At 49.0% G+C, this 57,671-nt stretch carries 53 protein-coding genes and 1 tRNA gene (1 of these 54 only partly in view); 33 read left to right on the top strand and 21 right to left on the bottom strand.

What is annotated here, in order from left to right; translation table 11 throughout:
• The 7 genes from acs to AC3ZFK_RS02695 form a co-directional block, all read left to right on the top strand.
• Positions 1 to 546 carry the 3' portion of an acetate--CoA ligase gene (gene acs / locus AC3ZFK_RS02725; protein WP_487506562.1) on the top strand. Its footprint begins 1,395 nt before the window's first position, so only the last 546 of its 1,941 coding nucleotides appear in the window; the start codon falls outside the window, past its left edge; it ends in the stop codon at positions 544 to 546.
• 248 nt (positions 547 to 794) lie between these two features.
• The gene (locus tag AC3ZFK_RS02720) at positions 795 to 1,457 is read left to right on the top strand and encodes a c-type cytochrome (protein ID WP_487506561.1); all 663 of its coding nucleotides are present in this window, start codon (positions 795 to 797) and stop codon (positions 1,455 to 1,457) included.
• Positions 1,458 to 1,512: 55 nt separating this feature from the next.
• On the top strand, positions 1,513 to 2,214 hold the full coding sequence (locus tag AC3ZFK_RS02715; protein WP_487506560.1) for a NapC/NirT family cytochrome c: 702 nt from the start codon (positions 1,513 to 1,515) through the stop codon (positions 2,212 to 2,214).
• A gap of 10 nt (positions 2,215 to 2,224) precedes the next feature.
• Positions 2,225 to 3,163 (top strand): ankyrin repeat domain-containing protein, encoded by a 939-nt coding sequence (locus tag AC3ZFK_RS02710; protein ID WP_487506559.1) that lies wholly within the window; start codon positions 2,225 to 2,227, stop codon positions 3,161 to 3,163.
• Between the two features lie 198 nt (positions 3,164 to 3,361).
• Entirely contained in the window at positions 3,362 to 3,961 is a 600-nt protein-coding gene (locus AC3ZFK_RS02705) for a c-type cytochrome (protein ID WP_487506558.1), read from the top strand.
• A 15-nt stretch (positions 3,962 to 3,976) separates the two neighbouring features.
• Positions 3,977 to 5,299: an FCSD flavin-binding domain-containing protein gene (locus AC3ZFK_RS02700; protein WP_487506557.1), complete on the top strand. Its 1,323-nt coding sequence runs from the start codon at positions 3,977 to 3,979 to the stop codon at positions 5,297 to 5,299.
• Between the two features lie 201 nt (positions 5,300 to 5,500).
• Positions 5,501 to 6,934 (top strand): formylglycine-generating enzyme family protein, encoded by a 1,434-nt coding sequence (locus AC3ZFK_RS02695; protein WP_487506556.1) that lies wholly within the window; start codon positions 5,501 to 5,503, stop codon positions 6,932 to 6,934.
• A gap of 134 nt (positions 6,935 to 7,068) precedes the next feature.
• Here the strand turns inward: AC3ZFK_RS02695 and AC3ZFK_RS02690 are convergent, their stop codons facing one another.
• A complete protein-coding gene (locus tag AC3ZFK_RS02690; RefSeq protein WP_487506555.1) occupies positions 7,069 to 7,395 on the bottom strand; it encodes a c-type cytochrome in 327 nt (108 codons plus the stop codon).
• Positions 7,396 to 7,628: 233 nt separating this feature from the next.
• Here AC3ZFK_RS02690 and AC3ZFK_RS02685 point away from each other — a divergent pair, with 233 nt between their 5' ends.
• The 3 genes from AC3ZFK_RS02685 to ppc all read left to right on the top strand — a co-directional run bounded on the left by AC3ZFK_RS02685 (position 7,629) and on the right by ppc (position 11,433).
• The gene (locus AC3ZFK_RS02685; RefSeq protein WP_487506554.1) at positions 7,629 to 7,985 is read left to right on the top strand and encodes a DUF3301 domain-containing protein; all 357 of its coding nucleotides are present in this window, start codon (positions 7,629 to 7,631) and stop codon (positions 7,983 to 7,985) included.
• 304 nt (positions 7,986 to 8,289) lie between these two features.
• Positions 8,290 to 8,583: a rhodanese-like domain-containing protein gene (locus AC3ZFK_RS02680; protein ID WP_487506553.1), complete on the top strand. Its 294-nt coding sequence runs from the start codon at positions 8,290 to 8,292 to the stop codon at positions 8,581 to 8,583.
• Positions 8,584 to 8,619: 36 nt separating this feature from the next.
• Positions 8,620 to 11,433, top strand: a complete 2,814-nt coding sequence (gene ppc, locus AC3ZFK_RS02675) for a phosphoenolpyruvate carboxylase (RefSeq protein WP_487506552.1) — start codon at positions 8,620 to 8,622, stop codon at positions 11,431 to 11,433.
• 11 nt (positions 11,434 to 11,444) lie between these two features.
• Here the strand turns inward: ppc and panD are convergent, their stop codons facing one another.
• Genes panD through pcnB form a run of 5 tightly spaced genes read right to left on the bottom strand, consistent with a single transcriptional unit; the run spans position 11,445 to position 15,391 of the window.
• Positions 11,445 to 11,825 (bottom strand): aspartate 1-decarboxylase, encoded by a 381-nt coding sequence (gene panD, locus AC3ZFK_RS02670; RefSeq protein ID WP_487506551.1) that lies wholly within the window; start codon positions 11,823 to 11,825, stop codon positions 11,445 to 11,447.
• Between the two features lie 7 nt (positions 11,826 to 11,832).
• Positions 11,833 to 12,684: a pantoate--beta-alanine ligase gene (gene panC / locus AC3ZFK_RS02665; RefSeq protein WP_487506550.1), complete on the bottom strand. Its 852-nt coding sequence runs from the start codon at positions 12,682 to 12,684 to the stop codon at positions 11,833 to 11,835.
• A 12-nt stretch (positions 12,685 to 12,696) separates the two neighbouring features.
• Complete coding sequence (panB, locus tag AC3ZFK_RS02660; RefSeq protein WP_487506549.1) at positions 12,697 to 13,521, bottom strand: 3-methyl-2-oxobutanoate hydroxymethyltransferase; 825 nt, start codon at positions 13,519 to 13,521, stop codon at positions 12,697 to 12,699.
• Positions 13,521 to 14,015 carry a 2-amino-4-hydroxy-6-hydroxymethyldihydropteridine diphosphokinase gene (gene folK / locus AC3ZFK_RS02655; protein ID WP_487506548.1) on the bottom strand — a complete coding sequence of 165 codons (495 nt, stop codon included), beginning with the start codon at positions 14,013 to 14,015 and terminating at the stop codon, positions 13,521 to 13,523. Before folK ends, panB begins: the two co-directional genes overlap by 1 nt.
• Positions 14,015 to 15,391 carry a polynucleotide adenylyltransferase PcnB gene (gene pcnB / locus AC3ZFK_RS02650; protein ID WP_487506547.1) on the bottom strand — a complete coding sequence of 459 codons (1,377 nt, stop codon included), beginning with the start codon at positions 15,389 to 15,391 and terminating at the stop codon, positions 14,015 to 14,017. Before pcnB ends, folK begins: the two co-directional genes overlap by 1 nt.
• Positions 15,392 to 15,457: 66 nt before the next feature.
• On the opposite strand from pcnB, the gene AC3ZFK_RS02645 reads away from it, so the two are divergent.
• The 18 genes from AC3ZFK_RS02645 (at position 15,458) to mdh (ending at position 36,830) form a co-directional block, all read left to right on the top strand.
• A tRNA-Glu gene (locus AC3ZFK_RS02645) sits at positions 15,458 to 15,532 on the top strand.
• A gap of 97 nt (positions 15,533 to 15,629) precedes the next feature.
• Positions 15,630 to 16,256 carry a 4Fe-4S dicluster domain-containing protein gene (locus tag AC3ZFK_RS02640; protein WP_487506546.1) on the top strand — a complete coding sequence of 209 codons (627 nt, stop codon included), beginning with the start codon at positions 15,630 to 15,632 and terminating at the stop codon, positions 16,254 to 16,256.
• 2 nt (positions 16,257 to 16,258) lie between these two features.
• The gene (locus tag AC3ZFK_RS02635) at positions 16,259 to 17,896 is read left to right on the top strand and encodes an FAD-dependent oxidoreductase (RefSeq protein WP_487506545.1); all 1,638 of its coding nucleotides are present in this window, start codon (positions 16,259 to 16,261) and stop codon (positions 17,894 to 17,896) included.
• Entirely contained in the window at positions 17,893 to 19,152 is a 1,260-nt protein-coding gene (locus tag AC3ZFK_RS02630; protein WP_487506544.1) for a complex I 51 kDa subunit family protein, read from the top strand. Before AC3ZFK_RS02635 ends, AC3ZFK_RS02630 begins: the two co-directional genes overlap by 4 nt.
• Before the next feature lie 195 nt (positions 19,153 to 19,347).
• A complete protein-coding gene (locus tag AC3ZFK_RS02625) occupies positions 19,348 to 21,234 on the top strand; it encodes a 2-oxoacid:acceptor oxidoreductase subunit alpha (RefSeq protein ID WP_487506543.1) in 1,887 nt (628 codons plus the stop codon).
• Positions 21,235 to 21,236: 2 nt separating this feature from the next.
• A complete protein-coding gene (locus tag AC3ZFK_RS02620) occupies positions 21,237 to 22,199 on the top strand; it encodes a thiamine pyrophosphate-dependent enzyme (RefSeq protein WP_487506542.1) in 963 nt (320 codons plus the stop codon).
• An 18-nt stretch (positions 22,200 to 22,217) separates the two neighbouring features.
• Positions 22,218 to 24,737 (top strand): ferredoxin, encoded by a 2,520-nt coding sequence (locus AC3ZFK_RS02615; RefSeq protein WP_487506541.1) that lies wholly within the window; start codon positions 22,218 to 22,220, stop codon positions 24,735 to 24,737.
• Between the two features lie 8 nt (positions 24,738 to 24,745).
• The gene (locus AC3ZFK_RS02610) at positions 24,746 to 25,609 is read left to right on the top strand and encodes an RnfABCDGE type electron transport complex subunit B (protein ID WP_487506540.1); all 864 of its coding nucleotides are present in this window, start codon (positions 24,746 to 24,748) and stop codon (positions 25,607 to 25,609) included.
• A complete protein-coding gene (locus AC3ZFK_RS02605) occupies positions 25,593 to 29,369 on the top strand; it encodes a 4Fe-4S binding protein (RefSeq protein ID WP_487506539.1) in 3,777 nt (1,258 codons plus the stop codon). Before AC3ZFK_RS02610 ends, AC3ZFK_RS02605 begins: the two co-directional genes overlap by 17 nt.
• Positions 29,370 to 29,395: 26 nt before the next feature.
• A complete protein-coding gene (sucC, locus tag AC3ZFK_RS02600; protein ID WP_487506538.1) occupies positions 29,396 to 30,571 on the top strand; it encodes an ADP-forming succinate--CoA ligase subunit beta in 1,176 nt (391 codons plus the stop codon).
• A 2-nt stretch (positions 30,572 to 30,573) separates the two neighbouring features.
• Entirely contained in the window at positions 30,574 to 31,449 is an 876-nt protein-coding gene (gene sucD, locus AC3ZFK_RS02595) for a succinate--CoA ligase subunit alpha (RefSeq protein WP_487506537.1), read from the top strand.
• 13 nt (positions 31,450 to 31,462) lie between these two features.
• On the top strand, positions 31,463 to 32,812 hold the full coding sequence (gene rsxC, locus AC3ZFK_RS02590; protein ID WP_487506536.1) for an electron transport complex subunit RsxC: 1,350 nt from the start codon (positions 31,463 to 31,465) through the stop codon (positions 32,810 to 32,812).
• A complete protein-coding gene (locus AC3ZFK_RS02585; RefSeq protein WP_487506535.1) occupies positions 32,809 to 33,825 on the top strand; it encodes an RnfABCDGE type electron transport complex subunit D in 1,017 nt (338 codons plus the stop codon). Before rsxC ends, AC3ZFK_RS02585 begins: the two co-directional genes overlap by 4 nt.
• Positions 33,822 to 34,457 (top strand): RnfABCDGE type electron transport complex subunit G, encoded by a 636-nt coding sequence (locus tag AC3ZFK_RS02580; RefSeq protein ID WP_487506534.1) that lies wholly within the window; start codon positions 33,822 to 33,824, stop codon positions 34,455 to 34,457. Before AC3ZFK_RS02585 ends, AC3ZFK_RS02580 begins: the two co-directional genes overlap by 4 nt.
• 2 nt (positions 34,458 to 34,459) lie before the next feature.
• Complete coding sequence (gene rsxE, locus AC3ZFK_RS02575) at positions 34,460 to 35,113, top strand: electron transport complex subunit RsxE (protein WP_487506533.1); 654 nt, start codon at positions 34,460 to 34,462, stop codon at positions 35,111 to 35,113.
• Complete coding sequence (locus AC3ZFK_RS02570; RefSeq protein ID WP_487506532.1) at positions 35,110 to 35,703, top strand: electron transport complex protein RnfA; 594 nt, start codon at positions 35,110 to 35,112, stop codon at positions 35,701 to 35,703. The genes rsxE and AC3ZFK_RS02570 overlap by 4 nt, the downstream gene beginning before the upstream one ends.
• Positions 35,700 to 35,891, top strand: a complete 192-nt coding sequence (locus tag AC3ZFK_RS02565; protein ID WP_487506531.1) for a hypothetical protein — start codon at positions 35,700 to 35,702, stop codon at positions 35,889 to 35,891. The genes AC3ZFK_RS02570 and AC3ZFK_RS02565 overlap by 4 nt, the downstream gene beginning before the upstream one ends.
• Before the next feature lie 3 nt (positions 35,892 to 35,894).
• On the top strand, positions 35,895 to 36,830 hold the full coding sequence (gene mdh, locus AC3ZFK_RS02560) for a malate dehydrogenase (RefSeq protein WP_487506530.1): 936 nt from the start codon (positions 35,895 to 35,897) through the stop codon (positions 36,828 to 36,830).
• A 16-nt stretch (positions 36,831 to 36,846) separates the two neighbouring features.
• Here mdh and hemN read toward each other — a convergent pair whose 3' ends face one another.
• The 5 genes from hemN to mog form a co-directional block, all read right to left on the bottom strand.
• Positions 36,847 to 38,235: an oxygen-independent coproporphyrinogen III oxidase gene (gene hemN, locus AC3ZFK_RS02555; RefSeq protein WP_487506529.1), complete on the bottom strand. Its 1,389-nt coding sequence runs from the start codon at positions 38,233 to 38,235 to the stop codon at positions 36,847 to 36,849.
• A gap of 36 nt (positions 38,236 to 38,271) precedes the next feature.
• Positions 38,272 to 39,198 (bottom strand): 50S ribosomal protein L3 N(5)-glutamine methyltransferase, encoded by a 927-nt coding sequence (prmB, locus tag AC3ZFK_RS02550; protein WP_487506528.1) that lies wholly within the window; start codon positions 39,196 to 39,198, stop codon positions 38,272 to 38,274.
• A 29-nt stretch (positions 39,199 to 39,227) separates the two neighbouring features.
• Positions 39,228 to 39,596, bottom strand: a complete 369-nt coding sequence (trxA, locus tag AC3ZFK_RS02545; protein ID WP_487506527.1) for a thioredoxin — start codon at positions 39,594 to 39,596, stop codon at positions 39,228 to 39,230.
• 115 nt (positions 39,597 to 39,711) lie between these two features.
• Positions 39,712 to 40,110 carry an LETM1 domain-containing protein gene (locus AC3ZFK_RS02540; protein ID WP_487506526.1) on the bottom strand — a complete coding sequence of 133 codons (399 nt, stop codon included), beginning with the start codon at positions 40,108 to 40,110 and terminating at the stop codon, positions 39,712 to 39,714.
• 16 nt (positions 40,111 to 40,126) lie between these two features.
• The gene (gene mog / locus AC3ZFK_RS02535; RefSeq protein WP_487506525.1) at positions 40,127 to 40,663 is read right to left on the bottom strand and encodes a molybdopterin adenylyltransferase; all 537 of its coding nucleotides are present in this window, start codon (positions 40,661 to 40,663) and stop codon (positions 40,127 to 40,129) included.
• A gap of 198 nt (positions 40,664 to 40,861) precedes the next feature.
• Between mog and lon the strand changes: the two genes are divergently transcribed.
• Genes lon through ung form a run of 4 tightly spaced genes read left to right on the top strand, consistent with a single transcriptional unit; the run spans position 40,862 to position 46,084 of the window.
• Positions 40,862 to 43,252, top strand: coding sequence for an endopeptidase La (gene lon / locus AC3ZFK_RS02530; protein WP_487506567.1), 2,391 nt, complete (start codon positions 40,862 to 40,864; stop codon positions 43,250 to 43,252).
• 11 nt (positions 43,253 to 43,263) lie between these two features.
• The gene (locus AC3ZFK_RS02525; RefSeq protein ID WP_487506524.1) at positions 43,264 to 45,162 is read left to right on the top strand and encodes an ATP-binding cassette domain-containing protein; all 1,899 of its coding nucleotides are present in this window, start codon (positions 43,264 to 43,266) and stop codon (positions 45,160 to 45,162) included.
• Positions 45,162 to 45,395, top strand: coding sequence for a SlyX family protein (locus tag AC3ZFK_RS02520; RefSeq protein ID WP_487506523.1), 234 nt, complete (start codon positions 45,162 to 45,164; stop codon positions 45,393 to 45,395). Before AC3ZFK_RS02525 ends, AC3ZFK_RS02520 begins: the two co-directional genes overlap by 1 nt.
• Before the next feature lie 2 nt (positions 45,396 to 45,397).
• Positions 45,398 to 46,084 (top strand): uracil-DNA glycosylase, encoded by a 687-nt coding sequence (ung, locus tag AC3ZFK_RS02515; RefSeq protein WP_487506522.1) that lies wholly within the window; start codon positions 45,398 to 45,400, stop codon positions 46,082 to 46,084.
• A 12-nt stretch (positions 46,085 to 46,096) separates the two neighbouring features.
• Here the strand turns inward: ung and AC3ZFK_RS02510 are convergent, their stop codons facing one another.
• The 7 genes from AC3ZFK_RS02510 to AC3ZFK_RS02480 all read right to left on the bottom strand — a co-directional run bounded on the left by AC3ZFK_RS02510 (position 46,097) and on the right by AC3ZFK_RS02480 (position 51,794).
• A complete protein-coding gene (locus tag AC3ZFK_RS02510; protein ID WP_487506521.1) occupies positions 46,097 to 46,831 on the bottom strand; it encodes a hypothetical protein in 735 nt (244 codons plus the stop codon).
• A complete protein-coding gene (locus tag AC3ZFK_RS02505; RefSeq protein ID WP_487506520.1) occupies positions 46,831 to 47,451 on the bottom strand; it encodes a MotA/TolQ/ExbB proton channel family protein in 621 nt (206 codons plus the stop codon). Before AC3ZFK_RS02505 ends, AC3ZFK_RS02510 begins: the two co-directional genes overlap by 1 nt.
• A gap of 52 nt (positions 47,452 to 47,503) precedes the next feature.
• Positions 47,504 to 49,396 (bottom strand): ATP-binding cassette domain-containing protein, encoded by a 1,893-nt coding sequence (locus tag AC3ZFK_RS02500; RefSeq protein WP_487506519.1) that lies wholly within the window; start codon positions 49,394 to 49,396, stop codon positions 47,504 to 47,506.
• A gap of 161 nt (positions 49,397 to 49,557) precedes the next feature.
• Entirely contained in the window at positions 49,558 to 50,022 is a 465-nt protein-coding gene (locus tag AC3ZFK_RS02495; protein ID WP_487506518.1) for a hypothetical protein, read from the bottom strand.
• Positions 50,023 to 50,036: 14 nt separating this feature from the next.
• Positions 50,037 to 50,717 carry an SCO family protein gene (locus AC3ZFK_RS02490; protein WP_487506517.1) on the bottom strand — a complete coding sequence of 227 codons (681 nt, stop codon included), beginning with the start codon at positions 50,715 to 50,717 and terminating at the stop codon, positions 50,037 to 50,039.
• Between the two features lie 59 nt (positions 50,718 to 50,776).
• Positions 50,777 to 51,253, bottom strand: coding sequence for a copper chaperone PCu(A)C (locus AC3ZFK_RS02485; protein ID WP_487506516.1), 477 nt, complete (start codon positions 51,251 to 51,253; stop codon positions 50,777 to 50,779).
• A 139-nt stretch (positions 51,254 to 51,392) separates the two neighbouring features.
• Positions 51,393 to 51,794, bottom strand: coding sequence for a hypothetical protein (locus AC3ZFK_RS02480; protein WP_489433718.1), 402 nt, complete (start codon positions 51,792 to 51,794; stop codon positions 51,393 to 51,395).
• Between the two features lie 122 nt (positions 51,795 to 51,916).
• On the opposite strand from AC3ZFK_RS02480, the gene AC3ZFK_RS02475 reads away from it, so the two are divergent.
• On the top strand, positions 51,917 to 53,752 hold the full coding sequence (locus tag AC3ZFK_RS02475) for a ribonuclease catalytic domain-containing protein (RefSeq protein WP_487506514.1): 1,836 nt from the start codon (positions 51,917 to 51,919) through the stop codon (positions 53,750 to 53,752).
• On the opposite strand, the gene AC3ZFK_RS02470 is transcribed toward AC3ZFK_RS02475, so the two are convergent.
• The 3 genes from AC3ZFK_RS02470 to htpG are packed head-to-tail and all read right to left on the bottom strand — an operon-like array spanning position 53,753 to position 57,470.
• Positions 53,753 to 53,995 carry a BolA family protein gene (locus tag AC3ZFK_RS02470; RefSeq protein WP_487507387.1) on the bottom strand — a complete coding sequence of 81 codons (243 nt, stop codon included), beginning with the start codon at positions 53,993 to 53,995 and terminating at the stop codon, positions 53,753 to 53,755. It lies immediately after the preceding gene.
• Positions 53,996 to 54,017: 22 nt separating this feature from the next.
• Positions 54,018 to 55,487 carry a D-alanyl-D-alanine carboxypeptidase/D-alanyl-D-alanine endopeptidase gene (gene dacB / locus AC3ZFK_RS02465; protein WP_487507386.1) on the bottom strand — a complete coding sequence of 490 codons (1,470 nt, stop codon included), beginning with the start codon at positions 55,485 to 55,487 and terminating at the stop codon, positions 54,018 to 54,020.
• Positions 55,488 to 55,526: 39 nt separating this feature from the next.
• Positions 55,527 to 57,470, bottom strand: a complete 1,944-nt coding sequence (gene htpG / locus AC3ZFK_RS02460) for a molecular chaperone HtpG (RefSeq protein WP_487507385.1) — start codon at positions 57,468 to 57,470, stop codon at positions 55,527 to 55,529.
• Positions 57,471 to 57,671: the final 201 nt, after the last annotated feature.

The raw sequence follows: 57,671 nt of genomic DNA, 5'->3' as shown, positions 1-57,671 counted from the left end.
TTTCCGTGGCCAGGGCAGATGCGCACCCTATATGGCGACCATAACCGTTTTATCGAAACCTATTTCAGCCAGTTCCCCGGATACTATTTCAGTGGTGATGGTGCCCGCCGTGATGAGGATGGATACTGGTGGATTACCGGTCGGGTTGATGATGTACTCAATGTCTCTGGTCACCGTCTGGGAACCGCAGAAATTGAATCAGCCCTCGTACTGCATGAACAGGTGGCCGAAGCTGCTGTGGTTGGATACCCACATGAAATTACCGGACAGGGAATATACGCCTTTGTCACCCTGATGCAGGAAACCGAAAGCAGTGACTCACTAAAAGATGAGTTGGTGGCGCTTGTACGCAAGGAGATTGGACCAATTGCCAAGGTTAACATTATCCAGTGGGCCCCAGGGCTGCCAAAAACACGTTCCGGCAAGATCATGCGCCGAATTCTACGCAAGATTGCAGCTAACGAGCTGGAAGATCTGGGAGACACCTCTACCCTGGCTGACCCCTCTGTGGTTGAGGAGTTAATCAACAATCGGGAGAGTGGATAAACCAACCAGATCTCCCTCACAAGTTATCCTATGGGGGAAAGGTTATGGTTCAGTGCGTTGTAATAACACCTGTAGAGCCCTCTCCCCAAACCCCCATCCCATTAATCTTTTTCAGATGTTCCTTAGTTGTGTAGAAAAATAGTTGCGCCTACTCACCCAACCAGTATGATTGGGCGAGTAATAAAATATAAATTAAACATCTTGCTGATCCCATGATCTATCCAGGATGTTGTTTCGGAGGAGATGTAATGCATAGAAAGCCGATCACTTTCATGTTTATTGCCATGTTGTCACCACTATCCCATGGGTGGGATGGGTTTGATCGTGGAGGTGAGGCCGAGGAGGCAATGACGCTTACACCGGATATAGATAACGGCAAAAAAATATATGATACCTGCTCTCTATGCCACACCTCGCAGGGCTGGGGAATGGCTCCAGGAATTGGTCAATACCGTGTCCCGGGAACATATCCACAACTGGCCGGCCAGCACAAGTCGGTTCTGATCAAACAACTAACCGATATTCGCCAGCTTAATCGCGACAATCCGGTCATGTATCCATTTACTCTGAACAGATATATTGGTAATGCTCAGGATATAGCAGATGTCACTGGATACATCACAACCCTGCCTGTTAACAGGCAAAACTACCTCGGACATGGAGACGACCTGGAGCATGGCAAAAAACTTTATCAGGACAACTGCGCTCAATGCCATGGCGACAACGGTGAGGGCGATCCGGAAAATTTTTATCCCAAACTGAACAATCAACACTACGAATACATGTTAAGACAGTTTATCTGGATCAGGGATGGCAAACGGAGAAACGCCAACAAGAAGATGGTCAAACAGATTCAAAAATTTAGCTACAGAGATATAAAAGCAGTCATTGATTACTCATCAAGATTCTAACAAACGCGCAATAATAACAAGATATTATAAAAACTATTAAAGGAAACTTGTGAAGATGAAAAAACTATTTGTCCCACTCCTGATTTTCGTGGCAGGCATGGTTGCCCTGGGGGGCGTAAACATATTCTTTGGTGCAACCAACGAGATGGCATTCTGTACATCATGTCACTCAATGAAGGTAAATCTTGAAGAGTACAAAGAGACCGTCCATTACAAAAACCAGTCCGGTGTGCAGACAACCTGTTCCGACTGCCACGTACCGCAGCAATTCTTCCCCAAGGTCCTTGCCAAGATCATGGCAGCCAAGGATGTATACCACTGGGTGCTCGGTACTATTGAGCCGGATGAGTCACAACTTGTAAGTGCAGATGACAATGGAAATTGTCCGGATCTGTTTGTCCCGATCAAGGAGGGGTCCAACCTCTGCATTCCAAATTACGGGGAAGTCTATAGCGAAGATGACATGAGCGAGGAGGCGGAAGAGCGTCGAGAGGCTGCCCTGGAGAAATTCAATGCATATCGCTGGAAGATGGCAAACAGTGTCTGGGACAAGATGAAGGCATCCGATTCTCGCGAATGTAGAAACTGTCATGATTTCGAGAACATGGACCTTGATATACAGGACCGCAGTGCTCGCAAGAAACATGGTCGCGCCACAGAGAAGGGACAGACCTGTATAGATTGCCATAAGGGAATTGCCCATACAGAGCCCGACGAGCCTGAGGAGAATGAAGACGAAGAGGAAGATGAAGAATAGGAACAGCACAATGAAAAAAATCGTAATAACCCTACTCTCCATGCTCCTCTCAACTACAGCATCCGCTGATGAGGCACTGGATAACGCCCTGCGCAGAGCAGCTGCCAATGGTGATTTTGAGGCCACTCAACAACTAATTGACAGAGGCGCGAATGTAAACAGCAGAGGAGAGCTTGGCCATACTCCGCTGATTTATGCTGCAGAGGATGGTCAAATCTCAATTGCAAAACTGCTTATTGACAGTGGCGCCCGTATTAATGATCAGACCAAAGGTGGATATACCGCCATCTCCGCTGCTGCAGATGAGGGAAGTATCACCCTGGTAGCCCTACTATTAAGGTCAGGTGCCGACCCTCACATCAAAACCAGTAATGGAATGGATGCCCTGATGGTGGCAATCCGCAGTGGAGATGCAGATGTCATCTCCATGCTTATGGCATATAACAGCAACATTAACACCGCAGATCGCCATGGACGGACTGCTCTCATGATAGCGACAAAACAGGGGCACATTAATACTGTACACATGCTTCTTCTCGCCAGTGCGGGAATGGATATTCGTGATAAAAATGGGAAAACTGCATTGATGATGGCGGCCGAGAGCGGGAATATGGATATTATTAATGCCCTGCTCAACCGCGGGGCATCAACATCCGTCACTAATGATCACGGCGCATCAGCTCTCCACTACGCTGTCTCCAAAAGAGGGGTTGATAGCGCACTTACCATACTTAACCACGGTGCAGATATAAATGTCACCGACCAGGATGGGTGGACACCACTAATGGAAGCGGTAGGCAGTGGCAATATGGAGCTGGCAAAACTAATGATTCAACGAGGCGCAAAGACAGATGTGCGTGATCATGAGGGGCTTGATCTGTTACTGATTTCAAAAATGAATCGCCATCATCAACTAACAGAATATCTTCGCACAATCATAAAAAAATAATTTTACTGAAACGCTGCAGCCACACCCTGAATGCAGTTTCAGTAAACGCATATAAGAAGATACAGATACTCTAATCTGCCTCTATTTGCTTGCACAAGAAGTTCTTTTTATATTATTATTGCTCTGCTCCGGGTTGAGAGACTTGGAGCAAATTAATATTAATTTTAACAAAATCTCTAATTAACTTTAGGAGGAGATATGAAAGCAACTAAACTTGCTATGGCCATCATTGGTGGCTGCGCAATTAGTCTGTCTGTATCTGCAGGCGGAAATATGACAGGGGCTGATGCATCAATGCTATCCAATACCTGTGCCGGTTGTCACGGTACTGATGGCGGTAGTTCTGGACCAGCTATTCCATCCATTGGCGGAATGTCTGCAACCTACATTACAGATATGATGAATGCATACAAGTCGGGTGATACTGTCAGTACCATTATGGGACGTATTGCCAAGGGCTACAGCGAAGATGAGATCGGCGCAATGGCTAACTACTTCGCCGAGCAATCACAGACTCGTGCAGATCAGTCTTTTGACAAGGCCAAGGCTGCCAAGGGTATGAAACTGCATGACAAGTACTGTGAGAAGTGTCACTCAGAGGGTGGATCTCTAGCCGACGATGACTCCGGTATTCTTGCTGGTCAGCTAACACCTTACCTTCACTACAGCATGGAAGACTTCGATAATGGAGATCGCTCTATGCCCGAGAAGATGAAGAAAAAGGTCAAGAAGCTGAACAAGAAGGAAGGTGCTGCCGGTATGGAAGCCATCCTCAACTACTACGCCAGTCAGCGTTAAGGAGGAGCAAATAAAATGAGTAAATTTAATCGTAGAGATTTTCTGAAGGTTTCTGGTGGAGCAGTTGGTGCTGCAACCATTGCCACTTCTGGGCTATCTTTTGCAAACACCAACCTTGATTCGCGCGGTCGTGTTGTGGTTGTTGGTGGTGGTCTGGGTGGCGCAACTGCAGCAAAATACATTAAGCGTGCCGATGCATCCATTGATGTGACTATCATTGAGCCAAACAAGACCTATTACACCGGCTTTACCAGTAACCTGACCCTGACCGGAATGGTTACCATGGATCAGCTTGGTCACACCTATGAGGGTCTTACTGCAATGGGTATCAAGGTTGTTCATGACTCTGTTACCGAGATTGGTGACAAGGCCGTGAAGACTGCTGGTGGTGGAAGCTACGGCTTTGACCGTTGCGTGGTATCTCCAGGTGTTGACTTCAAGTTTGTTGATGGACACAGTGAAGAGGTTGCCAACAAGTCTGTAACTCACGCATACAAGTCTGGTCATCAGATGAACCTTCTTGGTGAGCAGATTCGTGGCATGAAGGATGGTGGTACTGTTGTAATTGCAGCACCTCGCAACCCATTCCGTTGCCCTCCTGGACCTTACGAGCGTACCAGCCAGATCGCTTCCTACCTCAAGACTCACAATCCAAAATCCAAGATTATTGTCCTTGATCCAAAGGGTAAGTTCTCCAAGTTTGGCCTGTTCCGTGAGGCATGGAATATCCATTATGGATTTGATCCAGCTGCAGACGGTAGCAATGATGGCTCTATCATTGAGTGGAGAAAGATGACTCCTCTGGAAGAGATTGATGCAGCTACAAACACTGCTATCACCGAGGTTGACGAGGTTAAGGGTGACGTTCTTAACGTTATTCCTGACCAGAAGGCTGGCCATGTTGCACATGTAAATGGTCTGGTTGATGGTGACTGGTGTCCTGTAAATCTGCAGACTTTTGAGTCCAAGAAGCGTGCAAACATCCACGTCATTGGTGACTCCAGTGCAGCCAAGGGGCTTCCAAAGTCCGGTTATGCGGCGGCATCTGAAGCGAAGGTAACGGCAGCGGCTATTGTTGCAGCATTGAATGGTAACTCTGCTCCAATCCCGGCCTACACCAACACCTGCTACAGTGTGGTTGCACCAAATGATGCGTTCTCCGTAGCAGCGGTATACCAGTTGGCTGCAGATCACTCGAAGGTCATGAAGGTCTCCGGTGGTCTTACCCCAAGCGGTAAAAACCGTAATCCAGCACATCGCGAACGTGAAGTAGCGTATGCACTGAGCTGGTATGAGAACATTACTACTGATGCATTTAGCGACGGCAAGAAGCTATAAGCTCAGATTAACGTTCTGAAAACAGGCCCTCAGAAGGAGACTTCTGAGGGCTTTTTTATTATGAATCCGTGCGAAAGTAATAGCGACCTCCCACGAGTAGCCGTCTGTGGCCTGGACGACCACAGTCGAGCGACACAGGGATGTGCTTGAGCATGCTGCATGGGTGATATCGCTATTACTTTCGCACGGATTCATACCAACATGGCCAGACTATTATTTGGATTGCTCTTGATCATTAGCAGCACGGCAGAGTCCGGCCGCCAGGGATACGAGGTGGTGACCATGAACAATGGCAACATCTTCCATGGCACTATTGCTCATGAGGCTTTCGCTATTGAGACCAGTTATGGTCTGGTCACAATTCCCTACTCTTTTGTTGCATCACTTACCCCTGGCCAGAAAGGTGGTACTGACCAGATTACAACTCATCCTGGAGAGCGTTTCAGCGGAACAATACAGAGTGACGAATTTACTATTTTACGATTTGATCAACCTGCACTCCCTCTGGACCTGGCAGACATTTCAGAGATTATCTTCTCCAGGAAAACTGTACGTTCCCCACCACCGATACCTGTTGACTCAATCAGTACAGACAATGGAGACCGCTTCACTGCAACCATCTCAACCTCATCAATTCTGCTTGCAGGAGAGGATGGGCTCTCCATAATCCCCATCCAGCAGCTCCATATAATCGATCTTGAGGAGATAGAGGATCAGCTATCAGTTAACATTACCGACAATAATGGCAAGATACGACAAGGGGTAGTTAGAAACTCCTCAATACAGGCTGTGACCCGTTATGGAGACAGGGTTGATATCCCTTCATCACAGCTCTCACTGCTTGCAGTTAATGTCCATCACGGCAGAGCGCCATCTCTGTTTAATTATCGTCAACAACTTAACCCTGCAACCCAGTTTCATGATCTGCTATATCAGGATATTTCTGCTCCAGAGATGATCGCCTTGCGTGGAGGAGACTTTACCAGAGGCTCAAGAAATAAGGATGGTGATAACGATGAGCTCCCTCTTCAACCAATGCGCCTTAGGCCATTTGCCATAGGTCAGTATGAGGTCACTTTTGATGAGTATGATCTCTTCTGCGAGGTAACCGGTCATGATAAACCAGATGATAGCGGCTGGGGACGTGGTAACCGACCGGTTGTAAATGTGTCATGGAACGATGCAACTGCCTATACCGAGTGGCTTGCAACCAAAACACGCCAGCCATATCGCCTTCCATCTGATGCTGAGTGGGAGTATGCCGCGCGTGGTGGGACAGAAACCGTGTTCTGGTGGGGTGATCAAGCGCCAACCACGGAGTCCAATTGTGATGGCTGTGGCAGCATATGGGATGGTGAGCGTACCGCACCTGTAGGGCGCTTCAGGCCAAACCTGTTTGGACTGCATGATACTGCCGGTAATGTATTCGAGATTGTTGCTGACTGTTGGTCTGACACCTATTCTGATGCCCCCATTGATGGCTCACCATATCTCAAGGGTGGCTGTGGAAAACGGGTTATCCGTGGTGGGGCATGGAGCTTTCCTCCACACGAGGTACGTTCCGCCAACCGCTGGCGCGACTTCCCAAGCAGAAAAAGTGATGATACCGGTTTTCGTGTTGCTCGCGATCTGTAGCCAGGGAACCTCTAAAAAAGCTTAATGGATTCATACTACTCTACTCCCAACAACAGAAGTACAGGTGGGTGATGACGGCTGGATACCACCTCTCCAGATATATCTTATCTGGAGAGGTTATGAAGAAACTATTCTTATTTTGACTGTGCCACCATGTAGTCAACCACAGCCTTCAGTGCATCATCACTCAGGCCTGTTCCACCACGCGGCATCATCAGTGGGTTTGTTGGAGAGCCATTGATTGCGGTTGCATAGAGTGCATCCATACCTTTGGCAATACGTGGTGCCCAGGCAGTCTTGTCACCCACACCAGGAGCACCTACTGCGGCTGCAGTTGCAGGGCTGTGACAGGCAAAACATCCAGCGGCATAATCACCGGCAGCATCCGCAGATACATTTGTTGAGACTATTATTGCAGTGACTGCACTCAATGCCACCAGTAGACTATTTCTGCTCTTCATATTTTCTTCCTTAAACGTGTTATGTTATTGAATGACTCGCTAGGTTACTCAATTATTCCAAACTAGTCCATATTTAATAGATCACTTCATTGCGTGGCATACGGGATATAGGCGTACCCCCGTTGCTGCAAGGAGACCAGCTCAAGAATCCCAAAGATTGATCCGGAGCATACCATTTTATTCCTGTAGCTCTGCAAAATTCAGCCCTGCGAATATGGTAAAGTCGTCATTCCATGCGAGACCTGATTGAGACCCTTTTGCTTGTTGGTATCCCCCTCTCCGCCATTTTCTTCTGGTCGGACAGCATGCGTGCGCGTGAACGAGCCATTACGGTTTGTCGCCTGACCTGTAAAAATTATGGTGCACAACTCCTTGATCAGACTGTATCACTCCGACGCATTCGCCTACGCAGAGACAGTAGTGGCCGTATCCGTTTTTACCGCACCTACAGCTTTGATTACAGCTATGATGGAACAGACCGCTTTCAGGGAACCATGACCATGCTTGGGCCATATTCTGATCTAATTCATATTGATCCACCTCAGGATCCAACTATTGTACCTCCACCGGAAAATATCGTAACTCTTTAATATTATGGGAAAAATACTTGCATTATTGGCTCTGGCTCTTGTTATTGGCATCATGATTGCTCTACGTAGAAATCGAAAGTTGGAGAAAGATTCCCAGAATAAGCATTGAAGGGATTTGTTGAATATGGTACAATGCGCGCAGTATTAATTTAACAACAGTCACCACATTCTATTCACAAAAAAGAGAATAGATTCCGCCACTTATACCAAAAATAGCGGTCTTGAACCCCAATAATCACGGGGTCATAATTTAGATGGCTTGCATAGTTATCCTGGTGACAAATGGATAAAAAAGGAAACAATTATGTTTTCACAGAACATAAGCTGCGAAGATGCGCAGCGGATGATAAAAGATGAGGATGGGCAACTGGTAGATGTTCGCAGTCCGATGGAGTACGCACAAGGATGCCTTCCTGATGCGGTAAATGTCCCACTGCAATCAATTCAGGTGGCCGAGGAGATGCTCGATAAAGAGCGTCCAATAGTCCTCTATTGCGTTACCGGAGCCCGCACCCGTATGGCAAAAACATACCTGGAATCTATGGGCTTCGATAATGTTCATGATCTTGGTTCATTCAGGAACTATATGAGCTGCTAATTGCACTCTACCGGTGAATATGTCATTCTGAAAGGGATGAAGAAACTTACCCAACCCAGAGACCAGATTCTCCGTAGCAGAGTAAAACTGCTCGGCACACTCCTTGGCAATGTGCTTAAAAACCAGGCTGGTGAGGATATTTTTGATGCTGTAGAGACGCTGAGAAAGGGTTTTATAGCTCTCAGAAAAAAGGAGAATAGCCGAAAACGTGCCCGACTGATGCAGCTGATAGAACAGCTGGACCCAGATCAGCTCACCCATGTTATCAGGGCATTCAGCATCTACTTCAGCCTGATAAACCAGACTGAAGAGGAGTTTCAGCACCTGCAACGTCGCAAACAACTACTTACCGACAAGCAGTTGTGGAGAGGATCATTTGATGCAACCCTCCACAGTTTTGTGGATGATGGAATTGACAAAGAAGATCTGCAATCCCTGTTAAACAGTCTGGCCTACATGCCGGTCATGACAGCCCATCCCACCGAGGCGCGTCGCAGAACAATCATGGAGGGTCTGCGCCGGGTTTTTGAGTATGAAGAGAAGCTGGATGACCCTCGTCTGAGCCGCTCTGAAAAAGATGAGATTATTCGTGACCTGGAGGGACAGATACAGATACTCTGGAATACAGACGAGATTCGTACACGCAAACCAACTGTAGAGGATGAGATCAACCAGGGGCTCTACTATTACCAGAAATCTCTATTCAAGTCCGTCCCCAGACTCTATCGTAATCTGGAACGACACATCCGCAAGATATATCTTGATGGCGCTCCTACCATGGAGGGAGTTGAGGTGCCATCATTTCTCCGCTTTGGCTCATGGATTGGTGGAGATCGTGATGGCAACCCATATGTTACGCCTCAAACCACTGAAACCGCTGTACGTATCTATGCAAAAACCATTCTTGAGGAGTATATAGGTCGTGTTGACTCACTCATCCATGTGCTCACACACTCCAGTAAGCTATCAGATCTGCCACAGCCATTTATTGACCAGGTTTCCCGGGATGAAAAATTCTGCCAATCAATCGATTGTGGCCAGATAGAGCGCTTTGATAATGAACCATATCGGCGTCGCCTCTTTGTTATTCAACACCGTCTCTCACTAAATCTGGAGATCCTGAATCGCCGCATCTTCGGCAATAACGTGGACAATCGTATTCCTGGCTATGACTCCATTGATGAGTTCCGCCAAGATCTAGGGTTGATATACGATGCCCTGGTACATCAGGGAGATCTACGTACTGCCAGAGGAGACCTGCAGGATCTAATCAGGCTTGTCGAGACCTTTGGCTTCCACCTTCTCCATCTTGATATACGCCAGGAATCGACACGCCATACCGATGCTATTGCAGATATGCTAACCAGCAATGAAACCGGCATCGACTATAACAGCCTTGATGAATCTGAACGAATTGAGCTGCTTGCCAAGGCAATAGAGCAGGATCGGCCCTTCACTCTACAGAAAAATCTACTGCAGACAGAAACCCTGGAGACTCTAGAGATATTCGATGTTATCTATCGTATGCGTGAGGAACTTGGTGATGAATCATTTGGCCACTATGTGATCTCCATGACTCATGAGGCAAGCCATCTGCTAGAGGTGCTATTGCTTGCCCGCCAGGCAGGGTTGGTTGGGCGTGATATTGGTGGACGCTTCTGCCATCTCCAGGTGACCCCACTATTTGAAACCATTGATGACCTTGACAGACTGAAACCGGTACTGAGCAGACTATTCAAAAACCAGACATACAGAGAGTTGCTCACTCTATCAGGCAATCTCCAGGAGGTGATGCTGGGCTACTCTGATTCATCGAAGGATGGGGGTATCGCATCCTCATCATGGCATCTGTACAAGGCTCAACAACAGGTTGTAAAACTGACGAAGCAGTACAAGATAGAGTGTCGCCTGTTCCACGGTCGTGGCGGTACCATTGGGCGTGGTGGCGGCCCTACCCATGATGCAATTCTTTCACAACCAGCCGGAACTGTTCATGGCCAAATCAAGTTTACCGAACAAGGAGAGGTGCTCTATTACAAGTATGCCAATGAGGAGACTGCACTCTACGAACTGACCATGGGCGTTACTGGACTTATGAAAGCAACCACATGCATCATACGCAAAAGTGAATCCGAACACCCAGAGCATCGCAAGGTAATGGAGAGGCTAAGCAAGCTTGGGGAAAAGAGTTATCGCAATCTGATAGATGATACGCCCGGACTACTGGACTACTTCTATGAAGCAACACCAGTCATGGAGATCGGACTCCTTAACCTGGGATCTCGTCCATCACATCGTTCCAAGGGTAATCGTTCCAAGAGCTCCATTCGTGCCATCCCCTGGGTATTTGGCTGGGCCCAATCCAGACACACTCTCCCAGCATGGTATGGCATAGGCAGCGCCCTGGAAAAGTGGCGCGATAACAAGCCTGAAAGGTTAAAACAGCTTAGGCAGATGGCCAGACAATGGCCCTACTTCAGCGCCCTCTTGGGTAATACACAGATGGCCCTGTTCAAGGGAGATATGGACATAGCGGAAGAGTATTCCATGCTGGCAGAGGACAAAGAGAGCGCACAAAAGATCTTCAGCATGATCAGAGACGAACATGCCAAAACATGTCAGCAGCTCCTGGAGATTACCGAACAGGAGAGCATGCTTGAGGATATACCATCTCTCGCACTCTCTCTTATGCGCCGCAACCCCTATCTGGACCCACTTAACCACATCCAGATTATTCTGCACCAGAGATTTATCTCATCTCCAGATATAGAGAGAGAGGATGATCAATGGATGCAGCCGCTGTTAAGAACCATTAATGCCATATCCAATGGGATGAGGAATACTGGCTAGAGAATATAGTACTAGGCGGCCTGTACAGGAATGGTATGGGCGGTTCTCTCAATACGGTTATCACCGCTGAGGTAGATCAGTCTGGGCTTGAAATTTTTTGCCTCTGCCTGATCCAGTGCCGTGTAAGCACAGATAATCACACGATCTCCAGGGTTTGCCTTGTGTGCTGCCGCACCATTAACCGAGATCACACCAGAACGATGCTCTGCACGAATAGCATAGGTTACAAAACGTTCGCCATTATCGATATTGTAGATATGTATCTGCTCGTACTCCATTATTCCGGAGGCATCAAGCAGGCTTCCATCAATCGCACATGAGCCCTCATACTCCAATTCAGAGTGGGTAACCGTTGCACGATGCAGTTTTGTCTTGAGCATATTGATTTGCATCGGCATATTATCTCAGATTAAGGGGTAAATTATCAATTAATCGGGTTGCCCCCATCTTTGCTGCAGCCAAAACAGTCAGGTTTTTGCTGCCATTTTTGACGCTGTGCAACCCTGAATCCAGAATTGAGAAGTAGTCAACCAGGAACCCGGCCTGCCGAAGTTTTTCTATCGCCTCCAGCTCAATCACGGGGTAATCCTCTCTACCTGCCTCAAGCTGATCTCCAGCCCACTGTAGTGTACGGTATATTTCGGGGGCCCTCTCTCTCTCCTCCGCATCAAGATAACCATTCCTGGAGCTCATGGCCAAACCATCATCTTCACGAAAAGTTGGAACCCCGATAACCTCAACAGGAAGGTTAAGATCTGCAACCAGTTGGCGAATAACCAGTAACTGCTGGTAATCCTTCTGCCCAAAAAGCGCTACATCAGGCTGCACAATGTTTAATAACTTGGTAACTACTGTAGCTACCCCGGCAAAATGTCCTGGACGAGAGCGGCCGCAGAGCTGTTCGGATATCCCTGCAACCTCAACAGTTGTAGCTGGTGAACGGTCTCCAGCTGGATACATCTCTCCATCTGATGGAACAAAGAGAATTGAGGTATCAATATTCTCAAGCTTCTCTCGGTCTTGCTGCATGGTCCGGGGATAATTATCAAAATCCTCACCCTCTCCAAACTGGGCAGGATTAACATAGATGGATACAACTACCACAGCTGCATTTCTCTTTGCCTCTTTCACCAACTCCAGGTGTCCTTCATGCAGGTTACCCATGGTTGGTACAAAGGCGATTGACTCGCCCATGCAGCGCAATCCGGCAAGATGCTCTCTTAATGACTCAATTTGACTAAACTCTTCCACCCCACAACCGCCCTACTGAAATGTATGCTCAACAGCCGGGAACTTGCCCCCTCTAACCTCTGCAACATAATTGGAAAGTGCCTCCGAAACAGCACCGCCATCTTCCATGAAGTTTTTCACAAACTGTGGAACTCTGCCCATAGTAATTCCCAGCATGTCGTACAGCACCAACACCTGGCCATCACACTCAACCCCTGCCCCAATCCCAATAACCGGAATCTCAAGCGCCGCCGTAATCTCCTGAGCCAGAACCACCGGGACACACTCCAGCACCAGCATTGAGGCTCCTGCCTGCTCTAGCGCGTGAGCATCGGCAATCATCTGCTGGGCAACATCACTCTCTCTGCCCTGAACACGATATCCGCCCAAACGGTGAACAGACTGTGGCTGCAATCCCAGATGAGCACAAACAGGAATATTTCTACTCACCAAAAGTGACACCGTTTCAACCTGATCTTCTCCACCCTCCAGTTTTACCATCTGTGCCCCTGTCTCTTTCATAAGGCGACCACCATTCTCCAGAGCCAGCTCTGGCGTGGCGTAACTCATAAAGGGCATATCAACCAGCAGTAACGCTCTCTTCAGGCCATGACCAACCATCCTGGCGTGATAAATCATCTCGTCAACAGTCACTGGAATTGTGGTCTCTCTGCCCTGAATTACCATCCCCAGAGAGTCCCCTACCAAAACCAGGTCAACTCCCGCCTTATCAATCTGTTGAGCAAAACTATAGTCATATGCCGTAAGTGAGGTGATTTTTTCTTTATTAGCCTTCATCTCCATTAATGTAGAGACTGTTACACGACCATGCCCACTGTTTGTGGTTGAACTACTCATCAATCTATCCCTCTTATTTCTATTTTTGTCATCTCACCACAATCACACTGTTGCAACAACTCTCCAACCATCCCCTCCCCGGGAACATTCAGCTCAGCACCTGCAATCTCAGCCAGAGGAACCAGTACAAATGGCCTCTCTGCAACTCCTGGATGAGGAATCTGCAATCTCTCGTCATCCACAACATCTTGTCCATAGAGCAAAATATCAAGATCAATTGTACGCTCCCCCCAACGCCTTTCTCTGTTACGCCCTTGTTGATGCTCTATCTTTTGTAGCTGATCCAGAAGTTGTGATGGTCCCAGTGTTGTATCTATCTCTGCAACTGCATTCAGGTAGTCCGGCTGATCCTGTGGTCCCATCGGTGGATTTATATAAAGTGAAGAGATGGCAACAAGAGTGGTTTGATCCATATTCTCCAACGCAAGCAGCGCACTATCTATCTGCTTGTCTGGACTATCCAGGTTACTTCCCAGCCCAACATATGCCTTCATCAGTTGCTGGTCTGAGCCGGCTTCTTGCTGCGTCTACGCCGCTTTTTTCTGGGCTTACCGCTACCCGGAGCCTCGTTGATCATGCTCTCTCGCTCCTTCGTACCAACTTTCTGGAAGTCAGTCCACCAGTTGGCCAGTTCGCTATCAACCTCACCAACCTCGGATCTGAGCAACAGAAAATCATAAGCAGCACGAAAGCGGGGGTGATCCATAAAACGGTATGGCTGCCTGCCTTTACGACGCTGAAAACGGGTCTGCAGTTCCCATATCTCCTGGGCCATTATGGCGAACCTTTTTGGCATTGATAGAGTTTTTCTTTGTTCCCTCAATGCATTACGCCCTGCATGGTGCAGGCGTACATTTTCTGGCAATCTGGCACCACTTTCTGGGTGTCTCTCATCAGATCTGTCTGCAATCTGTCGCACCTCCTCCCAGAGAAGTGCTGCAATCAGAAATGCCGGGGTAATTGGTTTGTTCTCTGCAACACGACGATCCGTATTCTCCAGTGCCTTGATCAGAAAGGCATGAGGAAACCCCTCTTGCTGATCCAATACCCTGTCAGTAAGCGGAAAGAGGTAGCGAAACAGATCATAGTGACGCAGTCGTTCAAAGGTCTCCAGCGCCTGCCCTGACTGGAACATCTTGAGAAACTCCTCATATAGTCGCGCCTGGGGGATCTGCTCCAACAGATTTCCCAGCTTGAAAATTGGTTGCTCAGTCTTTTTCTCAATCTGAAAACCAAGCTTTACTGCAAAACGGACTGCCCGCAACATTCTTACAGGATCTTCATGATAGCGTTGCGCTGGATCACCAATCATCCTGATCTGTCCACGTTCCAGATCTCTTACTCCACCGGTATAATCCACCACCGAAAAATCGGCAATATTGTAATAGAGCGCATTGATTGTGAAGTCTCTACGCCAGGCATCCTCTTCCAGAGTTCCGTAGAGGTTATCTCGCAGAATCATGCCCTGTTCACTCTGTTTCGCGTTACTCACTGAACCATCCTGTCCCGAACGGAAGGTGGCAACCTCGATTATCTCCCTCCCAAAATGGACATGAGCCAGACGAAAACGGCGACCAATCAGACGACAGTTACGAAATAGTGCCTTGATCTCCTCTGGAGTTGCATCTGTTGCTACATCGAAATCCTTGGGCTCACGCTCCAGCATCAAATCTCTAACTCCACCCCCAACCAGATAAGCTCCATATCCACCTTTGTGTATTCTATTTAGAACCTTGACCGCATTACGGCTCATCTGCCCACGTGAGACCGGATGCTCCGAACGAGAAAATATAGTCGCATCGACAGATGGTCGCCCTTTTTCAGAAGAGAACATGCGTTTTATCCATCCTGAGCCTTTTATTAATTTCATATTGCGTATTGTACTTGTTTTATCTCTCTGGCAGAATACGCCACCGGTCACATAGACCAAAAAAATGCTCTCTTCGTCTAGCGGTTAGGACGCTGGCCTCTCACGCCGGTAACAGGGGTTCGATTCCCCTAGGGAGTACCAACAACAAGGCCGATTCTTGTTCTATAGACCTGCTCTACAGAGATAAGAATCGGTTTTTTATGTTATATTCGTTTGTTTTCAATACATAAAATCCTGCATGAGCGATACCCAAACAAAAGTCCATGTCACCATTAACGGCAAACAGATCCATGTCTCCTCGACACTATCTGTAATCCAGGCACTGTGGAAAGCAGGATATCCCCGCGTCCAGGGGGTTGGCTGTCTCGAGGGTGTATGTGGATCCTGCCGGGTATTGGTGCGTCGCGCAGAAACTGACGAGATAAGCATGGAGATGGGGTGCCAGACCCTGGTTGAGGATGGTATGGAGGTAATGTTTCTGGTCTTTCCGTCACCATCCCAGCATAGCTACAGTCTGGAACAGATACAAAATTCATGGGAGGTCCAGACCGAGTTCCACAAGATTTTTCCTGAAGCACAACAGTGCCGCAATTGTCACGGTTGTACAACATCATGCCCCAAGGATATTGATGTTGAGAAGGGGGTTGAGCTTGCGGTAAAGGGGCGTTTTAAAGAGGCCGGAGACCTGTTTATTGAGTGTGTTATGTGTGATCTCTGCATGACCGGATGTCCTGAACAGATTGCTCCAAACCATGTTGGCCTGTTTGCTCGACGTGTGACCGCATACTTTCACTCTCGCCCCTCCAACCTGATTAATCGCCTTGAAAAGATCCGTACTGGCGCCCTACAGGTGATCAAGGAGTAATTATGGATAAGGTCAATAACGAGGCAATATCCTATCAGAAGGCAGTCGCCAACTATCGCATCAAACAGGAGCGGCCTCTGCCAATACCTGAAATTGATAGTGAAAAACTGTTAAACAGTTTTCACCCAGACTATATCGAAGAGTGCCTAACTACACTAAAGGTTGGAGCCAACAAGGGAGACCCTTGCCACAAACAGCTTGCCGATACACTGCAGTCAGACTCAAGAATCAGTGAAGCTGATTTGGCAGGAGCCGCGACTGTAGAGACAGATGTACTGGTTATTGGTGGTGGTGGTGCAGGATGTGCTGCCGCACTGATTGCACAACAACAGGGGGCCAGAGTAATCCTGGCTACAAAACTGCGTCTTGGGGATAGCAACACAGTAATGGCAGAGGGCGGTATTCAAGCCTCCATCAACAAGGATGATTCGCCCCAATTCCACTATAACGACACCATGAGTGCCGGCCATCAGAAATCTGATCCTGACCTTGTATCTCAACTGGTGCTGGATGGACCTGATGTTATTCGCTGGCTTATCCAGCAGGGCATGCAGTTTGATCTGGATGAGTTTGGTGACCTGCTTACCAGGCGTGCTGGTGGTACCTCAGCGGAACGCATATGTTTCTATCGTGACTACACTGGCCTGGAGATGATGCGAGTACTACGTGAATCTGTCCATAACAGCAACATTGATGTGTGGGACTACAGTCCAACAGTGGAGCTACTAGGGGATGATCAGGGTGGCTGCTCTGGAGCTGTTATCTCTTCACTGAAAAATCGAAAATATATCCAGATAAGCGCAAAGGCAGTTATTGTCGCAACTGGCGGCATTGGAAGAATGCACCTTAATGGTTTTCCAACATCAAACCATTTCGGTGCAACTGGTGATGGCCTGGTACTCTCCTATCGCATGGGAGCGCAACTGCGTGATCTTGACTCTTTTCAGTACCATCCAACTGGTCTTGCATACCCCTTCCACCTTGCAGGCAGCCTTATAACTGAAGGAGTTCGCTCCTGTGGAACCTATCTGTTAAACGGGAATGGAGAACGCTTTGTTGATGAGCTCTCCGCTCGAGATATTGTTGCTGCCGCCGTTATTCGTGAATGTCGTGAAGGTCGAGGCATAATTACAGAGGATGGCCATCAGGGAATCTGGCTGGACACCCCAGGGCTGGAGGCCAGGCAACCCGGGGTTCTGCAGAAGAGGTTTCCCAAGCTAATGCACCTGGGAGAGAAAGCCGAAATCAACCCGGCTGAAACACCACTACTTATATACCCTACCCTCCACTATCAGAACGGTGGTGTAGTAATTAATGAAGATTGTGAAACCTCAGTGCCAGGACTCTTCTCTACTGGTGAGGTAACCGGTGGAATTCACGGAAGAAATCGTCTTATGGGAAATGCTCTTCTTGAGATTATCAGCTTTGGGCGTAAGGCAGGAGCTGCCGCCGCCAAAAAAAGAAAAGACAAACGCAGCAGTCAACTATCTATTGAGCACCTAAATACACTCCGTAGAGAGCTGACCAACGCAGAACTCTCTATGGATCTACAGGGACCAATACTCTTTCCTGAATATGCAAAATTTGATCTGGACTCAGATTATGTTGGTCTGCACCGTAACCGAAGGCAGAGCTCATGAGTGACTTATCAAAACTGAATCAGGTACTACTTCATCCTGATCGTCGCTTCGGTGCTGATCTCGATACCTGGCTGGTTGATATTGGTGGTGACGGTCTGGAGAAAGCAATACTGAATCCGGAACATATTCTACCAACCATTCGTGAAGCAAAGTTACTGGGGCTCGGTGGTAGCGGGTTCCCAACCCATATCAAGTGGGAATTTGTAGCGAATGAACCGAGTGACCAGGACAAATATCTCATCTGTAACGGAAATGAAGATGAGCCGGGAACATTCAAAGACCGAATCCTGCTTCAGGAGACCCCTCATCAGGTTATTGAAGGGGCAATTATTACCGCACTGGCCACTGGCACAAACCAGATTGTCTTCTATATAAATCCTGAACAGGAAGGTTCGCTTGAGGCGATGAAAGAGGCCACAAACCAGTGGAGTGAAACCGACTATGTAAACCAGGTCTCCAACATCCTTGGACGCCCTCTTGAGTTTTATATTGTTGCCAGCTCTGGTCACTATATTGGTGGTGAAGAGACTGCGGCAATTGAGTCTATTGAGGGCAAATTTCCATTTCCACGTGGCAAGCCACCATATCCTGCTAAAGCAGGACTATTTGGACTCCCTACACTGATTAATAATGTAGAGACCATGGCCAACGTCTCTCATATTATTCGCAATGGTGCAGAGTGGTTTATAAACCAGGGAGAGGGAGACTCGCACGGCACAAAGATCTTCTCCCTGAGTGGTGATGTACTACGTCCCGGAGCTTATGAACTCCCGATGGGTACTCCCCTGTCTGACCTGATCCATATCCATGGTGGAGGCATGTTGCTGGACAGAAAACTCAAGGCAGTCTTTACCGGTGGCCCCTCCAACACAATCTTGACACCAAAGGATCTGGATGTCCCGCTGGACTTTGACTCGGTGCAGGAGAGACGATCCAGCCTGGGTACAGGGGCAATGATCGTAATCTCAGAGGGGACAGGAGTTGTACGCCGGGTGACAGAATATGTCTCGTTCTTTGCAAACTCATCCTGTGGGCAGTGTCCTTCATGCAAAACAGGAACATTTTATGCGTCTCAACTGCTCTCGCGAATTGACAGCGGAAATGGAACCCGTGCCGATCTTGACACATTGATTAATCTAACCCGCATCCTCCCGGGAAGTGGCCGTTGCCATCTTTTGGACGGGGCAATAAAACTGCTTGATAGCTCTCTCTACCATTTTATGGATGAATATGAGCAACCACTGAGACACAGCTAAACAAACCTAAACTTCGGCGAAATCTAGGTAAAAAACCGGTAATCGTCGGTTATTTTCTCCAAAAACCACAATACACACATAGCTTATATAGTCATTTCAGCTTGATTCCACACCCTGTTTCATGAGATGATTAGCGGCTATTGCCACCGACCTGTCAAGGTCAACAAAAGAAAAAGCTCTGCGAGGAAATCGTTCGTGCAACCAACTAGCATCAAAGAAAATATTGTAGAAATTGTAAGCGACTCTGGAGAAGGAGCCCAAAAATGTGGGCAGACCTTCGGAAATATAAGTGCCAAAATGAACAATGGAGTCTGGACGGTAGAAATTATCCCTGCCGAGATCCAGCCACCTGCGCGCACCCCATCTGGAGCCAGTGGTATTCGTATCCGCTTTGGCTCTAAATATATGACCAATGTCGGCAATGAGGGTGACCTGGTTGTCGCCTTCAATGAACAGGTTCTCTACTCCAGAATAGCCAATGGTGCCTACAAAAAAGGCACTATTGTTCTGTTGGATAATCGCTGGGAAAGTGATGCTTCCACAGAAATTCAGGAGATGTATAGAAAGGCCGTTGTCGAATTCCGTGAGCATGGGCTGGTTGTCCATGAGCTACCGATCCACGAGGCCTGTCTGGAGGTAGTCAAAGACCCCCGCAAAGGGAAAAACATGTTTGTCCTCGGCATGCTCTGCCGAATCTATAACCGCGACAAAGAGATGAGCCGAAACGAGATTGCCATCACCTTTGCCGGCAAGAAAAACGCGATCATCACCAGCAATCAAAACCTGTTTGATGCTGGTTACGCCTTTGCAGAGAAGCATGTTGGCGACTATTTCTTTGATATTCCTCCAGCAGAAGAGATGGGCAGTCAGAAAATGGTTGTCACTAACGGGAATACTGCAATTGGTTTGGGGGTGATGGCCTCTGGAATGGAGTTAGTCTCCATGTACCCCATTACTCCGGCAACCTCTGCCTCACACTATCTGGCAGATGTTTACCCGGCAGCTGGAGGCTTCGTTCATCAGGCAGAGGATGAGATTGCGGCAATAGCATTTGCAATTGGTGCCTCCTACGCTGGCAAAACAGCCTGCACAATTACCTCAGGTCCAGGTATGGCACTGAAGACCGAGAACATTGCTCTGGCAGTAATGGCAGAGATCCCGCTGGTGATTGTAGATGTTCAGCGTGGCGGGCCATCTACTGGTCTCCCCACCAAAATTGAGCAGGGAGACCTCCTCTCATCCCTTTATGGCATGCCTGGAGATGCGCCCAAGATTATACTTGCTGCCGCCACCATTGCTGAGTGTTTTAGTATGGTAGTGCTGGCCCGCAAACTGGCTGAAACCTTCCGCACCCCAGTAATCGTCTTGACAGATGCAAATCTGGCAACCGGGGTACAGCCTTGGGTACGTCCGGAATTGAGCCGTGACATGCTGGCACCACCACTGGATCAATCAGAATGGAACCCGGATGTTCCAGCCTATGACTGGGATGAAAAAACCGGGCTCTCACAACGCCCAATCCCGGGAATGCCCAGGGGTGAATATGTACTGACAGGCCTCTCTCACACCAAACAGAGCAAGGTATCCTATGAGTCGACCGAGAACCAGCACAGCACAAGCATGCGTAGTCGCAAACTGGCCACCTTGCAAAGCACCCTGACTCCTCCAGAAATACACGGTGACGAGAGTGGAGACCTGTTAGTTGTTGGCTGGGGTTCTACCTATGGCGCAATCAACGAGGCAATTGATAATCTTCGTGAAAAAGGGAGCAAGGTCTCCTCAATACACCTACGATTCCTCTCTCCATTGGAGCCTGGACTAAAAGAGATTTTCTCTAGATTCAAAAAGGTAATTACGGTAGAGGTCAACTACAGTGACGACCCCAAGGCACCGATGATTACCGATGAGAACCGTCGCTACGCACAGCTGGCTAGCATACTACGTATTCAGACTCTGGTTGATGTGGACTGCTGGTCAGTGGTCTATGGACACCCCCTGCAACCGGAACTTATTGAGAACGCCATTCAGGAACGGTTGGATCAGGTTACTGACAACCGATCCTCACAGGACAAAGGAGAATAACGATGTTTGGAATCAAGGCAGATTGGTCCCTCGATATTCAGGAGCGTTACTTCACCCTGGATGATTATGAAGGAAATGAGGCACGCTGGTGCTCCGGATGTGGTGACCATGCAGTACTGGCAACAGCTCATCGCATCCTGCGTGATGCTCAGCTACCACCGGAAAAATCAGTTTTTGTCTCCGGAATCGGCTGCTCAAGCCGGATGCCACACTATATGGCAACTTATGGACTCCATGGGCTCCATGGTCGCGCCCTCCCTCTGGCCTGCGGGGTAAAATCTCGACGCCCAGATCTTGATGTATGGGTAGCTACCGGAGATGGTGACTGTTTCTCTATTGGTACAGCTCACTGGATTCATGCCGTGCGTTATAACATGGATATGACAGTGCTTGTCTTTGACAACCAGATCTATGGATTGACCAAAAAGCAGACCTCTCCAACCACCCCAATCGAGTTCAAGACCAGCACTCATCCGCAGGGAGCATCTCTGGATATGCTCAACCCCAATACAGTTACTCTGGGAATCACCAACGCATCATTTGTTGCGCAGGTTGTGGACTGGAACCCTCCCCTGCTGCACGAGACTCTGAAGGCGGCACACAAACACAAGGGGACAAGTTTTGTCAGAATCATTCAGCGTTGCCCGGTCTTTGTAGACTCCATTACCAAGGAGCTTCAGGAGGATGCCTCCAGACTGCGTCTACTGACCCATGAAAACGGGATCCCCGTCGCCAAGGGAATTGAAAAGCTCTTTCCTGAAACCATGGAACATGACCCTGCAGATATGGCTGAAGCTCTTCAAATTGCACGTGACGAGACCGAGAAGGGAATCATTCCTGTTGGTCTCCTCTATCAGAATAGTAACATCCCTTGCTACAGTGACCTCTCTAGCGTCGGCCACGATGCTACGGATGAAATAAAGATTGCTGCAACCAATGACGCCCTGGATGCGTTTGCGATCTAAAGAGGAATATTCAACCCAATGAGTAGTGCACATTCACTTCCCATACTGAACTCTACGCAATCAGAGCCAGAATCAGAGACCAAAACTCTAAGGACTCTTCACCACTTTCACCTTGGAGACCCTAGTGTAGAACGTGAGACCAGACAGATTGGCAGTGATTATCTTCCTGCACTGCTTGGTCCATTTCGTGATGTCTCAAAGATTAGTTATGACTATCCATTGGTTCTCTTCTCCAGAGAGTCCCGCCAGAGCAGTCAATATGCACTACCTCTCTCCACATTTCTCCAGGAGTCTGTAGCAGAATTTGCCCCCGGCGAGAATGGTGCACGAATACTTAAAGATAACCTGGGTTGGCTGGAACATGCAATTCGAGGTGAGCTGGAAGGGCATGATGGGCCACTCCAGCTCTTCCCGGCAGTAAACCGTTCTGTTGAAGCACTGTTACAGCACCTCTCTCTATCTGGTGACAACCAGAAGGCGGTCGAGAATGATCTTGAGCAACTTAAGGGTTTCTTCAGTGAAGCGGATCAACTCCTCCCATACGATCGCTATACCGCAATTCATCTAATGATTCATCTGGTCCATGGACGCTCTGAAGAGCGCTGGGACCAGTTTGAGATTGAGCTCCAGGATTTACGCCGCCAACTCAATCAGATTCTTGATATCGAGCAGCGCAAATCAGGTGAAGCAATGGGCGCCTCTGCACTACAGAAAAGTGTTGGCAGCAATGCCAATCGCTTTAATTCCGAGGCCCTCTCTTCAGTGCTTCCCCAGAATAGTGGCACAGTCACCATGTCTGAGGCGCGCAAGGATAGAATCACTCATGCAGCAGAGATCATAAACCAGTTCCAGCGAGATCCTGTTCAGGTACGCTTTATCCATACTGGCGACTTCTCTGGTCCATGGGCTGATCATCCCAACCACTTTGAGACTACAGTTGATGCAGACCCTTGTCACAAGGCGACATCCATATTCGACAGTGAGGCAAATGAGCTTGCCGAGCTCTTTACTGCATGCAGAATTGCCCGCCTGGAGATTGACAACAGTTATGATGCAACTGTTCATGACCCCTGGTTTGCCAACTTTAACTGGGAGGCTTTTTCAAAGGAGGAACTCTTACTTGTTCCAGCAACGGTTGCTTTAGAGCCGGCAAATCGATTGGCCCGTGAGGGGCTTAGCTCCTTCTCTCAGCTACTGGGCTCCGGACGACCCATTCAGATCCTGACTCGAGTCAAGGGTCATAGTAATCCTGCTGCTAGTGAAGAAGAGTCCCCATTCCATGATTTCCGTCTGGAACTAGGGTATATAGCAACAGCACATCGTCAATGCTACGTGGCCCAAACCTCTGCTGCTCGCTATCAACATTTGATGAGCAGCTTCCTGGAGGCAACCGAGATTCCCCACACTGGAGTCCACCTGATTAATACCGGGGTTCAGATTACCAGTAATCTGCAGGAAGATGATCCTCACATGATCGATCCATCAATCCAGAAGAGCAGAAAACAGTTCCTGATGGATCCATGGATGGTGGCCAGTGCTGCCCTGGAGGGGCGTGTTCACCCCTTCTTCCGGATGAATCCAGAACTGGGGGATACCTTTGCCGAGCGGATGAATTTTAGTGTCAATCCGCAGCCTGAAAAGGATTGGGCCATCCATCCGTTCAGCTATCAAAATGAGAATGGTGAGGTGACTCATACGGAATTCGCCTTCACCTTTGCCGACTATGCACTGCTGGTACCTAAACTCAGAAACCATTTTCGCCTTATTCCTGGTAATTTTGAGTCCGAGGCTCTAACTCCAATTGCTGAGTATCTGCAACAATCCGAGGAAAACAGCTTCTCTCTAGTACCATTCGTCTGGACTATCAACAAGGATAACCTGCTCCACAGAGCTGTTGTATCCCGAGAACTGGTGCTTGCGTGCAAGGATAGGCTCAACTACTGGCATACCCTGCAGGAGCTCTCTGGAGTACGTAATCCACACGCAGACCAGGCTGTCAATGAGGCTAACCTGTTGATGGAGGCAAAACAGAACAGCATTATCAGTGAGCTTCAGCAGAGTCACGCCGAGGAGATTAGTCAACTACAGGCCGATGCAACAGCAACGGTGATGAGTAAACTGGCTAAGGTGCTGATGGGAATGAACCTCGAACAGAATATCGTTGCCGGCGCTGGATCTACTGCAACTACTGCAACTACTACAGAGACAGAAGAGCAAGACTCCGAACCAACCGAGGAGGCTGTCGAAGAGATGGCTTCAGAGGAGGAGCCTGTTATCGAGATCTCTGAAGACCCATGGATCGAATCCATTCTCTGCACAACATGCAATGATTGCACCAATATGAATCCACAAATGTTTGTCTACAACGATGATAAACAGGCATACATAGCTGACCCCAATGCTGGAACCTATGCGGAACTGGTTGAAGCGGCAGAAATATGTCCATCCCGCTGTATCCACCCTGGAATGCCACTCAATAGCAGTGAACCTGATCTGGATGAGCTGATCGAGAGAGCAGCCCCATTCAACCAGGGATAGGAGCAGCCTTGAACAGTCTGCTAGCATCTCCAGCTATAATGATGGGAATAGGACTCTTTTTCGGGGTAATTCTTGCTGTTGCCTATCGTCTGCTAAAGGTAGACGAAGACCCCAGAATTGATGAGACAGAAGAGATGCTACCTGGCACCAACTGTGGTGCATGTGGTGTTCCTGGATGCCGTGCTTTTGCTGAAGAACTCATCAAAGGCAGTGTGGAACCAAGCCAATGTACGGTTGCCCCCAAGGATGAGATCGAGGAAATTGCCGAATTCCTGGGAGTTGATGCTGGCTCACAGATAAAACGGGTTGCCCGTCTTCATTGTGCTGGTGGCAAAGAGGAGGCCTGGCAGATTGCAGAGTACCAGGGATTTGATAGCTGCCGCGCTGCTGCTGTAGTCTCTGGAGGTGGCAAAGGGTGTTCATGGGGATGTCTGGGACTGGCAGACTGCGAGATCGCATGTGATTTTGATGCCATTCACATGAATGCCAATGGTCTCCCGGTTGTGGATCTGGATAAATGTACAGCCTGTGAGGATTGTGTAGTTGCATGTCCAAAGGATCTTTTCAAGATTCACCCGATTAATGAACACCTCCTGGTTCAATGCAGTGCCCCACTGGAGGGGGATGCGATTCTCTCACTATGTGGTACCGCCTGTGATGGCTGTGGACGTTGTGCAACAGATGCCAATCCTGGCTTGATAGAGATGGTGGATGGCCTGCCTGTTGTAGATTACAGTAGCATGGTGGAAGAGACACCAGAGGCCACCTATCGCTGCCCCACTGAAGCCATTATATGGATAGATGGTGGACAGTTTGACCGCAAAAACAGAAACCTGACCGAGGGTCAAAAACGTTATGCCCAGCTTCGCTGAAATCGCAAACCGCATCTACCGCAAAGTCATCGGAGCAGATAACACTCTGCAAACAGACAGTCACGGTATTACCACAACGCTAAATGGTAGTGTTGCGGTAGCTACAGTTGAGAGCATTCTATCGGAGGCTGCCGCATGTGGTGAGGCCTTCCCTCCTGAGAAAGGTTCCATTGCATGGCGTAACGAACAGCAGCGTCAACAGGTTAATCTTTTTGGAAAGCCACTCCTTAACATAGAGAGCGGAAGTGCTCGTGGTGCACTATCTGCGGCCATGGGGCTTGCGATGGCTGGCAAACGGGCCTCCTGCAGTCTATGGTCAAGTGACCTTGCCAATGCACAGGATCTTGTCAGACGTGCAGTTGGTCACCACTTGCCACTGGTTATCCATGCCACCAGCAAGGCACTTCCCCTGAATGGCGAAAGCCATGAAGATAGTGATGAAGGTATTCATCAACTCAGAGATAGTGGAGCATTTATTCTCTATGCACAGAATGTACAAGAGGCCATTGATTTCACCCTGATTGCCAGAGCAGTTGCTGAGAAGGCACTTGTTCCAGGTATAGTAATAATGGATGGTCACGAAACCGCGTCATCACCACAACAGATTGAACTGCCATCTCCAGAACTTATCGAAAACCTGGTTGGCAACTATGCTGATTCAATTCCGGTTGCAGAGCCAGCCCAGCAACTTGTATTTGGAGAAGAGCGCCGCCGGGTGCCAAATTGGTACAGTCTGGATAATCCAACACTACAGGGAAGCTATCGAGACCCATACAGTTTTGGGCTTGGCACCATCTCTCACACCAAGTTCTTTGGAGCACTGGTTCAGGAAATTTTGCAGGATACCTTCACCGGTTTCGCTCAACTAACAGGTAGAAATTACAGTGCTGTCACCTACCTCGGCAAGAAGAGAGCTAAAAAGATTATTGTTTGCTATGGATCAATAACAGGTCGTTGTAATAACATCTCCAACCAACTTAAAGAGATTGCTGTAGCTAGTATTCATCTGCTTGCACCATTTCCTGCCAAAACACTACATGAGACTCTACAGAACTGTAGTGAGGCTATAATCCTTGATCGCAGTGAATCACTGCTTGATGAAAAGCCTCAGTTGTATAGAGAAGTTTTGCCTCTGCTCTCACATAACTGTAAGGCAAACTCCGTCATCTATGGAGTTGGAGGACTTCCTGTTCACGACTCTGATCTGGTGGCAGCGTTTAAGGCTCCTCACCATGATGACGCTATAAGGGTTGGAGTTACCCCACTACCCAACAACAGCAATCCAAAACAGCAGGTCCTAACTGACCTGCTGGAGAGGAATTATCCTGAACTGGGGGAACTTGGCATTACTGGAGGGAGAGAGAACAACAGCCACCCCTCCACACCATCCAACTCACAGCATACCCCTATGGCAGTACGCCACCTGGGATCTGATCAAGATAGCGGATACCAGAACCTGTCACGATTCTGGGATCAGACCGGAGTTCTCTACCGGGACGGGATGGAGAGTAACCAGGGTATTGATCCATTCGCTGCAGTTGGTCACATTCCTCCGCTAACCTCAACATTTATCACTACTGGCTGCAACACTCTGCCTCTTCTCAATCCGGAGCAGTGCACAGGATGTGGCAAGTGTTGGAGTAACTGTCCTGACAGTGCAATTGTAGCTGTCTCCCTCTCTCCCACCCAACTTCTGGAGGCAGGTATAAAGATGGGAGGAGCAGATGCACTGCGCCCCCACCTATCCAAACTCGCCAAACAGATGAGCCTCACCATCAACAGCGGTGAAGCTAAAGAGCTTTTAGAAAAAAGCTGGGATGAGTTAATGACACACTCCCCCCTCCCGGATGAACGCAGAACCAGTGCGGAAGATGCCATATCACAGCTTGCATCCAACATTGGTGAGCTCCCTCTCATCCATACAGAACCTCTTTTCCACCACCCGGAACGGCTAAAAGCACAATCCGGGGAGCTGCTATCAATTGTAGTCAACCCTGACAGCTGCAAGGGATGTGGAATCTGTGCCGAACTTTGTAAAACAGAATCAGATACGCCTGCACTCACTATGCAGGAACAGAGTGATGAAGAGCTGGACCACGCCTATAAGAGCTGGAGAGTATGGGAGCAACTTCCAGACAGTAGCTCAACAACCATTATTGATTATGGTGCTCGTCCGGAAATCAGCACACTCAATGCAACCATGCTCTCTCGCCATGCATCTATGGCAATGGCTGGTGGTGACTCTGCAGAACCAGGTTCTGGTGAGAAAATTGCTATCAGACAACTGTTGGGGATAACCGAATATCATCAACAGCCAATGGTACACAGACTTCTGGAGAATATTGATGAGACTCATCAAAAGCTACTCTCCGGAATCCGGGAAAAACTGGCAGTAGCCTCTCATGCCGATGATCTCTCCTCGCTGGCAGAAGGTCTTGAGAGCGTATCCAGCAGGCAAATTGATCTGAGTGCATTGGCAGAAAAGACTGCCAATATTGAAAGTGATGGTGTAAATGCGGAAGAGCTGAAAGAGTGGATAAATCTGGCTGAGAGAATCCGCACAGAGAGAGAAAGGATTGCAAGCGGAGAACACTCTCTGGGACGCTCCCGCTATAGCATGGTATTTGCTCCTGGAACTGCAGCAGCCTGGGCGGGAACCTTTCCATCCAACCCATTCCAGGTCCCTGTAGTTATTGGATCTGCAGGAGAGGTCGGTGCCCTTGCATCCGGCCTGATAGAGGGTCAACTGGAACAGGCCACAGAGATTCATCGCATTTTGCGCAAAGCAAAACTACTACTGAAGAATGGCTCTCTTGCAGAACGCAAGGCCACAGAACAGCTTGTCTGGGGGGATTTAAGCAGAGATGAACTACAGCAATCGCCTCCTCTATTGCTAATTGGCAATGACACCACGCTGGGTGCAGAATCTGCAGGGGAACTTATCTGGTTACTTAACAGCAGACTCCCCATAAAGGTTATTGTGCTGGCAGAAATGGATCTTGGGTTTAGTGACACCCACTCCGATGCCCGCTCGGAGCTTGCTCTGACTGCCCTCTCCCAACGCAATGCTTACGTTGCACAGAGCTCAATCGCCGCCCCTGACCATCTAAATAGAGTGGTACGTGAATCACTGCGTCATTCTGGACCTGCCCTGCTAAGAATTTATGTGCCCAGCCCACAACGCCATGGATTTAATCCCGAGGCGACAATCAGACAGGCTGAATTGGCCCTCAACGGACATGCCACTCCTCTATTTAGCTACAACCCGACTGCTGACGGAGTCTTTGGAACACGCATTAGCCTGGAAGGAAATCCAACCGAGAGCAGATCAATTGCAGAGTGGGCAATCAGCGAAGAACGTTTCTCGGGACAGTTCACCAGCCTCTCCAATGGACAGAAGAGCAAAGCTGTAGAGCTTGAGGAGTGGCTCAAGCTTGATACCAGGGCCCAGAACAACAAGATTCCTGTTTTCGAAGAACATGCAATCAATCCCGGTTTTGCCAGTCGTCTGGGGCAACTGCTTGAGCAGTGGCAGATGCTCCAGGAGCTCGCCGGAATCGTTACTCCGTTTACTGAACAGGTTAAGAGAGAGGCAGAGAGCAATATCTCTGCCGACCATCAAAGAGAGATTGATGAACTGAACAGAGAGCACCAAGAGGAGCTCCAGACACTAAGAAACCGGCTGGAGTCCGAGATTACCCAACGCATAACTGATCAACTGGTTGCACTAACTGACAGCCAGTCTGATCCAGACCAATAAATTAGCAATTACAAGGAACGTAATTAATGAACCTTCACGAATATCAATCCAAAGAGCTTTTTGAACAGGTTGGGATCCCCGTACCTGCTGGAGTAACCATCGAACGTCTTGGTGAGGTAGCGCAGGCTGCCAACGATATTGGTGGCGAGGCCTGGGTTGCCAAGGCGCAAGTCCATGCTGGTGGGCGCGGCAAGGCTGGAGGCGTAAAAATAGCAAAGAGCATTGATGAACTTTCTACCTTCAGTGATGAGATGCTGGGTAGCACCCTAACCACCCCTCAGACCCATGGTCGTGGCCTGCCTATCCAGAAGGTATTAATTGAACAGACACTGGATATCAGTAGAGAGTTATACCTTGGCGCACTGGTTGATCGCGATCGCGAACAGATTGTCTATATGGTATCTGCGGCTGGTGGAATGGATATCGAACAGGTTGCTGCCGAAACTCCCGAGAAGATACTTACAGTACATGCCCATAGTGCTGCTGGTCTGCAGCCATACCAATGCCGCCAACTGGCATTTGGGCTGGAGCTGGAGGGCAAACAGATTGGGATGTTGACCAAAATTGTTAGCGGTCTGCACCGTCTATTTACTCACAACGACTTTAGTCTGGTAGAGATTAACCCTCTTATAGTAACTGGTGATGGAGATCTTCTGGCGCTTGATGCCAAGATCAACCTGGATGATAACGCTCTCTATCGCCACCCGAAACTACAGGAACTACATGATCCGTCACAGGAAGATAGGACTGAACTCGAAGCAAGCAAACACGACCTGAACTATATAACTCTGGACGGCAATATTGGCTGCATGGTCAATGGTGCCGGTCTCGCTATGGCTACAATGGATCTGATCAAGCTCCATGGCGGAGACCCTGCAAACTTTCTTGATGTCGGTGGCGGTACAACTGCAGAACGGGTAGCCGCTGCATTCAAGCTGATCCTCAGTGACGCCAAGGTAGAGGCCATTCTGGTAAATATCTTCGGTGGCATCGTGCGCTGTGATCTGATTGCCGAGGGAATAATCTCGGCTGTGAAGGAGGTTGGTATAGAGATCCCGGTAATTGTTCGTCTGGAGGGAACCAACGCTCCGCAAGGGATGGATCTCCTGAAAAACAGTGGACTCAACATTGATGTTGAAGAGACCCTTACAGGGGCTGCCAAGAAGGCAGTCTCTTCAACCAATAGCCAGGAGGGAGAGTAGAGATGAGCATTTTAATTAACAACGATACTCGTGTCATCGTCCAGGGCTTCACAGGCAAACAGGGCACATTCCACGCAGAGCAGTCAATTGCCTACGGAACAAATATTGTTGGAGGAGTAACCCCGGGGAAAGGTGGCCAGAGCCATCTTGACCGCCCTGTATTCAACACTGTAAAAGATGCTGTAGACGCTACCGGTGCTGATGCCAGCATGATCTATGTTCCTGCCGCCTTTGCGGCGGACGCAATCTTTGAGGCTGCTGCCGGTGGTATCAAGACGATCGTATGCATTACCGAGGGCATTCCTGTTCAGGACATGATCAAGGTAAAGGCATTCCTGAAAGACTTTCCAGACACCCGCCTTATCGGACCCAACTGTCCAGGCATCATCACCCCCGGAGCCTGCAAGATTGGAATCATGCCTGGCAATATTCACCAGGAGGGGGCAATTGGCATAGTCTCCCGTTCTGGCACCCTCACCTATGAAGCGGTCTTCCAGACCACCAATGAGGGTCTTGGACAGAGTACCTGTATCGGTATTGGAGGAGATCCAATCCATGGCATGAATTTTATCGACTGTCTGGAGCTGTTCCAGCAGGATGAACAGACCAGGGGAATTGTACTGGTTGGTGAGATTGGTGGCAGCAAAGAGGAGGAGGCCGCAGAGTATATTCGCCAGAATGTAACAAAGCCGGTAGTAGCATATATTGCCGGAGTGACCGCACCTCCAGGACGCAGAATGGGTCATGCAGGTGCAATCATCTCTGGTGGCAAGGGAACAGCGGAAGACAAGATAAGCGCCCTTGAGGCAGCCGGGGTCACAGTCTCCCGCTCTCCTGCCGAGATCGGAAAACATATGGCTGCATTACTGAACAGTTAACCATTAATAGTTTATGGGTCTCCTTTCACTTTTCAGACAGAGCTTTGCACACGGTGTACACCCTGCCCACAACAAGGGGCAGACTGCAGACCTTGCAATTCAGCGGGTACCTTTTGGTCACCGTTATGTAATGCCGCTGGGGCAACATATAGGTGCGCCAGCCATAGCTGTTGTAAAAAAAGGTCAGAGCGTGAAACGTGGAGAGATGATTGCCAAACCGGGAGGCTTCATATCTACCGCTCTACACAGCCCAGTCACCGGCACAGTAAGTGAAATAAGCCCTCAACGCACACTGGATGGATCATTTAAACCAGCCATTGTCATCGAGGCTGATCCATTTTCCACCCAGAGGGTAGAGACCACCCCTCCCCCATCCTGGGAGACCATCTCTCTGGATGATTTTATTGAACTTGTACAGCAGGCAGGAGTAGTTGGAATGGGTGGTGCAGCATTCCCCAGCCATGTTAAATACTCGATTCCAGACGGCATCGTGATTGATGATCTGCTGATCAATGGTGCAGAGTGTGAGCCGTTCCTTACCAACGATCATCGCTTAATGGTTGAGCAGCCAGAAAAAGTTATTAACGGAACCGAAATCCTGCGCCAAAAACTTGGGGCCAAGAGAGCCAATATTGGCGTAGAGAAAAATAAGCCAGAGGCGATTGTAAATCTCCAAAAAGCTCTTGATAAAAACCCGGAACTGCCAATAACCATAACCCCTCTGGAGGTGAAGTATCCCCAGGGTGCAGAGAAGATGTTGATTCAATCTGTCTACCACAAAGAGGTTCCTGCCGGTCAACTACCGAGAGATATCGGGGTTGCTGTCAACAACAGCGGCACCGTTGTAGCGATTGCTGACCTCTTTGCAACCGGATCCCCACTTATTGAACGGGTGGTCACAGTCTCTGGCCCTGGCATTGATCAACCAGCAAATCTTCTGGTTCCACTTGGTACTCCAGTCAGGGATGTATTGAAATTCTGTGGTGGGCTCAATGACAAAACTCGAGAGGTAATAATGGGTGGTCCCATGATGGGATTTCCTATAGCCAGTCTGGATGTTCCCATTCTAAAGGGAAGCTCAGCCATTCTTGCATTTACCGAGCAAGAGACAGCCAGACCCCATGAGTACCCATGCATTAGATGTGGGCGCTGCCTGGAGGCATGCCCATACTTTCTCAATCCATCACGGCTGGCACTGTTAAGTCGCAACAGACGTTATGAAGAGACTATTGATTACCATGTAATGGATTGTGTTGAGTGCGGTGCATGCAGCTTTGCATGCCCATCCAATATCCCGATTGTGCAGTTGATTAGAACAGCCAAAGACAATATGCGCCAGCACCCTGTCGAGGAGGCAGCATGAACAGGGATGACCCGAATCTTCTGCTGCAGCCATCACCTCTGGTAAAACAGGGGCTGACTGTACCGACTGCAATGCGTGACGTGTTGTTGGCACTTATGCCTGCACTATTTGCAGGGATCTGGTTCTTTGGCCTGAGTGCACTGCTGGTGGTTACTGCGACCACTCTTGGTGCCTTGATGACAGAGTGGGTTTTTACCTCCAGAGAGAGCCGCTCCATTACGCTTGGTGATGGCAGTGCACTACTTACTGGAATATTACTGGGTATGACCCTACCACCTGCTCTTCCGCTGTGGATGGCGTGGCTGGGAGGAGTAGTTGCTATTGGGCTCGGCAAGATAATCTGGGGAGGTCTTGGTAATAATCTATTCAACCCTGCCATTGTGGGTCGTGCCTTTCTGCTTGGAACATTTCCAATAGCAATGACGACATGGCATATCGCTGCGGGGCCTGACAGTTTCTTCAGCCTACACCCAAGCACCCTTGCCATGCCATTCATGCAGTCTCCCCCCATGGATGGCATGAGTGCCGCAACCCCACTTGGCCTGATGAAGTTTGAGCAGATTGATACCCCAATATTCTCCCTGATGTTTGGCAACACCTCTGGCTCACTTGGAGAGACCAGTGGCCTGCTACTGATGGTTGGAGGACTATACCTGCTGTTACGTCGTGCGCTGGAGTGGAGAATACCACTGGCAATCTTTCTCTCTGTAGGGGTCTTTACCCTACTGTTACAGGCAATCGATCCAGCCCGTTTCCCAGATATCCATTTCACCCTCTTCTCTGGCGGAATGATGCTTGGTGCAATCTACATGGCAACCGACCCTGTCACCTCACCTGTCACTACAAAAGGGGCATGGATATTTGGTTGCGGAGTTGGATTCCTGGTAGTGCTAATTCGTAACTTTGGTGGGCTACCAGAGGGGATACTATATGCCATTCTCTTTATGAATGCCGCCACCCCACTGATTAACCGTTATACCCAACCCAGAGTCTTTGGCCGGAGCAGGAAATGAGTGACGAACCCACCTCCACCCGCCTGATCTCCACACTGGCAATAGCTGGGCTAATTTCAGGCGTGGCAATTGTTGCCATCTATGAGGCTACTCTGCAGACAATTACCGACAATAAAGCCAGAGAGTTGAGAGAGGCTGTATTCAAGGTGTTGCCAGGGGTAAGTGAGATGAAAAAGTTTCAGCTAGATGCAGACGGCCTGCGTTTCCGTACAGAAAAAGGTAAAGATGAAAACACCCTTTACGGTGGATATAACCAGCATGGAGAGTTCGTCGGTTATGCCCTCCCCAGTGCCGGTCCGGGGTTTCAGGACACTATCGGGATACTGTATGGATATATTCCAGAGTCACGTAAAGTAGTAGGTATGGAGATTCTGGAGAGCCGTGAGACTCCAGGGCTTGGAGACAAAATATACAAGGACCTCTCATTTGTATCCAATTTTGATAATCTTGCTATTGATCCAGAAATAGTTACCGTGAAAAAAGGGATGAAGAACGCTCCCAATGAAGTTGATGCCATTACAGGTGCAACCATCTCAGCAAAAGCTGTGGTTCGTATTATCAACGAGGGTAATGAGCGCTGGTTAAACAGGCTTCCTACCCACGGCATTCCACTACATGAGGGAGCCAGATAGTCATGGCAAAAACACCTGAAAGCGCGTACCAGGAGATGCTCAAGGGGATCTGGAGAGACAACCCTGTCTTTGTCCAGGTACTCGGAATGTGCCCCATGCTGGCGGTCACCAACTCTGCTGTCAATGCATTGGCGATGGGGCTAGCCACATTCTTTGTGCTGGTAGGCTCCAGCCTGCTGGTCTCACTAATGCGCAAGTGGATTCCCAAACAGGTTCGTATCTCCAGCTACATCATCATTATCGCCACCTTTGTAACCATCATCGACTATACCCTGCTGGCAATCTTTCCCAAAATCCACAAGGAGCTAGGAGCATTTATCCCGCTGATTACCGCAAACTGCCTGATCCTGGGGCGCCAGGAGGCCTTCGCCTCACGCAACAGTGTCCGCTTTGCGGTAATGGATGCGGTGGGTATGGCGGGAGGATTCCTCTTCGCCCTGCTGGCACTTGGTGGGGTGCGCGAGATCCTTGGAGAAGGTGCGCTGTTTGGGGTCTCCCTCTTCGGACCCAACTTTGAACCATGGATAATCATGATCCTGCCACCTGGCGGCTTCCTTACCCTGGGGCTGATTCTGCTCTTCTTCAACTGGGTCACAGAGAAGCGCAGAGAGGCACAGATGCGTATGCTGCAACCGGCTGAGGAGAGAGCGTCATGATGACAGATGCCGCCTTCCAGCACTTCCTCTGGATTTTCGTCAGTGCTCTGTTGGTAAACAACTTTGTGCTGGCATACTTTCTTGGGCTCTGCCCATTCCTGGGTGTCTCCGGAAAGCTCGAAACCTCATTCAGGCTTGGGCTTGCCACCACCTTTGTACTGATTATCACCGCCATCTGTGCCTGGATACTCAACACCTACGTACTTCCCCATGCACCATACCTGCGACTGATCAGCTTTATTGTGGTGATTGCCAGCGTAGTACAATTTATCGAGATGCTGATCAAAAAGCTCAGCCCCTCTCTATTCCGCTCACTTGGAATCTTCCTGCCGCTGATCACCACCAACTGCGCCATCCTGGGGCTTGCCATATTTGCCACCAACCGTGAATATGGGTTTGCTGAAAGCATTATCTTCGCCCTTGGTGCCGGAGGCGGATTCACCCTGGCACTGCTGCTTATGGCCGGACTTCGTGAGGAGAGTGAACTATCCGATGTTCCAACCCTGATACGTGGCACTGCATTTAATCTGATTATTGCAGGCATCCTCTCCATGGCCTTTATGGGCTTTGCCGGACTCTTCTCGTCATGACGGGATATATCATCTCTATCCTTGCATTGATCGCCCTGCTAGTTGGCTGGGTGCTGTTTCAGGAGTGGCTGAAGAAGAGGGATCCCCAACAGTTTGGATATAAACCAGGATGTGACGCCTGTGCCAGCAAGGATAACTGCTCTGCCCAGAAACCAGACAACACAATAAAATTTACAACACCTAAATAGACTATGAGTTTACAGACCAGAAAAATTGCCCTCGTTGGTGGTGGCCAGATAGGCACAGCACTAGCCCTTATGATCACCCAGAAAGATCATGCCGAAGTAGTCATTGTTGATCTGCCAGAAGCAGTCGACCCTATCAAGGGCAAGGCACTTGATATCATGGCACTACGCCCCCACGCCGGTGTTGATGTAGAGATTACTGCAACCAGTGACTACAGCAAGATAGCGGATGCCGAGGTTGTGATCGTAACAGCAGGTATTCCACGCAAAGCTGGCATGAGTCGTAACGACCTGCTGGAGATAAATCTTGGGGTTATCGAATCCGTCGCCAAAGAGGTTGCCACTCACGCCCCCAATGCGTTTGTTGTCCTGTCAACAAACCCTGTAGATACCATGTGTCAGGCCTTCCAGCGCCACTCTGGTTTTCCTAAAAATCGTGTAATCGGCCTCTCTGGTGCTCTGGACAGCGGACGCTTTCGTCTGTTTATCGCCATGGAGACCGGCTTCTCTGCCAAGGATGTCTCCTGCATGGTAATGGGTGGGCATGGCCCATCAATGATCCCCCTGACCAGAACTGCAACTGTTGGCGGCATCCCCATCCAGACCCTGCTATCAGATGAGAAGATCGAGGAGATTGTCGAACGTACCCGTCACGCCGGAACCGAGATTGTTCAACTTATGGGGCAAGGCAGCGCCTACATAAGCCCTGCCTCTGCAATTATGGAGATGGTTGAGGCCTACCTGTACAACAAGAAGAGACTTATTGCATCCTCTGTGCGTTGTGATGGAGAGTATGGGATCAATGACTGCTTCATAGGTGTGCCTTGTGTGATCGGCGCTGGTGGTGTGGAAAAGATAGTAGAGATGGAGCTGACTGCTAGTGAACAGTCCCAGCTCAAAACCAACTACCAATCACTACTGGAAAACATAAAACAGATCTGAACGAAAAATTGACCTATCAAATAACCTTTGAGAAGTGTTGTGCCTTTTTCTCACGTAGATAGCGGTCAAATACCATACATACGTTACGGATCAACAACCGTCCTGCAGTAGCCACGGTAACACCATCACTGTCCATGGTTAGCAGTCCATCTGTCTCCATATCCTTGAGCTCTTCAAGTTCTATCTGGAAGTAGTTACTGAAGTTGATGTTATGGCGCTCTTCGATTGCACTGTAGCCAAGACGGAAGTTGCAGATAAGTTCGGTGATTACATCTCTGCGTAGCAGATCATCGGCATCCAGCTCTACCCCACGGAAAATTGGAAGTTGGCCGGCATCTATTGCTGCATAGTAATCATCTGACTCTTTCAGGTTCTGTGAGTATGTATTACCCACCACCCCAATTGAGGTTACTCCCAGACCAATAAGATCGCAGTCACGGTGGGTAGAGTAGCCCTGGAAGTTTCTATAGAGTGTACCTTCACGTTGGGCCACAGCCAGTTCGTCATCAGGAAGTGCGAAGTGATCCATTCCAATGTATAGATATCCTGCCTCGGATAGCTGTTGGTTGGTACGTTGAAGAATTTCCAGTTTTTGATCAGGCGTTGGAAGGTCTGCCTCATTGATACGGCGCTGTGGTTTAAATATCTCGGGGAGATGAGCATAATTAAATACCGACAGCCTGTCTGGTCTAACCTCCAGCACCTTGTCCACTGTTTTCTGGAAGCTATCTGCAGTCTGATGTGGCAGACCATAGATAAGATCAATACTGATCGATTTGAAACCGGTATCACGAGCCGCATTCAATACCGCAAACGTCTCTTCCTCTGACTGGATGCGGTTTACTGCTTTCTGTACCACAGGATCAAAATCCTGCAGACCCAGACTCATGCGGTTGAAGCCCTGCTCTCGCAGTAGCGCAATGGTCTCTGCTGTCGCCTCACGGGGATCGATCTCGATTGAGTACTCACCTTCATCATCGTCACGCAGATTGAAGTTTGCCCGAGTTGCATCCATCAACCGGAGAATCTCTTCATGGTTGAGGAAGGTTGGGGTACCACCGCCCCAGTGCAGCTGGTCAACAACTCTTGAGCTATCAAACTGCTCACCCTGAAGCTCCAGTTCACGAATTATCCTGTCCAGATATGGAGGTGACTTGGCTCTATCCTTGGTTGCAATCTTGTTGCAGCCACAATAGAAACATACAGTGTCGCAAAACGGTATGTGGAAATAGAGTGACAGAGGACGCAGTGGATCTTCCTGGTTGGTACGAGATGCCGCTGCTTTATAGGATTCCCTGTCAAATCCCTCATGAAACTGAACCGCCGTTGGGTATGATGTATAACGTGGACCCGCCTTGTCATAACGGCGAATCAAATCCATATCGAATGTTAGTATCTGTTCCATATAATTATCTTCCTCCCGTCTCTACGACTGTAGCACTCATGGTACCGCTCGCCGCTCAAATTCCTTGCGAAATAGTGGCCGGTATCTATCCAGCAAATCATGGCCGATCACAAATACCCCATGCCCACCACGTTCAAAATCTATCCAGCTCCACGGGACTTCTGGAAACAGTTGTTCCAGAGCCAATGCACTATTCCCTACCTCACAAACCAGTGCGCCATTCTCTTCCAGATGGGCTGAGGATTCCAGTAGAATCTGAACCACAATATCGAGTCCATCCTCACCAGCCTCCAACCCCATACGGGGCTCGGCATGAAACTCTGCCGGCATTGAATCCAGATCCAACTTGTCCACATACGGTGGATTGGTAACGATCAGATCATACCTCTTTCCATCAAGCTCAGAGAATAGATCTGAACGGATCAGATTAACCTGATCCTCTAACCCATGTTGCTCAACATTTATCTCTGCAACCTTCAGAGCATCCTCGGAAAGATCTACGGCATCTATAGTTGCCTCTGGAAACTCATAAGCACAAGCTATTGCAATACAAGCACTTCCAGCACCAATCTCAAGTATATGATCCGGTACTTCCGGATTTATCCAGGGTGAAAACTGCTGCTCTATCAGCTCAGCAACCGGCGATCTTGGGACCAGAACACGCTCATCTACATAGAACTGTAGCCCTGCAAACATTGCCCTATTGGTCAGATATGGGAGCGGCACCCTATCCTCGACTCTTCTCGCAAAAAGCTTGACCAAGTGCTGTCGCTCAGTCTGCAGCAGGTTCCCCTCAAGCAGAAGGTCAGGACAGTCAGATGGTAAATGCAGGCCGTTTAAAACCAGCTGAACAGACTCATCTACAGCATTATCTGTGCCGTGCCCAAAGTAGATCTGATCCTGCTGTTCAGCCTCCCCCATTAAAGAAGCACCCCAACGGATAAAATCCCTTGGGGTGATCAAATTCTCTTCAGCTGTAGCTCTATCTATAATCAGGCCTTGGACTCCTTCTCTTCGATCTGCTTGCGCACTTCTGCCATATCAAGCTCTTGTGCTTTTGCCACCAGATCCTTGAGTCCTTCTGCTGGAACCATTCCTGGCTGAGAGAAGATAACAATCTGCTCACGAAAAATCATAAGGGTCGGGATAGAGCGAATCTGAAAATGGGATGCAAGATCATGATGCTCTTCTGTATTAACCTTTGCAAAGACCACATCCTCGATCTCTTCCGAGACCTTCTCATAGATTGGCGCAAAGTTTTTACACGGACCACACCAGGGCGCCCAAAAATCAACAACTACAATATCATTTCCATTAACAGTCTCTTCAAAAGAGGTCCCATCAAGCTCAACAGTACTCATAACAAACTCTTCCTTGTATTAACCAATCATCCAATATTCTGTAACTTCGCACAGTATTCTAACATCCCTGAAACCAACAATCCTGCAACATTAGCAAACCTCCTGAAGAGACTGTTCAGAAGCTTTTATCCTCCCCCTTATCCTTATCCTTATTCTGCTCAACATCAGACTCTGACTCAAACGAGGATGGCAGCATCCTCCAAGGAACAACTTTAGCTACCAGTGGCAACAGAAGTGCGCCTCCAGGCAGCATAAAAATACCGAAAGCTGGAACCGTTCTAGCCAGATCCTTTGCCTGCTCAAGCGCCTCTTGACGCTCCTCTGCCGTCGTATCCTGTCCTAGTGAAATTTTACGCAGTGTGGTCAACATAACCCCGGTCTGCTGTATCTCCATCCATGTTTTCAGGCTTATGTCTCTAAATACCCTGCCAATCAGCTCCGGATCACTAACTTTATCTGTAGTTATCCGCAGAATCTCACGGGTTCTGGTAACTATCTTGATTTCACTTAACAAAAGTTATTGCCCCGATCTATTTGCCTTTGGGCCGAAAAACCTTAACCACATCAGGATGAGCCTCCAGGCGTGGTCCCTCAATCAGATCCACACAGTATGGGATTGCAGGAAAAAGCTCATCCAGAGTCTCTGCAATGGCAGACGGTTTTCCCGGTAGGTTTACAATAAGGGCCTTGCCACAGATGCCTGCAGTCTGACGGGAGAGTATCGCAGTTGGTACATACTTCAATGATATTTGACGCATCAATTCACCAAAGCCTGGCATCATGCGATCACATACAGCTTCTGTCGCCTCAGGGGTAACGTCTCGTGGCGCAGGACCTGTGCCACCTGTGGTTACGATAAGGCAACACCCCTCTTCATCCGAGAGCGCGCGCAGGGTCTCTTCAATAATTGGCTGTTCATCAGGGATAACTCTGGCAACTGGATGCCACGATGAAGATATGGCCTTCTCAAACCACCCCTGCAGGGCAGGACCGCCAAGGTCCTCATACTCTCCTCGACTGGCACGATCGGACACCGTTACAATTCCAATTTTTGCGATCTCATCCATTGATCTGGACTCCTCAGTGGTTAAATTTAGTGAAGGCATTCTATAACAAAAAAACCGCATCACCCACCTTGAAAAAAGAATAATCATCCCCACATCAGTCCTTTCCAAAAATTGTAGAGTCAGGGAAAATACCCTCCCTGAAAACAGATACAACAACAGATAAACAGAGAAAACATGAGCAATAAATTTGACGAGGGCATGGAGACAATTAATGGTGAGGTAGAGGTTGAGATTGAGCTCTCCCCATCATCTGAACTTGCGCTTCCATCTGAAAATCTGCCAACACAGATCTATCTTCTCCCTCTATCTGAACGCCCCTTCTTCCCGGCCCAGACTCAACCTCTCTTGATGAATGGCAAACCATGGATGGATACCGTTCAGAAAATTGGTGATACCAACGAACATATGGTTGGCCTGTTCATGACTCAGCCACATGAATCTGATTTTGCCTCTCCAGAAGACTATTTTGAGATTGGTACTGTCGCCCGTATGCACCACCCCATGAAGCAGGAGGGGAAAATTCAGTTTATTGCAGAGGGTGTACAGCGTGCCAGAATCGTACGCTGGCTATCAGATACTCCGCCCTACAGGGTTGAGGTTGAGTATCCCAAACCAATTCAGCCAAAGAACAAGGATGAGGCCAAGGCATTTGCCATGGCAATCATCAATATTCTGCGAGAACTTATTCCACTCAACCCTCTATATGGCGAAGAGTTGCGATTCTTTCTCGACAGATTCAGCCCTAATGAACCATCCGCACTGACCGACTTTGCCGCCAGCCTGACCACAGCAACATCCGATGAGCTGCAAAAGGTATTGGATACATTGAACATTCGTCGCCGCATGCAGAATGTACTATCTCTGCTAAAGAACGACCTGAAAGTTGCAAAGCTACAGACCAAGATACGTGACAGTGTTGATGACAAGATGGATGAACAGCAGCGCAAGTTCTTCCTCAAAGAGCAGTTAAAGGCAATTCAGAAAGAGCTTGGTATTGCCAAGGATGACCGTACTGCAGACTATGACAGATTTATGGAACGCATGGAAAAGCTGACCATCCCCGAGGCATCAATGAAAAAGATTGATGAGGAGATGGAAAAACTGAGCATGCTGGAGACTGGATCCCCCGAATATGCAGTGACCCGCAACTATCTGGATCAGATCATCTCACTACCATGGGGGATCCACTCAAAGGATAAACTTGACCTGCGACGTGCGCGCAAGATCCTTGACCGTGACCATGACAGCCTGGAGGATGTAAAAGATCGTATGATCGAGTTTCTTGCTGTAGGCAAGCTAAGGGGTGAGATCAATGGCTCTATTCTGCTGCTGGTTGGCCCTCCTGGTGTCGGCAAGACCTCGATTGGAAAATCTGTCGCTGATGCGCTGGGACGAAAATTCTACCGTCTCTCCGTTGGCGGCATGAGGGATGAGGCAGAGATCAAGGGACATCGCCGCACCTATATTGGAGCCATGCCTGGAAAGTTTATCCAGGCGATCCGTGAGACAGGGACCCAGAACCCTATCATTATGCTGGATGAGATAGACAAGATCGGTGCCTCCTACCATGGAGACCCCGCATCCGCCCTGTTGGAGGTGCTCGATCCGGAACAGAATGTGGAGTTCCTTGATCACTATCTTGATACCAGATTTGACCTCTCCAAGGTGCTCTTTATCTGTACCGCCAACCAGCTGGACACTATCCCTGGACCGCTGCTGGATCGTATGGAGACCATTAGACTTTCGGGATACATCACCCAGGAGAAGGTGGAGATTGCAAAGCACCATCTGTGGCCACGACAGATAGAACGTAGCGGCCTCAAACCAAGTGATATCAGGATAAGTGATGCTGCGCTGCGCACAGTAATAGATGGCTATGCTCGCGAATCCGGAGTAAGAAATCTTGAGAAGCAGCTGGGGCGCATTATCCGCAAGATCGCAGTAAAAATAGTCAAAGGAAAAAAGGGGCCTTTCAAAGTAAATATCAAGAATGTGGTCGAGTACCTTGATCAACCAATATTCCAGAGTGAAAAACCATACCGGGGAGTTGGTGTTGTGACTGGGCTTGCCTGGACTGTTATGGGTGGTGAGACCCTGACAATTGAGGCCTCCAAGATTCATACAGACAATCGCGGCTTCAAACTTACCGGGCAACTTGGGGATGTAATGCAGGAGTCAGCCTCAATTGCCTACAGCTACATCACATCGCATCTGAAAAAATACGGTGCCAATGCTGGCTTCTTTGATAAGGCACATGTCCATCTTCATGTTCCTGCTGGTGCCACCCCCAAGGATGGGCCCAGTGCAGGCATAACCATGGGTATCGCTCTGTTATCTCTGGCGCGCGGAAGAAAGATAAACCGCCCGCTGGCAATGACAGGTGAGATGACCCTTACCGGACGAGTCCTACCAATTGGAGGAGTAAGAGAAAAGACAATTGCTGCCCGCCGTCAGAATATCAAAGAGCTGATCTTCCCTGCTGAAAACAAAAATGATTTTGAGGAGCTGCCAGACTATATCCGTGAAGGGATCAACCCACACTTTGTTGCCCATTTTGATGAGGTTGCAGAGATCGTATTCCCCTCCTGAACAGATCGACAGTGGCTCTGGTTCAACTAAAGGATATCCAGCTCGCCTATGGTGATCTACCCCTGCTCGACCATGCCAACCTGATTATTGAGCGTGGTGAACGTCTCTGCCTGGTTGGACGAAACGGAACTGGAAAATCAACTCTGCTAAAGGTTATTTCCGGAGATGCCACCGCAGAAGATGGCACAACAGAGATTGGTTCAACAAAAATATCACGTCTCAAACAAGAGGTCCCCAAAGATACATCCGGCACTATTTATGATGTGACAGCCCAGGGAGTGGGTAAGATGGGTGCACTTATTGCAGAGTATCATCACCTTGTTCTGCAGCTTGCTGATGATTCATCTGAAAAAGCTCTCAACATAATGGCGTCCGTTCAACAGAAAATTGAGGCCGCTCATGGCTGGTCAATTCAACAACAGATAGAGACCACTCTTTCAAAAATGGGGCTAGACCCGGAGGAGAATTTCTCAAGCCTCTCCGGAGGGATGAAAAGACGCGTACTGCTGGCGCAGGCTCTGGTGCAGAGCCCTGACCTGCTACTTCTGGATGAGCCAACCAACCATCTGGACATTGAATCAATTCAGTGGCTCGAAGAGTTTTTGCTCAATAGCCACATCACTCTGCTATTTATCACTCATGATCGCCAATTCCTGCGCAGACTTGCCACCAGAATTATTGAGCTGGACCGTGGAAACCTGACCGACTGGCCCGGCAACTATGACACCTATCTGGAAAAGAAGGAGAAGGCTCTAGAGGAGGAGGAGCGCAACAACGCCCTCTTCGACAAGAAGCTGGCTCAGGAGGAGGTCTGGATTAGACAGGGGATAAAGGCTCGCCGCACCAGAAATGAGGGGCGAGTTCGGGCCTTGAAAGCCCTGCGTCAAGAGCGTAGTGAGCGCCGCAACCGTGCCGGCAATGTCAAAATGAGTGTGCAAAAGTCAGAGGCATCCGGAAAGAAGGTAATCAGGGCAAAGAATCTGCACCACAGATATGATGGTGCACCACTGATAAACTGCCTCTCTGTCAATATTCAGCGGGGTGATCGTATAGGTATCATCGGCCCCAACGGGGTTGGAAAAAGTACCCTGCTACGTATTCTTCTTGGTGAAACCGAGCCAGACAAGGGGACCGTGCTACATGGCACCAAACTGCAGGTTGCCTACTTTGATCAGCTGAGAAACCAGCTCGATGAAAATAGATCAGTACAGGACAGTGTTGCCGATGGAAGCGACAATGTAACCATTAACGGCAACAGCAAACATGTAATCAGTTATCTGCAAGACTTCCTCTTCTCTCCACAACGAACCCGCAGCCCGGTAAGCACCCTATCCGGAGGTGAAAGAAATCGCCTGTTGTTGGCAAGACTATTCTCAAAACCATCTAATCTTCTGGTGATGGATGAGCCCACCAATGACCTTGACGTTGAGACCCTGGAGCTTCTGGAGGAGTTGCTACTGGAATACAAGGGCACACTGCTCCTGGTAAGTCATGACCGTGCCTTCCTGAATAATGTCGTAACCAGTACCCTGGTTTTTGAGGGTGATGGAGAAATTAACGAATATGTTGGTGGTTATGATGACTGGATCCGCCAGTCAAAAACGGTCAGCTCCACCGCTCAACCATCTCAACAAAAACAGGAGAAGAGGGATAACCCTCCAAAAAAATCCACCCCTGTAAAATTAAGTTACAAAGATAAACGGGAACTGGAGGCACTCCCAAAACAGATTGAATCTCTAGAGAGTGAACAGGCTACAATCCACGCAACACTGGCAGACCCCAACTTTTATCAGAGTGAAGAGGATGAAGTAAGTAAAACAACTGAACGCCTAAATGAGATTGAACAACAACTCAGCGCAATGTATGAGCGCTGGGAGATGTTGGAGGAGATGAGTGGAGAGGATAAATAATGGGTAGCGACAAGATGGATTACAACTCACTTGAGTCTCGTCTGGAGGAGATTGAGAGCAGACTCTCATTTCAGGACAACCACATCCAGGAATTAAACGACATAATCAGCAAGCTTCAATTGGAGGTGATGACCATGGCTCAGCGTCTCAGTGATTCCGAGAGACAGATCCAGGAGATCACGCCCTCACTGATAAAGTCACTCTCGGAAGAGACCCCTCCCCCTCATTACTGATCATGCCAGCTACGGAGCAGATAAAACTTGGGGAGAGCTGGAAGCAGGTCCTGCTACCTGAATTTGATAAACCATACATGGTCAAGCTGCGCGAGTTTCTACTGCAGCGTAAAAGGGGTGGGCACACCATCTTCCCCCCCTCTAACAGATGGTTCAATGCGTTCGACCACACCCCTTTTAAGAGAGTAAAAGTAGTTATTATTGGGCAGGATCCATACCATGGAGATGGTCAGGCTCATGGCCTCTGCTTCTCTGTACAGCCCAAAATAAAGATCCCTCCATCTCTTGTTAATATCTATAAAGAGCTGGAATCAGACATTGGGGTTACAAACAGCACCGGAACCTTAACCAGCTGGGCTGATCAGGGGGTACTGCTACTGAATGCTGTGCTGACTGTTGAGAGCGGCAGTGCAGGTGCTCACCAGGGAAAAGGGTGGGAGACTTTTACAGATGCAGCCATTGACCACCTGAACCGCGAACGTGACCATCTGGTTTTTATTCTGTGGGGGGCATATGCGCAGAAGAAGGGGCAACGAATTGATAGAGAGCATCACCTGGTTATCCAGGCACCACACCCCTCTCCGCTCTCAGCCCATAGAGGTTTTTTTGGTAGCCGCCCATTCTCTCAGACCAACGACTATCTACTCAGCCATGGCATCAAGCCGATAGAGTGGAAAATAGAGAGCTGATAGCTCTATAGGTCAGTAACGTCTGGGAGGATAGCCACCGGTTCTACGTCTGTCTGGAGCTCTGCGTTCGTAACGCTCACGTTTCGGCTCTACCTCCACCTCTGGTGGCGTCCAGTAGAGGATACTGCCGTGCACCAGAATATCCTCACTCTTGTTGTCAAATACCTTGATTGGCTCCCAATAAGAGTAGCTCCCTTCACCCTGCACATCAGTGGTTGAACGCCACTCACACAGATAACGCTCAAACTGTCCACCCCTGTTGCAGTAGATTGTTGTGCCGTAATTAAGATCTACCTTAACTTCGGTCATGCTCATGGCTATCTCACACGGTCTACCACCACTTTTCTGTAGATCAGGATCATTATGCCACTCATACTCCTCCATGGTCATTGGGCTGTTCTTGCCATCAACCATTTTGGCCTCAACACGATGCTGGGTCATACGCATAAAACATCGGCCTGACTCATTTTTGTACAGGGTGCGTGTAGAGAGGTACCCATGCTCCTCATTATATTCGTTAAACACCATCACCTTCTGATAGAAAACATCCTCACCTGCAGTAGATTTTTCAACCGGCTTCACCTCCGAGGCAGTTGGCTGCTCTATCTCTTTTTTAATGCTCTCCTGCTCAAATTCAGATGCCTGCTTGGGCTGAATAAGAGCAATAAAGATCATGATGAACAACAGATCAAGCAGGGATGTAAGATGAACCTTGCTTCTTCTCTTGAGTGAAAGCCTCTCCATCATTACCCTAAATGAACTCTGGTAATAATATTTTTGAAATCGATACTCTCGTTAATCATGCGCTCAACCTTGGGGGCAATAAAACTCTCAACCATCATAAAGATGACTGAAAAACCGATACCCAGAATTGTTGTATCCATTGCCAACACAAATGCACTGGTCAAACGTGATGCATCAATACCGCCATCTCCGAATGCTGTGCCGGCAATTGCCAGAATTGTTCCCAAGATCCCCAACAGAGGGAAGATCTGCACCATGGTGGACATAACGCTACTAGCGCTCTCTATCAGATAGTATCTGTTGTAGAGATTTCTCTCCGAGAGTCTGGAGACATTCTCCTTGATGATTGCTGCGGCGCTCTTATCCAGCAGTATCTTGTTTGATAGATAGTGCAGGGCAGCATCAATCTTTTCATGTGACTTCTGTAGTGAGTCCTGATCCGGGGCATCCGCAAACCCTTTTAGCAGATTACTGGATACATCATGCAACCTCAGACTGTGCCGTTTTAGAGAGGATGCTATAAGAGCGATAATGCCAATCTCGACTATGGCAAGCAGATAAATCAGGGTAAAAATATTGTCAGTTACAACACTAAAAATACCCTGAACAGGGGAAACTTCCATACGCGCCTCTTATGTTGGTGTTGAGGAGAATTGGCTGATTGTACATGAATGGCTATGCAAGATCCCCATAGTGCGTGAGCAATAACTCCTCCTTATCCTCCAGCTTCTGGTCCACCTCTCTCTTCTCCTGCAAAACCTCTTTCAGCTTCTGTTTGGCGCCATCCTCATAAATCTCTGGCTGCGCCAACCTCTCCTCCAGATCAGATCTAGCCACTTCAAGCTTCTCAATCTCCTGCTCCAGCCTGGCAACCACCCTTTTTAGTGGTGCCTGCTGTTTTCTCTGTTCTGCATCAAGCCGGCGCTGCTCCTTACGATTTATGTTCTCTCTCTGGGTATCACCACCGTCACCCTCTCTTGTCGTTGCCTCCACCTGCTTCCCGGAAGAGCGCAACCACTGCCCATAATCATCCAGGTCACCCTTAAACTGCTCTGCCTCACCATCTGCAACCAGCATAAACTGATCTGCCACCCCCTCCAGCAGATAGCGATCATGAGAGACCACCACCAATGCGCCCTTAAATTCCTGAAGGGCCATAACCAGAGCATGGCGCATCTCCAGATCAAGATGGTTGGTTGGCTCATCAAGAAGCAACAGATTGGGGCGCTGACGAATTATCATGGCAAGCACCAACCTGGCCTTTTCCCCTCCCGAGAACGGGCCAACTGCCTCCATCACTCTATCATCTCTAAATCCGAAACTTCCAAGGTAATCTCTCAACTCCTGCTCGGTTGAATCAGGATGATTGCGCTGCAGATGCAGTAGTGGTGTAGCCTGCAGATCCAGTAGCTCCAGTTGATGCTGGGCAAAATAACCTGTCTGCAGATGTTTGGCCTCTGAGCGCTCACCTAGCAACAGAGTTTGTGAACTGGCCATCAACTTCATCAATGTTGATTTGCCTGCACCGTTTCTTCCCAACAGTGCAATTCTGTCTCCCGGATTGAGAGTAATCGAAAAATCATTCAATACTACAATATCACCATATCCAGCTACCGCATGGTTAATGGTAAGCATTGGGTGTGGCAGTTTCTCTGGCTGAATAAAGTGAAAATGGAATGGTGAATCAACATGAGCAGGGGCAATGGCCTCCATTCTCTCCAGTGCCTTGATTCTACTCTGCACCTGTTTTGCCTTGGTCGCCTTGGCACGAAAGCGTTCCACAAAACGATGCATGTGCTCTTTCTCCCGCTGCTGTCTCTCCCATGCAGACTGCTGCTGCGCCATCTTTTCAGCACGAACCCTCTCAAAAGCACTGTAGTTTCCGGATGTTAGCTCCATCTTCTGATGTTCTATATTAATAATTCCGCCCACTACTCGATCCAGTACATCACGATCATGCGAGATCAGTAACAGAGTTCCCGGATACTGTTTGAGCCAATCCTCCAACCAGAAAACAGCATCCAGATCCAGGTGGTTGGTAGGCTCATCAAGCAATAGAAGATCAGATCGTGCCATTAGCGCCTGCGCCAGATTAAGGCGCATACGCCACCCACCCGAGAATGACTCTACAGGCAGATTCTCCTGACTGACAACAAAACCCAACCCCTGCATAAGCCTTGCAGCACGGTTACGGGCATTAAAGCCATCAATTGCCTCCATCTGCGCAAAAAGCTCCCCCTGCCTCAGGCCATCACCACTCTGCTCTGCCACCTCAAGCTCTCTCTGCAGACGACGTAACTCATGGTCACCATCCATCACCAGATCAATGGCACTGCGCTCAAGTGACGGGGTCTCCTGAGCAACGTGGGCAATTACCCAACTCTCGGGCAGCTTCAGATCTCCATCATCGGCAGCAATCTCTCCCAGAATCAACGAAAAGAGGCTGGATTTTCCAGTCCCATTGCCTCCGGTCACTCCAACCTTCTGTCCGGGATGGATTGACATGGAGCTGTTTTCAAACAGCAGTCTGGGCCCTCGACGAATCGAGAGCGAGGAGATACGGATCATCAGAACTCAATGGATAGTTATGGTTGGCGCAATTATATGCGCATAGCGGTGGATGATCTATCTACCAACAAGAACATTAAAAATGTCGGGTTCAATCCTGTTGGGAAACTGCAGATTAAACTCCAGCTCAAATGGCCTGGTCACCACACCCCTGCGAAAAATCATTTCAGATGGATAGTCTCAAACTCGAATGGCACCTCATAAACCTTATCTCCAACCTGCACTTTCAGCAGAGCAATCCACTCCATCAACTCACGGATGCAGATAGACAAACTACCGGTCCCAGAAAAAACCCCACTCTCTTCACTCGGGTAAAGAGCATACTGAAGAAGCCCCATATACATCTCCTTCCCCTCAAACAGAACCTCTACTCTCTCTGGCTGCAACTCACTAAACGTTACTCTCAACAGGATAGACTCTGTTGGGGATGGGTTTTTTGGGCTTATCTCAAAGGTCAACTCACCCATCTCTGGCAGTAGGGCACTACACGACTGCAGATGGAGTTTGCACCCTGTTACCAGAGGCAGACGTACAACCTCTCTCTCTGTCTGCTGAGTAGAGAGATAACCAAACACCCCCGCCATCAGCAATAGAGCTGCCGCAAACAGGCCGGTCTTACTGGACACCCTGACCAAAACAGCTAGTCCCAGGCTCGCTGAATAGTGGCAAGATCACGCACCATCACATCCGGGTTGTGGGGAGTGGAAAAAATGGCATGCATCTCCCCTTCAGGGTTAAGCAAGAATATGGATGCAGAGTGGTTGATAAGATAGGAGTCCTCCAACCCTTCAGGAACCCCCTCCTCTTCATCAACCATCAACTGCCTGCCGTTCAGATAATAGACTCGCTCGTAGATTGCGCCCATCGATCTGGACAGTTTATCCACCATATCCTGCTCACCAGTCACTCCCAAGAAAGATGGATGGTAATAGCCAGCGTACTCTTGCAGAGCATCAATAGTATCCCGTTGTGGATCAACCGAGACAAAGACCACCTTTGGCGTCTTAATCACGCTATCCGGACTCTTCTCAATAGTGCGCATCATCTCACTCAACATAAAGAGCTCGGTTGGGCAGACATCAGGACAGCGGGTATAACCAAAGAAGAATAGCGACCACTCCCCCTTTGTGTTTTCGGTTGTAAACTCTCCAAGGTCTCTCTGTTTAAGCGCAAATTCGGACAGCACCTTTGGAGGAGACAACACCATGGCGCCCTCCAGCCTCAACTGCTCTGCAGGACGGTCACATCCAGCAAGCACTATCGATAGACCAAACAACACTAACCAAAGTGGCGCCCTGTTTCTCAACAATATTCTTTTCACTATAAAATTCTCCTTGAGAACCGGCGGGAAGAAGAGACTTCCCGCCACGCTCTAAAACCTTAATGGCGCATCATCTGATGACCACCATCCTTCATCATCATACCGCCTCTACGAACCCCAGCCATAACCATCTGCTCACTTCCATCACTAAAAACAAGGGTAAGGCGAACCTGCTCACCTGCTGACGGAACCTTTTTGGGGCCAATCATCATGATATGCCAACTACCCGGTTTCAAAACAGTACTGGAGTGTGCGGCAACAGGGATATTCTGCTGCTGAACCATCTTCATCATCCCGTCAGCCATACTGGTACGGTGCATCTCTACACGCCCCAGCTCCGCAGGGCCACGCACCTCAACCAAGGCAACATCAGCTCCTCCATGATTCTCCAACGTCATAAATGCGGCCAGCGCAGGTGCATTTGGCGGTGCCGCTCTAACCCATGGATCACTGACCATAACTCCATCTGCAAAAACAGCGGAGAACGAACCAAACAAAAAGAGTGCAGCAACTGCACGCAAAAATCTTATTTTCATAATTATCTCTCAAAAAAATATCTGTAACCAGCTAGCCGTCAACGGCCAGCAAGAATGCTATCGCTCAATATCAACAAACATGACGACAGGATCATACCGCCTCCATTTCTCCCAAAATGGAGGGGCATTTAAAGAGAGATTATGCTGGTGGTGCTCGACTGAGGAAGTGGGGATAAGCGGGAGATTCCGGAGTCAATGGAATTTGCGCTACCCACCTCTCACGATCCTGCGATGGATGAGGATCAAAAAGCGAACTATAGGTGTCAATCCAGCCCGTGGCATTCGCCTGAACAATACAGGTTGGACACTCAAAATAACTGCTATCTAACTGGTTGCTGGATATCTCTTGAGCAGAATCAAAGACGACAAAAACTGTCTTGTAACCATAGGCAGTACAGATGGTTGTGGTGTAACCATCTGCAGATTCGGCATTGGCTATTTGAAAGTATGGAACAATAGAGTGAAAAAGAAAGGTAAAGACCCCAACCAACAGGAGGGACCTCTTTCTCTGATTTCTGTTAACTCTACCAGCCGCTACCATTGAATAATTTCCAGACCAAATACCAATATTGGATACCACTTGAACCTATCATGATATATATCATTCTCACAATAGTCATTGATTAAAGTCAATCAACACAAGTTACTGTATCCTACCCACAAATGACGCAGACACCCCCCAAGAGCAATGCCCTGGTCCTCTACAAAAGTGGGCCGGCTCGCATCACATCCATTACTGACAAAATTGAGATCCAGCTTCCAAACGGCAAGAACAAGCGGGTGCGTGACAAGGATATTCTACTACTCCACCCCGGCCCCATCCGTTCTCTGGCAGAACTGGATGATCCTATTGAAGGAGAGGTTGAGGAGGCGTGGGAACTGCTGGGTGATGAGACCACCACACTGAATGATCTTGGTGAGTTGATCTTTGGTGAATCCACCCCAAAAACCATCTGGGCCAGCTGGAAGATTGTTACTGATGATCTCTACTTTCATGGTGCTCCAGATGCAATCTCCGGATATTCGGCAGATAGAGTTCAACAGGAACAGAGCGACCGCAATAACAAGCAGAGAGCAAAGGATGAGAAAGCAGCTTTTCTGGAACGCCTAACCAGCAACAACCTGCTACCGGAAGACCATCAACAGTTGAGTGATGTAGAGATGGTTGCACTTGGTCGTAGCGAGGTAAGCAGAATACTGCGCGAACTGAAAAGAGAGCAACGTCCGGAGAATGGGCACCATCTCCTGCTGGAGACAGGTTACTGGGGGGAGTCACACAACCCGTATCCCCCACGCATGGGGCTGGAGACCACCCCTGCTGAGGGTGACGTCCCAGAGCTGCCTGATGAAGAGAGAGTGGACCTGACTCATCTGACCGCCTGGGCCATTGATGACGAAGGAAATCGTGACCCGGATGATGCGATCAGCCTTGATGGGGAGAGGATCTGGGTACATGTAGCAGATGTAGCTGCACTGGTAACTCCCGACAGTGAACTTGATCTTGAGGCCCGCTCCCGCGGATCAAATCTATACATTCCGGAAGGCACCCTGACAATGCTCCCACCCAGAGCAACTGAACTGCTGGGGCTCGGACTACAGGAACGGTCCCCCGCCCTCTCATTCAGCTTCACCCTCTCCGAGAGTAGCGAGATAGAGGATATTGAGATAGTCACCAGCTGGATAAAGGTGACCAGGACCACCTATGAGGATGTGGACAAGCTGATTGAGGGAGAAGAATTTGCGCCACTCTATAACAAGGCCCTACAGTATCAACAAAAGCGCGTCACCCAGGGAGCTATCCGTCTTGATCTGCCAGAGGTGAAGATTCGTGTGGTCGATGATGAGATCACCATTACCCCGCTCCCCCGCCTGCGCAGTCGAGACTTGGTGACTGAATTTATGTTGATGGCTGGGGAGGCTGCTGCCCTCTTTTCACAGGAGCACAGCATCCCCTTCCCCTACTCCACCCAACCTCCACCAGAACCGGGCGAAAACGGAGAGCCCTGGCCTCTGCCGGAGAGTCCTTCCGAGATGTTTGGGTTCCGTCGTCGTTTTCAACGTAGTCAGTTAAAGAGCATGCCAGAGCGCCACAGCGGACTGGGGATGGAGCAGTACAGCCAGGTGACCAGCCCCCTTAGACGCTATCTTGATCTGGTTGCCCACCAACAGCTACGAGCGTGGATACAAAACAGGCCTCTGCTCGACAGTGAGGCGCTGACAGAACGGGTGGGGGCTGCAGAGGCGGTAATCGGTAATGTACGACGTGCCGAGCGCTTCTCCAACCGTCACTGGACCATGGTCTGGCTACGTCGCAATCCAGAGTGGAGTGGCGAGGGGGTGCTGGTAGATACCATGAAGCAACGTGGCACCTTCCTGATCCCGGAACTGGCACTGGAGTGCAAGGTACGCCTGAAAGAGCCGACCGAACTGAACTGTAGCGTTCAGCTAAAACTCTCCGAAGTTGATCTACCGGAGCTTACTGCCTATTTTAGAAGTTAGCTATTTTTCTACCTGTTCCCACTGTGCCGTAGTATAGGTTTTGATGGACAGCGCATGTAGCTCACCACTGGCTAGAACATCATTGACTGTTGCCATCACTGCACGCTGTTGTGCAAGTAGACCCTGCCCATCAAAGCTGTCACTGATGACGGTAGCCTCACAGCTGCAGCCATCACCCTCAAGCACTGCAGTTGCACCCGGGATTCCATCCTCTATTCTATTCTTTATCTCTGCCAACTCCATCAACTGTTCTCCTTGCCGTCACTCACTTATCTGCCCAATGGGCTGCTTTGAGCAGTATCCGATCAATCCGGTTTCTGATTTTTCTACTTCCAGAGGCGTAATTATTCACCAGGATTGAGAAGGTCAGCTCTCTCCCTTTTTTACTCTTCAGGTATCCGGCAATCCCACGAACGGATGAGAGTGTACCTGTCTTGCCCCAGACCCTGCCCTGCAGTGCAGTATCGTGGAAACGGTAACGCAGTGTTCCATCATGACCAGCCCTGGATAGTGACTTACGAAACACCCTGGATTGAGGATGGCTATCCATAAACCTCAACACCTTTACCAGATCTGCCGGTCTTAACAGATTGTAACGTGAGAGCCCAGACCCATCTACCTGGCTATACCGGTAAGGCTTGATCTTGCGCTTACCCATAAAACGTCTGACCTCATTGAGGCCACGCTCAACAGAACCAGGATTGACAACCTCTCCACTCTTGTTGCGCTTGATTCCAGTGGCTCGCAACAGATGTTCTGCTACCAGATTGATACTCCTCTTATTGGCGAGCGGCAGAATATTCTTCAACGGCGAGGAGTGGTGAGTCCAGACCAGACCACTATTTTCAGCTGTAGCACTGTTCTGATCACGATCAACTGCCTTGCCACCAACCTTGATACCTGCGCTCTCCAATGCCTCCTTGAAGAGAGTTGCTGTATAGGCAGTTGGATTATCCACAGTGACCTTGCCAGACATCTCCGGATTCCTGCGCATTTTTTTCGGGACCTCAACCACAAAGTTATTGGTGCCATGTTCACGACCAATCTGCACCTGTCGGCTCTCACCACTTCTCTTGATCTCGACGCTCATGTAGTCAGTATCAGGATAGAGGTGAATCTGGCTCTTCTTAAGACTCTGCTTGCGGTTCCTGTCAATCCGGTAACCTACGGTACCGCCATGAATTGTCAGACCTGATGACTGTGCCGAGAACGCATAGTTCTCATCATCCCAGGCCCATCCCTTACCCAGAGGCTCATCAATAAAAATATCGTCAATCCCGACAATATCTCCATCAATACGTTTCACCCCCTCCTTGACCATACGTTTGGCCCAGCTCTTGAGAAAACTGCGCCCTACCGCCCCCTCTGCGGTGCCAAGGGTTGGGTCACCACCGCCAATTATATGAATGTCACCACGAATCACCCCATTTAAGGGGATTGTCTTGTGCGGGAATTGGAGATGAGTAGTAAAGGTGTAATCGGACCCCAGCCGCTCCAGAGCAGTTGCCGTAGTAACAAGCTTGGCAACCGAGGCGGGGACAAAAGGGCTATCCCCATTACGTGAATAGAGCACCTTTCCTGTCTTACTCTCCTCAATCCTCACCCCCCAAATTGCAGCAGGGGTTTTGGGAGAATCAATGATGGCATCAATATCCGATACCACATCAGCAACTACCCCCTGCATCCACAACAGGGAGGCAAGGGGCAGGAAAACGGTGGATACTACTCTATGCATAGATTTGGGGACACATAACCAAATCATACGTACATACAGCTATCCTGCAAGTGTCTGCAACAGTCCGTTGAGACGGCGAGTAAAGCTGGCAGGGTCATCCAGCTGACTTCCCTCTGCGAGCATTGACTGATCAAACAGGATTCTGGTCCAGTCAGCAAAACGCTCATCATCCGTCTCATTCTGCAGGCGCTCGACCAGTGGATGCTGCACATTGATCTCCATTACACGCTTGGAGGATGGAGCTTCCTGTCCCATACTCTTCATGATGCGCTCCATATTGGCATCCATGGCACCGGCATTGGCCACCAGACATGCAGGTGAATCGGTAAGACGGTGGCTGACACGAATATCCTCAACCTCCTCTCCCAAAACACCCTTCATCTGATCAATAAGACTCTTGAAGCTCTCCTCTTCCTGCTTCTGCTCCTTCTTCTCCTTCTTGTCTTCCAGGTCACCCAGATCCAGATCACCCTGGGTTACTGATACCAGAGACTTGCCATCAAACTCGCGTAGATGGTTCACCACCCACTCATCGACATGATCACTAAGTAGTAGAACCTCAATCTCCTTCTTGCGGAAGACCTCTAAATGAGGGCTGTTTTTCGCTGCGTTATAGGTCTCTGCTGTGATGTAGTAGATCTTCTCCTGACCATCCTGCATCCGCTCAACGTAGGTCTCAAGCGACACATCCTGAGTAGCACTCTCACTGTTTGATGTAGCAAAACGACAGAGCTTGGCGATACGCTCCTGGTTGGAGGTATCCTCAATCAACCCCTCCTTAAACACCGCCCCAAACTCACTCCAGAACTTGGCGTACTCCTCTTCACCCTTCTTGACCACACCCTCAAGCATTCCCAGAACCTTCTTCACAGAGCCTTTGCTGATCTGATCCACCACCTTGCTGCTCTGCAACAACTCACGAGAAACGTTAAGAGGAAGATCATTAGAATCAATCACTCCCCGAATAAACCTCAAGTAAGTTGGCATTAGTTTTTCAGTGTCTTCCATAATGAAAACACGGCGCACATAGAGCTTGATACCATGAGAACGCTCACGGTCATTCAGATCAAATGGCGCCTTGGCAGGAAGATATAGTAGCTGGGTGTACTCAAGGTTTCCCTCTACCCGCGCATGAATCCACTCCATCGGATCCTGCCAGTCGTGCCCTACACTCTTGTAGAACTCCTTGTACTCATCCTCACTAATCTCGTTGCGGTTCATCGACCAGAGTGCGGTTGCCTTGTTTACCTGCTCCCACGGCTCCTGCTCTACCGTCTCTGCAGGCTCTGATGACTCATCTCCATCCTCCGCAGCAGGAGGCGGGGCATCATTTTCCATCATGATTGGCAGAGTAATATGCTCGGAGTATTTGTGTATCAGTGATTTGATCTTCCAGCTATCGAGAAACTCCTCCTCGTCGTCACGCAGATGTAGAGTAATGCGGGTGCCGCGACGCTCCTTGTCAATTGTCTCCAGAGTGTAATCACCCTCGCCTGATGACTCCCAACGCACACCGTGCTCGGTAGTAAGGCCGGCACGTCGTGTCTCTACCGTTACCTTGTCTGCAACAATAAAGGAGGAGTAGAAACCCACACCAAATTGGCCAATAAGATGTGAATCCTGCTTCTGGTCGCCAGTCAGCTTCTCGAAAAATGATTTGGTACCTGAGCGGGCGATGGTGCCAATATTCTCCATCACCTCCTGACGGTTCATACCGATACCGTTATCATCAATGGTCAGAGTCTTGGCATCCTTGTCCATGGTGATCTCGACCTTCAGATCAGGATCATTCTCAAATAGTGCATCATCGGACAGCCCCTCAAAACGTAGCTTGTCACAGGCATCTGCCCCATTGGATACTAGCTCACGCAGGAAGATCTCCTTGTTGCTATACAGTGAATTGATTACCAGTTTGAGCAGCTGTTTTACCTCAGCCTGAAACCCCATCGTCTCCTTGTGTGCTTCTTGTGTCTCTGTCGCCATCTCTCTATTTACTCCATCTCATTGTTTTTTAAATAATTACTTATAAATATCACAAACTACGCCCTCCCTTTATGGGGGCGTTAAACCAGTTTTCAAGCCTAGATTGCCCTCACAAGTTATTCTATGGGGGAAGGGTTATGGTTCAGTAAGCTTTTTCAGAGGTTCTTTAGAAACTGTAATCCTGCTCGATGCAGTGTCTCA

It is taken from the genome of Candidatus Thiopontia autotrophica, assembly GCF_982804495.1.
This window is presented reverse-complemented; position numbering and strand designations above follow the sequence as displayed.

Excerpts from the sequence above, each read along its gene's own strand:
- AC3ZFK_RS02720 (WP_487506561.1), top strand. The coding sequence starts at position 795 with ATGCATAGAAAGCCGATCACTTTCATGTTTATTGCCATGTTGTCACCA.
- AC3ZFK_RS02715 (WP_487506560.1), top strand. The coding sequence starts at position 1,513 with ATGAAAAAACTATTTGTCCCACTCCTGATTTTCGTGGCAGGCATGGTT.
- AC3ZFK_RS02710 (WP_487506559.1), top strand. The coding sequence starts at position 2,225 with ATGAAAAAAATCGTAATAACCCTACTCTCCATGCTCCTCTCAACTACA.
- AC3ZFK_RS02705 (WP_487506558.1), top strand. The coding sequence starts at position 3,362 with ATGAAAGCAACTAAACTTGCTATGGCCATCATTGGTGGCTGCGCAATT.
- AC3ZFK_RS02700 (WP_487506557.1), top strand. The coding sequence starts at position 3,977 with ATGAGTAAATTTAATCGTAGAGATTTTCTGAAGGTTTCTGGTGGAGCA.
- AC3ZFK_RS02695 (WP_487506556.1), top strand. The coding sequence starts at position 5,501 with ATGGCCAGACTATTATTTGGATTGCTCTTGATCATTAGCAGCACGGCA.
- AC3ZFK_RS02690 (WP_487506555.1), bottom strand. The coding sequence starts at position 7,395 with ATGAAGAGCAGAAATAGTCTACTGGTGGCATTGAGTGCAGTCACTGCA.
- AC3ZFK_RS02685 (WP_487506554.1), top strand. The coding sequence starts at position 7,629 with ATGCGAGACCTGATTGAGACCCTTTTGCTTGTTGGTATCCCCCTCTCC.
- AC3ZFK_RS02680 (WP_487506553.1), top strand. The coding sequence starts at position 8,290 with ATGTTTTCACAGAACATAAGCTGCGAAGATGCGCAGCGGATGATAAAA.
- ppc (WP_487506552.1), top strand. The coding sequence starts at position 8,620 with ATGAAGAAACTTACCCAACCCAGAGACCAGATTCTCCGTAGCAGAGTA.
- panD (WP_487506551.1), bottom strand. The coding sequence starts at position 11,825 with ATGCAAATCAATATGCTCAAGACAAAACTGCATCGTGCAACGGTTACC.
- panB (WP_487506549.1), bottom strand. The coding sequence starts at position 13,521 with ATGAGTAGTTCAACCACAAACAGTGGGCATGGTCGTGTAACAGTCTCT.
- folK (WP_487506548.1), bottom strand. The coding sequence starts at position 14,015 with ATGAAGGCATATGTTGGGCTGGGAAGTAACCTGGATAGTCCAGACAAG.
- pcnB (WP_487506547.1), bottom strand. The coding sequence starts at position 15,391 with ATGAAATTAATAAAAGGCTCAGGATGGATAAAACGCATGTTCTCTTCT.
- AC3ZFK_RS02640 (WP_487506546.1), top strand. The coding sequence starts at position 15,630 with ATGAGCGATACCCAAACAAAAGTCCATGTCACCATTAACGGCAAACAG.
- AC3ZFK_RS02635 (WP_487506545.1), top strand. The coding sequence starts at position 16,259 with ATGGATAAGGTCAATAACGAGGCAATATCCTATCAGAAGGCAGTCGCC.
- AC3ZFK_RS02630 (WP_487506544.1), top strand. The coding sequence starts at position 17,893 with ATGAGTGACTTATCAAAACTGAATCAGGTACTACTTCATCCTGATCGT.
- AC3ZFK_RS02620 (WP_487506542.1), top strand. The coding sequence starts at position 21,237 with ATGTTTGGAATCAAGGCAGATTGGTCCCTCGATATTCAGGAGCGTTAC.
- AC3ZFK_RS02615 (WP_487506541.1), top strand. The coding sequence starts at position 22,218 with ATGAGTAGTGCACATTCACTTCCCATACTGAACTCTACGCAATCAGAG.
- AC3ZFK_RS02605 (WP_487506539.1), top strand. The coding sequence starts at position 25,593 with ATGCCCAGCTTCGCTGAAATCGCAAACCGCATCTACCGCAAAGTCATC.
- sucC (WP_487506538.1), top strand. The coding sequence starts at position 29,396 with ATGAACCTTCACGAATATCAATCCAAAGAGCTTTTTGAACAGGTTGGG.
- sucD (WP_487506537.1), top strand. The coding sequence starts at position 30,574 with ATGAGCATTTTAATTAACAACGATACTCGTGTCATCGTCCAGGGCTTC.
- rsxC (WP_487506536.1), top strand. The coding sequence starts at position 31,463 with ATGGGTCTCCTTTCACTTTTCAGACAGAGCTTTGCACACGGTGTACAC.
- AC3ZFK_RS02585 (WP_487506535.1), top strand. The coding sequence starts at position 32,809 with ATGAACAGGGATGACCCGAATCTTCTGCTGCAGCCATCACCTCTGGTA.
- AC3ZFK_RS02580 (WP_487506534.1), top strand. The coding sequence starts at position 33,822 with ATGAGTGACGAACCCACCTCCACCCGCCTGATCTCCACACTGGCAATA.
- rsxE (WP_487506533.1), top strand. The coding sequence starts at position 34,460 with ATGGCAAAAACACCTGAAAGCGCGTACCAGGAGATGCTCAAGGGGATC.
- AC3ZFK_RS02570 (WP_487506532.1), top strand. The coding sequence starts at position 35,110 with ATGATGACAGATGCCGCCTTCCAGCACTTCCTCTGGATTTTCGTCAGT.
- AC3ZFK_RS02565 (WP_487506531.1), top strand. The coding sequence starts at position 35,700 with ATGACGGGATATATCATCTCTATCCTTGCATTGATCGCCCTGCTAGTT.
- mdh (WP_487506530.1), top strand. The coding sequence starts at position 35,895 with ATGAGTTTACAGACCAGAAAAATTGCCCTCGTTGGTGGTGGCCAGATA.
- hemN (WP_487506529.1), bottom strand. The coding sequence starts at position 38,235 with ATGGAACAGATACTAACATTCGATATGGATTTGATTCGCCGTTATGAC.
- trxA (WP_487506527.1), bottom strand. The coding sequence starts at position 39,596 with ATGAGTACTGTTGAGCTTGATGGGACCTCTTTTGAAGAGACTGTTAAT.
- mog (WP_487506525.1), bottom strand. The coding sequence starts at position 40,663 with ATGGATGAGATCGCAAAAATTGGAATTGTAACGGTGTCCGATCGTGCC.
- lon (WP_487506567.1), top strand. The coding sequence starts at position 40,862 with ATGGAGACAATTAATGGTGAGGTAGAGGTTGAGATTGAGCTCTCCCCA.
- AC3ZFK_RS02520 (WP_487506523.1), top strand. The coding sequence starts at position 45,162 with ATGGGTAGCGACAAGATGGATTACAACTCACTTGAGTCTCGTCTGGAG.
- ung (WP_487506522.1), top strand. The coding sequence starts at position 45,398 with ATGCCAGCTACGGAGCAGATAAAACTTGGGGAGAGCTGGAAGCAGGTC.
- AC3ZFK_RS02510 (WP_487506521.1), bottom strand. The coding sequence starts at position 46,831 with ATGATGGAGAGGCTTTCACTCAAGAGAAGAAGCAAGGTTCATCTTACA.
- AC3ZFK_RS02505 (WP_487506520.1), bottom strand. The coding sequence starts at position 47,451 with ATGGAAGTTTCCCCTGTTCAGGGTATTTTTAGTGTTGTAACTGACAAT.
- AC3ZFK_RS02500 (WP_487506519.1), bottom strand. The coding sequence starts at position 49,396 with ATGATCCGTATCTCCTCGCTCTCGATTCGTCGAGGGCCCAGACTGCTG.
- AC3ZFK_RS02485 (WP_487506516.1), bottom strand. The coding sequence starts at position 51,253 with ATGAAAATAAGATTTTTGCGTGCAGTTGCTGCACTCTTTTTGTTTGGT.
- AC3ZFK_RS02480 (WP_489433718.1), bottom strand. The coding sequence starts at position 51,794 with ATGGTAGCGGCTGGTAGAGTTAACAGAAATCAGAGAAAGAGGTCCCTC.
- AC3ZFK_RS02475 (WP_487506514.1), top strand. The coding sequence starts at position 51,917 with ATGACGCAGACACCCCCCAAGAGCAATGCCCTGGTCCTCTACAAAAGT.
- AC3ZFK_RS02470 (WP_487507387.1), bottom strand. The coding sequence starts at position 53,995 with ATGGAGTTGGCAGAGATAAAGAATAGAATAGAGGATGGAATCCCGGGT.
- dacB (WP_487507386.1), bottom strand. The coding sequence starts at position 55,487 with ATGCATAGAGTAGTATCCACCGTTTTCCTGCCCCTTGCCTCCCTGTTG.
- htpG (WP_487507385.1), bottom strand. The coding sequence starts at position 57,470 with ATGGCGACAGAGACACAAGAAGCACACAAGGAGACGATGGGGTTTCAG.